This window comes from Amazonocrinis nigriterrae CENA67 (assembly GCF_016056305.1).
Classification (GTDB): domain Bacteria; phylum Cyanobacteriota; class Cyanobacteriia; order Cyanobacteriales; family Nostocaceae; genus Amazonocrinis; species Amazonocrinis nigriterrae.
In genome coordinates this window covers 1-57,671 of sequence record NZ_JAECZC010000013.1, presented here as the reverse complement: position 1 = coordinate 57,671, position 57,671 = coordinate 1, and the positions used below count along the sequence as shown (strand labels likewise).

Here is a 57,671-nt window from a genome sequence, read left to right as displayed (position 1 = left end):
GCTTCCGTATCCACAACGCCAGTATACTCATTAGCAAGACTCCCATCACTCCTTGCAGCGGATTTTGATTGACACCAGTTACCCAGTCAGGAACTTTACCAGAGTATTTAATTAATTGTCCAACATTAATAATGTAGTAGCCCCAGACTAAGCCACCATGCAAACCAATTGGGAAACCCAAGCGTCCCCTGCGCCAACGCTTTCCCCATACCTGCGTTAATCCCAGCACTACCAAAGCTGGAAATTGCAGCAGTGTTTGAATGATTGCTTCCAGTGGCTTAATAAAGTGTAATGCGGCAAAGGCAATGGCATCTGTCCACAGTGCCACTCGCGGGCTGTAATCTCGTTGTAACTCATCCAACAACCAGCCTCGGAATAATAATTCCTCGGCGAAGCCAACGCCCAAACCGACAATTAAACCTTCTAAAATCACTTTTAGCAAAAAAATTTTAGGTTGTTGCCACACCAGCCAACCTAAAAAGCCTTGTATACCAAAAAGTATCAGAATGTTAATTATCCCTATAGCTAAACCACGCAACAAATCCACACCATTTTGCCGCGTCAATTCTAAGCCGTAAGACTTAAGGATTTGAGGTTGCTGGTAAACCTGTTTACCCCATAACTTGAGCAGAAAAATAAACTCTGCGTACAACAACACCATTGTCAAGATACTTACTAAGTTAGAATCACGTACTAGTAAGTAAATCGGTGCAGCCAAGGGCAACCAAAGCAGTAATAAAGCCACAATAAAATAACCCAGCCTCATAGGGGCAGGGCGTTGGGCTATACGGACAAGGTTAATTTTCATATTAGTCAAAAGTTAGTTGTTAGTTGTTATTTACTCACCACTGACTACTGACTAATGACTATTCATCAGGTTCAATTGTGCTGGTCAAACCATGACTTTTTAACGTTTCACAATAAAACTCAGCATGTTCTTGAGCGCAGGTAATGACTAAAGCTAGCCCGTTGGTATGGGCTTCCATCATGATACTGACAGCTTGGGGCTGAGTGAGGCTTGGCACTGTGGTCAGTAGTACCCGTACCACATGCTCCATAGGATTGTAGTCGTCGTTGTGGAGCAAGACGCGATACCGAGGTGCAAGCTTGCGGGATGTGGAAGGCTTCTCAATGGTTTCGACTGACACTGCTCTTTACTCTTGCTTCTATGGTTTACTACAACAGAGTATCTGTTTATGATTTACTTCACACTTATTTACTCATTTTATAGCATCTTTGTCCAAACTTAGTGACGCGATCGCAATTTCCTGCTTAGGGATGATTGTGGCATTTTATCAGAGCGATCGCTTCTGCAAATACCTAAGTACACGCTGCCATCAAAGGGGTGCAGACTTCACCGAAGTTGATGGAGATTGGGGGTAATGTCATGAATAATCAGTAATATCACCCAGTATTGTTACTAGTAGCATGAAGTGAACGTAAATTCTATGACTAGAACATCTCAACTTGCTCAAGCTGCACAATTGAGTTTGATTTTAGGCGTGACAACTAGCAGTTGGTTGCTGGGAGTCAATCTTACAGTTGATGCTGAGTCAAGAACGGTTACTGGGGGCAAACTTGAAACCACAGGTATTGAACTCGCACAAAAGTCTCAAGGTGTCAACCGTTTTCAGGTTTTAGCAGAAGCAGATGAACTCTTCCAAACAGGACGACCAAAAGAAGCAGAAAATCTCTACCGCCAAGTTAAACCTGCGTTTTCACCTGTAGAGAATAAACGTACTGCTATCTATGAAGTTGAGCAATTACCAGGTGATGGTCAGGTATACTGGCGCAATGCCAATGAAGGCTTACAACAAAATTTGGACAGCAAAATTTTTCTATCGCTGCAACTGTTGACAGAAAATTATCCTGAGTTTATTAAGGGTCATTTACTGTTAGCTGAAGCCTGTCAAAAGAAATCTGAAGCTTGCAAAAATAATGCAAAAGCGGAACAGCCAAAAAATGATTTGGAGGTTTTGGAACGAGCTGGAGAATTATATCCTGATGAGCCTGACTTGCTCAAAGCTAAAATCAAAGCTTTAGAAAATAAAGAGCAGTTTTTAGAAGCTTCAATAGCAGCGCGACAGTTTGTCACAATTTTTGTAGATTATCCAGAAGCACCAGAATTTGCTAGTCTGGCAGAAAAAAATCTGAAGCGTCATCAATCTAAGTTAAATGAAAGTTTGCGAATACAAGGCGTTTTTAGCGCATTAGTTGGCGCAGCTAAAACCATCAGTACATTAAATTGGAAATCTCAGATTTCCGGATTTCAGACTTTATCCATGCTTTTACAGGGTGAATCAGCATTTGGGAAATTTATGTCTGATAAGTTGGTTGAAAAATATCGCCAAGAAGACAAGCTGGTACAAGAGCCACAAGTTCTTAATTATGTTAGAGGAATTGGAGGCAGACTAGCTCCCCTAATGGGACGAAATTTTGAGTATGAGTACTATGTCATTAAAGACAGTTCTATTAATGCTTTTGCCCTACCTGGGGGTAAAATTTTTGTGAATACTGGAGCAATACTGAATACTAATTCAGAAGCAGAGTTAGCTGGGTTGCTAGGTCATGAAATAGCTCATGCAGTTCTTTCTCACACATTTCAACGCATTGCCCAAAGTCAGTTTCTCAGCAGTTTGAGTAATGTGATTCCCATGTCTAATCTGTTTCAAGATATGGTAGGTAAAGAACATAGTCGAGAACAAGAACGCCAAGCTGATATTTTAGGTACTAGAGTCTTAAATAAAGCTGGCTATGCTGCGGATGGGTTGCGTAATTTAATGGCAACATTAAATGCCCAATATGGAGGAAAAGAACGCACTGATTGGCAGTCAACTCACCCGGCTCCAGCTGAGAGGGTTGAATATTTAGAAAGTCTGATTGAGCGTAATAAATATAATCGTTATGCTTACGAAGGGGTGAAAAAACATAAGGAAATTCAAAATTTATTACAAGGGATTTCTCCAAGTCCAAATACTAAACCTCCTGCACAAGCTAATAGACTTAATCAAAACACTTCAAGAGCTAATCAGAACACTCCCAGAAGTAAACCAATTAGGGGCAACGTGGCTATTACTGGAGGACAAACGCGAGATAATGTAGAGATTCGGATAGATGGAGCTAAGGTTGAAAGCAATAGAAACTTTAGTATTAATTTTGTTGTAGTAAATCGCAGCGATCGCCCCTTTGCTTTTGTACCGTTATATGCTCAAGTGGTAACTGAAAATGGCAAGAAGTTGTCAACCAGATTCTCATCAGCTGATGTTCTCGTCCCCGCAGGCGGAACCACCAAAGGTACGGTGCAAGTGTTAGGGCAAAGTTGGAATAGTCAAGGTTCACAAAATCTGACTTTAGTTATTAAAGAAAGTACTGGAGGTGGACGGCTTTTCCGTATATCGTTTTAATTTAAAGTTTTAACTATAGCAATCCTATCTGATTTGAGAAAAATATTTTTTAATTGAACCACAGAGACGCAGAGGAGGACACTTCCGTGCGGGGGTCTCCCCCCATCCCCAGAGGGGGCCCCGAAGCCCCCCGTTGAGGAAAGTGTCCGTGACGCAGAGAGTTAAGAAATAAAGATTTTCACAAATGATTTAGGACTACTATATTAGGTGGTACGTTACGGCGTTCAGCCTAATGCACCCTACTGGCGTGACCGGGCTAAAATAATGCATTAACGTAGACGCGTAAGCGGTGAGCCAGCGCGGTCTTGGGGGTTTCCCCCATGAGCGACTGGCGAACCCGAAGGGCTTGCCGCAGGCTACCGCAGAGGCGCAGAGAACACAGAGATATTAGAAGAAATTTATGCACTAAATTAGTCCGGTTGCGCTACTACTAACCGAGTTCATTTTACTGTGGACAATAAAGTGTATATTTCCACTGAGTACTTGATATTTCTTGGTTTCCGGTTAATTCTACTTTGACTCGACCAGAATTACCTTTAAATGCTGTAGATATTTTATTGCTACCTGAAACAAAATCTGTATCTACGAGAGTTTGTCCTTCATAAGTAATTTTTAATCTATCTGGAACAGAATACATTTCATAATCGATATTAATTTTGCCCTCATTAGCAGTTAGTTGAATTTCTCTACTGTCTCCTTCTTGACCGCCGCTCACTTGTTCTTGGTCACACAGTTTTAAACCCCTTTCGGGAGCCAGATAAACTTGTAGTTCAATTGATTCATTTTTTTTGTCAAATGTTTCTACTTTATCTTCTTGATTTTCGCCAAAATACTTATATCTTTGTCCTGGTTTGAGGGGAACGCCCTGCGGATTTTTACTTGAGATCACATTCGCCGATCCTGTGATGACATCAACTTGAATACCGTTTTCAATATTTCGTGTTTGTATCAAGTTTTTTGCCGGACTATCAGGAACAACAATTACTTCTTCTTGTTCATTATTCAAAACATGCAGCCTGCAAAATTTTGCTTTTTGGGCTTGAGATTGTTCCCAAAGTTTGGCGACAATATCTTTCATTGCTGAACCACTGCCATTTTCTGATAATTCTTGATTATTTGCACACTTGATGATGGCGGTTAAATTTGAGTTTCTGATAGCCCATTCATCTCTGGTAATGGCTGTACATTGCTTACCACTGTTTGTCTGACATTGTTGCAACGGTTCTTCACACGGGTCAGTTGATGTGACTGCACTCCAAGCACGACCATTAGCTGCAACCACACTACAATATTGCAATTTACTACCAGCGCTCTGTGCTATTAATAGCTGTTTTAGAGGCTCAAAAACAGACAAGTTTTTATCTATCAATTTAGACTGATTACGAACACCTCGTTGTACACGAACACCTTCTTCACAGGCTCGTTTTCCACTGGTCTGATTAGCCCATTCAATGATTAATGAATCTCCTTGTCTAGCTGTGCAAGGTAAGTAGTAAAGTGTTAATTGTTTATTTTTAGTACTAGCTTGTATTTGCAGTCCCATATCCTGACCAGAAGGATCTTGAAAGCGTAATTGAGCAAAGGACTTACCATCACCTGGAAGGTATAAAGTATCATAAAATCTTTGCAAAAAAGTACCAATGGTTGCAGGGCCATATTGCGAACCACGACGAACTGATAAGTCATGATTTCCTAAAATTTGGTATACCTCTGCTTTTTCAGGGAGAATGGCATAGCTGTGTGTGGTTGTAGCCACAGTATAAAGAGGAATGGTTAAAGCTGCGATCGCATACTTCAATCTTCCTTGCTGATGCTTGTTTTTAGCGCTTTTGGGCTGTCGCAATTTGGGGCTGTTCATTATTCACTCCTAAAAAAAGTTTTTTTCTCCGTAAATAGATTTTTAGCCTATGTAAATATACTGTGTAAGTTCTGAAAATATTCATTGACACTTCATGCTCCCTCGTCAAGAAATTGTTGAGATTTTTTCTAGCTTTCTGCAATTTTCATCCGGCGATTCGACAAAATGGGTGTCGGATAGCGGACTCCACCAAAATATGCGTCGGTATCTCACACAGTCTGCGCCACCACAGCGTTCTAACTTAGCTTGGGCGCTATACTGGCATAGTGTTTGGCAAAATCAGCCAAAAAGCTTGGCAAGAGGTCATTTGTATGCTTACCTACAAGAAGTTGGTCATAAAGCAGCCAACAAAATGAAACCGAGATTTCGGCTACCAGAATATACTTTAGGGGATTACTTCCAGATAGCGATCGCCAGCGTCGATAAAGTCTTAAAAGGATTTGACCCTGTGCGTAATTCCAACCTGGAAGTTTATGCTTACTATAAATTGTGCAATTTGATCAAAGATGGCTTGATTAAAGAGGGGCTTGAAGAAGCTAACGTTAGAAGCGATTGGTCATTGTTACAAAACAGTAGTGAAAAGCAGATTTACAAGTCTTTACAAAAGCGCGGCTTGTCTGTAGCAGAAATTGAGCGCTACATCTTCGCCTGGGAATGCTTCAAGCTAGTCTATGTTCCCAAAAAACCTAGAGGAAACCGCCAGTTGGATGCTCCTGACTCTACCACATGGGAAGCGATCGCACAGCTTTATAATCAAGAACGACTCACACAGCTACCACAATCAGAACCACTGAATGCTGCAACTATCCAAAAGTTGATGACAGTTTGTATTGCAGCTATTCGAGCTTATATGGCTCCTCCTACTGCTTCTTTAGATGCTTCTGTATTCAACGAAGACAATACATTACAAGATATTTTACCTAGTAGTGATACAACTTCCTTAGCCCAACTGATTGATGACGAAGAAGCACAAAACCGCCGTTCCTTGCTGCAACAGATAAACTCGCTTTTGAGTAACGCCATCGCTCATCTTGACGCACAGACAAAAGAGCTATTTGAAATGTATTACGGTGAAGGACTCACCCAAAAAGAAATAGCTTCACAGTTGCAGATATCCCAGCCAACAGTTTCTCGGCGGCTAGCAAAACTCCACAACTTAAAAAACGAATGGCTGTTAACATTAGCCAAATGGACACAAGCCACCCTGAATATTTCTTTGACACCTGACGTAATTAATAGCATGAGCGGGTTGCTCGATGAATGGCTAGAACAACATTACGGAAAAAACAATGATGTATAAATCAAAGGAAAAAATACAGGTTGGCGATTTTGTTCGGAAATTAGGTCAACAACGACGCCAGCAAGCCTTGTTACATTATTTAGGTGTAATAGGCGCGCTTTTGAGCGTAGAACTGCTATTTAATGTCTTGGGAACTTCTGGATTAGGAATATTATTTTATGTTGTGGGATTCGTAAGTGCATACTATTTGTATAGCAACGGAAACAAACTAATGCGGCGAGCAACAGATGCTCATAATGGTGCCGCAGCAGAGAATGAAGTAGCCAAAGAACTTTCTTTATTAGAGAGAAAACAATGGCAATTAGAATATAATCTAAAAATTCAAAGATGGGGTGATGCAGATGTAGTTTTGCGTTCTCCTTGTGGGCATTGGTATGTAATCGATGTCAAGTCTCATAAAGGGACTAAAGTATATGAAAATGGTCGTTTAAAGAAGCGCTTTGGCAATAAAATTTATGATTTTAAAGAAGGCGATATCATTGCCAAAGTCAAAGGTCAGGCGGCAGCAGTAGCACGTAAAAAAGGTGCATCGTGGGTCACTCCCTTGTTATGCTTTACTCAATCAGACATAGATATTCCAGGAAATCAAGCTAAAGGCGTTCATATAGTAACTAAAAACGATTTAATTAACACTTTGCTACGACTAGAACGTTAATATTCATCAATTGAAATTCGGCTAAATCCAGTAAAAACCATAAAGTTAGCCACAAAAACTCCATCATTATCTCTGCTTTTCTGCGTGAATTTTTCATCCCTTTAATTAGTGAATATTCATAAGTGCGATCGCATCAATTCTCCAAGTGCATTGTTAGCTATTACAATGCACCTCATCTCAAAATATTCCAATCAATTCGGTTTAACATATGAATCTTGACTCACCTATACTCACAATTCCCATCGAACCCTGGTTAGAAATATCCGAAACCACACAAGATACAGCTTGGCAACAAAGCCAAAATCAAGCAACATCAAGTACTCGTTTGCAAGCTTATTTAAATCGACTTTGCCTTTTAAGTGTTCTACCTTGGCTAGAAGAAACATTAGGAATCACAGCCAAACCAGCACCAAATATAACTGCCCTTCCTAGCTTTTGGGAAGTAGTCAACGGTACAGCTATTACTATTAATAAAACTCGGCTCGTATTGATGCCTAGTCAAGCAATTGATACTAATGAGATTCGCGTTCCTCAAGAGTGGGTGGATATTCCTAGCTGGACTGCTGATTATTATTTAGCGGTACAAATAAATACTGAAGATGGCTGGCTAAGAATTTGGGGATACACAACCCATTTACAACTCAAAAACCAAGGTAGCTATAACGCACGCGATCGCACTTATTCTCTAGACGAAAAAGACCTCATACACGATATAAACGTTCTTTGGGTAACGCATGAACTTTGTCCAGAAGCAGCAACAAAAAAAGAAATTGAGCCTTTACCCATTTTAACATTAACGCAAGCAAATAATTTACTCGAAAGATTAGAAAATCATGCTTTAGCATTTCCAAGACGCGCAATTTCCTTTAGCTTATGGGGAGCATTGTTAGAACATGGAGGTTGGAGACAACGCTTGTATGAAAAACGATTAGGGCTTCAAGAACAGTGGTCAATTATGCAATGGCTACAAAGCGGAATTTCAGATTTAGCACAACAACTTGGCTGGAACTATTTAGAGTTAGAAACTAGTTTTGTAAGCCGAAGTGCAGAACAAAAAAATGAATCAGTCATTTTATCTCGTCAATTGATTATTGCAGGTCAAGCATATGAATTACAGGTGCGATCGCTAGAAAATACAGCAGGAATTTGGCGTATTGAATTGCATAGTTTATCCTCAAATGGCTTAATTCCTTCTGGCTTTAAGTTGAGACTCTTGACTGAAGATTTACAACCATTTCCAGACAACGAACGCACAGCTATTGAGCCTACAGAAAAGCTAGAATTTGAGCTAGAACTTGAACCAGGAGAAGGTTTAGTATGGGAAGTTGAACCAACTCCTGAAAACTATGACAGAGAGATATTGAGGTTTTAAACTCTACTATTATTTGGTTAGTAATTCATGACTATCACATACAGTATTTTGCAAGTAAATGAAGTACATATCTTAAATATTATAAATATTGTAGGGTGGGTATCCTGCCCGCTCTTTTGTACCTAAATCACATGAAATCTGCTGTAATTAGGTAAACACAATAAATAATTTATCCAATGCCTAAAGTCATTTCAACTAATAATTCAAAAGTTAAAAGTCAGCAAACAGCTATTAAAAAACTTTGGTGTCTGCTAATTGGTGTCGGCGAATATCAAGATAAAACTTTCAGACCATTATCTTATGCATTGGCAGATTGTCAGGGATTAGCTAAAGCTTTCAAACAAGCAAATCAAAATTTTGTTGACACAGAAATTATTGAGCATAATTTTCAAACATTACAAAAACCATATCTCTCAGACATTCGTGCCAATCTTCAGCAAATTGTCACATCTGCTAACTCTGAAGATACCATTTTATTCTACTTTTCTGGACACGGTATGCTTGACTCTAAAAGTCAGCAGGCGGTATTGTGTCTAACTGACACCCAGACAGACGATTTACTCAACACAGGTTTAGTCATGCAGGAACTTTTACAAATGTTGGGTAATTGTCAAGCTTCACAACAATTAGTTGTGCTGGATGCTTGCCATAGTGGTAGTTTAACCTTGAGGAACTCTCCAACTCCTCAGCTGGTGGAAGAGTTACAACAAGTCGCTGTACAAAAAAAACAAACAGGACATAATCAAGGATTTTATGCCTTACTTTCCTGCGATAAAGAGCAAGAATCATGGGAATTTCCCGAATTGAGTCATGGTGTGTTTACTTACTTCTTGATTCGAGGATTGTTAGGTGAAGCAGCTGACTCTAGGGGAGAAATTGAAATCAAAACGCTTTATAAATATATTTATCACCAGACTTTACAATATATTGATAAACTTAACCAAGGTCTGCGTTTAATTAATCTACAAAAACGCAGTCGGGGTGAAACTGACGGTTTTAAAAAAGAACAGCCACCGCAAACACCCAAATTGATTGTAGAAGCAGTGGGTGAACTAATTCTGGGTTACAAAACTTCAGAAGTGCAACCGCGATCGCTGCGACAAGCTTTAATAGTAGATGGGCTATCAAATAGAGAATTGCCTCTAGCCATTAGTAAAATTTTAAGTAGTGCAGGTGGTTTCGATCTCAAATATTGGCATCCCCAAGTGCGAGATTTACCTGATATCCGCCAAGCTATTCAAAATTGCTTGCTGAACAATCAGTCTGAGGTATTTTTAGAAGATGTTACATCTCTACTTTATCTGCGGGGACGAATTGAAGAAACGGAAACAGGTGAAGCTTTTTTAGTACTTAATGATGAGATTAAACTGAGTCGTGATTGGTTACGCCAACATCTACGCCAGTCAAATATCGCCCAACAAATTGTGATATTAGATTGTCTGGTAAAAGAAACAGAATCTATCCCTTCTCTACAAGATTGGCTAGAAGATTTGCAACAAGAATTAGAATTTAGTCAGTGTTTAATTATTGGTGCTGCTAAGGCTAAAAATTCTGCTGAATTTCCTACAGCTTTGCTCAATACTTTGCAAAAAGCTAACTTACAAACAGGTTTATCTGTAGCTGGATGGATTACAGGAGTACAGCGAGAACTTGCAGAAAGTAAAATTTGGCGGAATTATTGGTTAGGAGGTGTGCAAGGTGTCATTGAAGTTATACCTGCTGCTTCACAACAGAAATCTCAACGATTAGATTTAGGGATTTGTCCCTACATGGGTTTAAAAGCTTTTAGCGAAAAAGATGCTCAATATTTCTACGGTCAAGAAGCTTTAACTCAAAAGATAATTAATGAAGTTAATCAAAAATCATTTTTAGCTATAGTTGGTGCTTCTGGTAGCGGTAAATCTTCAGTAGTACAAGCTGGATTAATGGCGCAATTGCGTTTAGGAAAACAACTCCCTACCAGTGAACAATGGTGGATTAAATGTTTGCGTACTGGAGAAAATCCCATTGCAGAATTAGCGCAAATTATGGCGGATGGGGAGGAAAATCCATTACAAACAGAAGGACTATTACATTTAGGAGGTGAGGGTTTTGTCCGCTGGTTACGCACGCGAACCGAACCAATGGTAGTTTTAGTAATTGACCAATTTGAAGAACTTTTTACCCTAGCAGCCGCAAGCGATCGCCAACTTTTTTTAGATATTCTTTTAGAAGCTTTAGAATATGCAGCAGATCGTTTCAAGTTAGTCATTACTCTACGCGCTGACTTTATAGCTTCTTGTCTAGAAGTACCACTCTTATCGAAAAAATTACAAGAGTCTCATGTGTTGGTTCCACCCCGACTCACAGAAGAAAATTATCGTCAGGTGATTGAAAAACCAGCACAGCAAGTAGAACTAAAAGTACAATCTGGTTTGGTTGAGTTGCTGTTGCAGGATTTACAGCAATCTGCTGGAGATTTACCGTTACTGCAATTTGTTTTAGAACAGTTATGGGAACACCGTGATCAAAATACTGGTGAGTTAACAGTCAAAGCTTATCGAGAACAAATTGGTGGTATTCAGTCAGCTTTAGAACGAAAATCTCAAGCAGTTTACGATAGTTTAGCACCAGAAGAAAAGATTGTAGCTCAATGGATTTTTCTTTCTTTAACACGACTGGGTGAAGGAACTGAAGATACCAAGCGACAGGTACGTAAGTCTAATTTATTTGAGGGAAAATATTCCCCAGTCATAGTTGAAAGTACTCTGCAAAAGTTTATTGCAGCTAAACTGATTGTAGTCAAGTTGGCAGAAGATGAATCAAATATTGGGCAAAGTCGCACTAATGATGAAATTACAGAGGAATTGCAACTCTTAAAAAGTGAAGTCACCGTAGAAGTAGCCCATGAAATTTTGATTCATCACTGGTCTACCTTGCGTTGGTGGCTCGATGAAAATCGCGATCGCTTGCACCAACAACAGCGTTTAGAGAAAAAAGTTAAAGAGTGGCAAGCAAAAAACAAGCATCCTGATTTTTTACTACAAAAGACCCAACTTACAGAGGCAGAAGCATTTTACCACAAATACAAAGATGAAATCAAACCCCAAGAACGGGAATATATCCAAGCTAGTAAACAAGCTCGACTCAAAAGTCGTTTGCTAATCGGCAGTGTGAGTACTATTTCTCTACTATTAATAGTCTCTTCTGGTATAGTTGCTTGGCAGCAACAACAGCAGAATCAGTTGGCTCAACTAATTCGCTATGGTTCATTTAACATCATGACACCAGATATCGCCAAAAGCACATTGAAGAGTTTACCTACACTTTTAAAAAATGCCGACACACATCAACATGCAGGTGATGTAAATCAAGCACTTGATGACTACCGCCAAATTTTGTTAATTACTCATAATTTACAAGAAAAAGTCACCCAAGAACCAAAAATATTTACTGATATTAACAATCATCAATACACTATTCAACAAGCATCACAAAAAGCTGAAAATTCTATAGCAGTAATAATTAAGCAATACCAGATTCCCCAACTTGAGGCAGAACTCAAGCAAGGTAATTTTGGTGATTTAGTGATAACTGATTTGTCCAAATTAGAAAATCAATATACAGGCGCTTTGAAAATATCTTATGCAATTCTCATGGGTAAACAAGGCGCTAACGCTGACATGAATAATGATGGTTATCTCACAGAAGGAGAAGAAAAAAATCTCCCTTGTCAAACTCTCAAAGATATTGAAGATTTGTGGCGTAAGTATACACAAAACCGCTGTAGCTTGAATGATGTTAACGACAGTTATCAGCAACCAGCTTGCAAAGAATTACAAGGACAAAACTTGACAATCAAGTTATCATTTCCTCCCTCTGCATATCTTCTCAAAAGGCGATGGCAACAATGTCAAAGTGATAGCAAAGTCATGCAGCAATAGGCTAGTTAGTGCAGGCATCTGTCCCTACATTAACTATCTTCCTCGACTTTCGATTCTTTTTTACCAAAAAGGGGAAAAGAAAAAGGGGAAGGGGAAGGAAATTAAAGTTAAAACTTTTACCCACATGATATAAAGCCCCTATCTGAATTGCCCAGAATATTAAAATCAGATTTTTTAGACAGGTAGTGCGATAAAAATCAGCATCCATACTTGAAACCCCTATCTTAATTGTGGGTTTCCGTTCCCCTTCCCCTTCTTCCCTTCCCCTTCTTCATAGTGACATGTAGTAAGTTAAGCTAAAGCACATATAAATTGTATAATCACCTGTAAAGGTCGTTGACTGTCATCAGTCATCAGTTATCAGTCAACACAATCTCATTCTCGTAAAATTAAGGAAGCTGCAATACTATCCATGCCACTGCACTAATAGCCTAATTATGGAGATCAGCCTCAACTTTCAACCAGGACAAATTGTCTGTTTAGAGCATGGCGACAGAAATCTGTATGCAGAAGTCATTCAAGTTGTAGTTTCCCGCCAGTTGTGCTGGGTGCGTCCATTACTGCTAGTCACCCACACCGAGGAACAACCGCTAACTACTGACTTGCGAGATGCATCTGACCTGCTTTGGCCTGTCGAGTTATTTCGACCAGCTTTAGACACAGAAGTTATTACCCTATTGACTCAAGTTTTGTTAAAAGAACCAAAAGGTGAGCCTGATTTAGCCGCTAAGCAGCAGTTCAATCAGTTTATCCACCAACTATGGCAAGCATATCAAGAGGGAGTCGGGAGCCGGGAGTGGGGTAAGAATCTAAAATCCAAAATCTAAAATCCAAAATCGTATTACTTTTTCTTCCTGATACCCAGTCCCCGCTACCCAGTACCCAGTCCCTTTATGAGGCGTAGCGAATACCAGCATCCTTCATGCGTTGAATTGCTTCATGCATTCGCTCATCAGCTATGGTTAGGGCTATCCTGAAAAAACCTTCTCCTGCTTGACCATAACCGTTACCAGGAGCGACCAAAATGCCGCATTTGTCAAGTAGTAAGCTGACAAATTCGGCTGAGGAATATCCAGGGGGAACAGGTACCCAAACGTAAAGGGTCGCTTTCGGGGGTTCAATTGGCCAACCTAGAGATTGTAGTCCTTTAACGATGATGTCGCGGCGATTTTGATAAACTGACATCAAGCCTTGAAGTTCCGTTTCACTGGTAGAGTAACCTGCGATCGCAGCTTTTTGAATTGCCTTAAAGACTCCAGAATCAACATTTGTCTTTACTTGTCGTAAGCCTGCAATACCGATGGCATTACCAGCTACAAAACCAATCCGCCAGCCTGTCATATTGTACGACTTAGACAAACTGTGAAACTCAATAGCTACATCTTTCGCTCCTGGAATTTGCAGCACACTTGGAGGTTTGTAGCCATCGTATGCCATTTCTGAGTAAGCATGGTCGTGACATAACAAAATGTCGTACTGCTTGCAAAAAGCTACCAATTCCTCAAAAAATTCTAGCGTTGCCAAAGCCCCAGTCGGATTATTAGGATAGTTAATCCACAAGAGTTTTGCCTTGTAAGCAATTTCCTCAGGAATAACACTCAAATTAGGCAAAAATTTATTTTCTGGCTTCAAAGGCATAGTAAAAGCCTCACCTCCAGCGAAAATTGTGGAAGTTCGATATACGGGATAACCAGGATCTGGTATCAGCGTATAATCTCCTGCTTCCACAAAGGCTAAAAAGGTATTGTGTATTGCTTCCTTGGAACCAATAGAAGAAATAATCTCAGTATTTGGATCTAACCCAGTCACCCCAAACCGACGTTCCATCCACAATGCAGCTGCCTCCCGGAATTCTTGCATACCCTGATAAGGTGGATAATTATGGGTGGAAGCGTCATCAATCGCCTCATGCATTACCTGGAGGATATGAGCAGGAGTAGGTTTATCTGGGTCACCTACTGCCATATTAATGATGTCAACTCCCTTGGCTACAAGTTCTTCTCGTTTACGATTAATTTCAGCAAACAAATAGGGAGGAATTTTTTCTAAGCGTTTAGCGGGCTGCATGGCGACTTACTACTAATGCAAATGTAGATGCTCATTAGCACAGTTTACGCCACACCAGGCAGTTAAATATAGTCAACATCACAGAAAAATACCAGCGATCGCCGAAGTGCTTTTGATCGGTACTGCTGTGACTACAACTAATGTTAATTATTGTGAAGCTTTGATTCTACTTCTTGTCAAAATCAACTTGAAATACCGAAAAAGCAGCAATGTCAATAATCAGAACTAAGTAGGCATTATAAACTGTGTACATCAGAAGCAATGAAAGTTTACTTTTCTAACTCATTGACTTTTACTCAGCAACGCCACATGCTATGCTTCCTGGTGGGAACGCTCTTCGAGCAAACAACGGGGAGGCAGTGCGGTCTTGGGGGTCTCACCCATGAGCAACTGCCGTGGGAACCCCGCAATGCAGTGGCTCCACCTGCGGCTTCCCGCAGAAGCGTCTACAGCACTTTCAAGTCAGGTAGGCAAGAATAAACCAAACTATTTTACGAAAAGTAAATACACCTAAAACCCTTATTAATGACCACTGACAACTGACAACTGACGACCCTCACTAGTTAAGTTTATTTACGCGCATCTACTTAATATCCCCAGCTAGGAACCAACTTAATTCTACCAGCATCCATCTCTGCCATTAATAATTCCAGAGCTTCATAATCAACATCAGATATATAACCATTCTCAGTTAGTTCTGAGTTGATTTCATTTTCTATCTCAGGAGTTAGTTTTTGAATGTAAAGAGCTTTCTCTACCAATTGACGGATAACGTACTTAGTTCTCATCAGTAATAATCCAACAGTATATACTACTAAATTTTCCAAGAGAAATCTAGGTATAAAATGTGATCTATATACATCAAAAATGGTGATATAGATCACAAAGTAACTAGATAGTTACCTTGCCATTAACTCTGCAATATACCATCAATAAATGTGAAAGTTAAGGCGTTTAACCCAGCTATACATCTTGGCTCAATTGGCTTCAGTTACAGACCATTTAAACTTTCTCAGCATAGATACGGTGAATTGATCTGCGATGATTGCTGTCTATGCTGATTGTTTTTGAACTCAGCTAAAAAAAAAGTATAGAAAAACACATTTGCCCTTGTCTTTATGACAATCTTTAAACAGAAGTAGTAAAGCAATAAAGATTCAGCAAAGAGTTCTAAGACATATGGTCGATGTTAGGAAAAACAGTTTATGTTCAAATAAACCTAGACTTAAACTTTAAATAACTCTAATGTCAATAATGGAAGCTTTACTAAAGTGTCCAAAAATAACCGTTATTCGTCCTCAGGGCTTTATCAATGCCACTAATGCCCTGGAATTGGAACGAGACTTCACAAGGGCGTTGACCCAAGATGATATTTCCATCTTGTTAGTAGACTTAGCAGCAGTAGAATCCTTAGATAGCTCAGGTCTAATGGCATTGGTGTCTGCACTCAAGCTAGCTCAGAGCTTAGGAAGGAGTTTCAGGCTTTGCTCTGTCTCCCCATCAATCAAAATTATTTTTGAACTAACGCAACTAGATGGGGTTTTTGAAATCCTCGAAGAGGAAGTAAATTTAGCATTAGCGTGAATTTCAACACACTATTATAACATAAAATGTGGCTTGACACCAATTTGGTGTAAAACAGTTGTAACTTGTCAGAATAAATCTGATTGAAAGACCTAATCAATGCTAAGTTGGAGGTGATTGGCTGTAATTAAAAAAGCTAAAAGATAGCACAGTGGCTGTTGCAGTTGAAAAATTAATAACATCGGATATTTTAAAGCCAGCGCGTTACCTTGGTAACGAACGCTTATCAGTACATAAGCCGTGGGATACGGCAGCGATACGCTGGGTATTAACCTACCCAGAAGTATATGAAGTCGGAGCATCCAATTTAGGGCATATCATCCTGTATAACATCCTGAATGCTCAACCACGGCAGTTATGTGATCGCGCCTACCTACCAGGACAAGACCTAGCAGCAAAACTCAGAGCAACCGATACACCTTTGTTTGCTGTAGAGTCCAAGCGATCGCTCTTAGAATTCGACATTTTAGGTTTTAGTCTCAGTTACGAACTGGGTGCAACTAACATTCTAGAAATGTTGGATTTAGCCGGAATTCCTTTAACCTGGCGAGAAAGACAGCAAAGTAGGGGAGCAGGGGAGCAGGGGGGCAGAGGTGAATTTGCTACTCCTAATTCTCCTTATCCCTTAATTTTTGCCGGGGGACAGACGGCAACTTCAAACCCAGAACCATACGCTGACTTTTTCGACTTTTTCGCCCTTGGAGATGGTGAAGAACTCCTACCAGAAATCGGTTTAGTGTTGGAAGAAGCCAAACAAGCTCTCTTGAGTCGCGAACAGACTTTATTAGACTTGGCACAAATACCGGGTGTATATGTTCCTCAGTTCTATGATATTGCGGCAGATGGATCAGTACATCCCAATCGCCCAGATGTGCCAAAACGCATTTTGCGACGAGTCGCAACCCCAATACCAGCTTATTCCATCGGATTAGTTCCCTACGTACAAACTGTACACGATCGCTTGACAATTGAGATTCGACGTGGTTGCACTCGTGGCTGTCGCTTCTGTCAACCAGGAATGCTCACCCGACCAGCTAGAGATGTGGAACCAGAGAAAGTAGTAGAAGCCATTGAACAGGGAATGCGGGCAACTGGTTACAATGAGTTTTCGCTACTATCTCTGAGCTGTTCTGATTATTTGTCCCTCCCAGCAGTAGGGATGGAAATCAAAAATCGGTTAAAAAATGAGAATATTTCTCTATCTCTTCCTAGCCAACGAGTAGACAGATTCGACGAAAATATCGCCAACATTCTTGGCGGTACGCGACAAGGTGGACTCACCTTTGCGCCAGAAGCGGGAACCCAGCGAATGCGAGATATCGTCAACAAAGGTTTGACGAATGAAGAATTATTGCAGGGTGTGAAAACTGCTTGGGAGCAAGGCTGGGACAAAATTAAGTTATATTTCATGATCGGCTTACCGGGTGAGACAGATGCCGATGTCGTGGGCATTGCCGAAACAGTAAGCTGGTTGCAAAGAGAATGTCGAGCTAGAGGACGAAAGCCCTTAAACTTCAACTTGACAATTTCTAACTTTACGCCCAAGCCTCATACACCATTTCAGTGGCACTCAGTTTCCACTGCGGAATTTCAACGCAAGCAAAACTTGCTGCGGCAAGAATTTCGCAGGATTAGAGGAGTAAAGGTAAATTTTACCGATGTACGAATTTCGGCCATGGAGGACTTTATCGGACGAGGCGATCGCAGTTTAGGGAAAGTACTGCGTCGTGCATGGGAATTGGGCGCTGGTATGGATTCCTGGTATGACAGTTTAGATAAAGCTTTTAGTGCTTGGGGGTCTGCGATCGCCCAAGCCGGTTTAGATTGGAAATATCGCCAAGTGGAAAATGGTGAGTGGAATCTATTTCACGCAGAGTCGCAGAGGCGCAAAGGAGAAGAAAATACTCAACTTTTAACTTCTAACTCCTCACTCCTAACTCTTAACTCCTTTGACACTCCCCTACCTTGGGAACACATCGACACGGGGATTGATAAAAAGTGGCTCTTAGAGGACTTACAACGCGCTCTCGAAGCTGCAACTGTCCCGGACTGCTCTTTTGAAGGTTGTTCTCACTGTGGTGTTTGTGGCACAGATTTTGGTCATAACATCGTGATTGAGCCACCTGCAATTCCACAATTTGCTGGCGAGTTTGTCCCCAACACAACCAAGGTACAACGTTTGCGTGTGTGGTTTGGTAAACAGGGCGATATGGCTTTGATGAGTCACTTAGATTTAATGCGTCTATTTGACCGAGTGATCCGGCGAGCAGGTTTACCAGTAGCTTTTACGGGTGGATTTCATCCGTCTCCCCGGATATCTGTAGCCAATGCCTTAGCTTTGGGAGCTACCAGCAGTGGTGAAATTGTGGATTTTGAATTAACTCAGCTAGTGCCAGTTGCTACTTTCAAAGAAAAACTGGCTAGAGAACTACCAAAAGATATACCCATATATGATGTGGTAGAGGTAGATTTAAAAGCTAGTGCTGCCAGCCAAGCCATAGAGGCCGCAGAGTATTTGATTACTGTAGCAGCAGTTGGTGAGGCAACACTTGCACAATGGCAACAATGGATTGATACAATCAAAGCAAAAAATGAGCTATGGTACGAACAAACAACTAAGTCAGGCAAGAGCCAGCAAGTAAATCTGCGCTCACGCTTGTTTGAACTAGAATTAGTACAAACCAACACTAGCGATTTAGAATCAACAGTTATACTGCGTTATGTGGGCAGTTGTCGCCCCGACGGTGTGCTGTTGCGTTCGGAACAAATCCTGTGGATGCTAGAAGTAGTCTCTGGTGAAGAATTTCAACTTCTTCACATTCATCGCAATCAGCTAATTTTAGGAGTATAATCCCCCAAGGATAACTCGCTAGTACTTGCCCTGACGTGACACACATCATGGGAATTGATTTTTGGCAAGGTTGCGTTAGAATAGGGTGAAGAGAAATTTTCTGGCGCTGCATTGAATGAACTGGTTCACTACCCTGATATTCAGGGTGCGAAAGCAAAGATATTAGAGTGCAACTTCTAGGATTTTATCCCAGACAAACAACAGGCAGATTAAAGAATGCTCTCTGTTTATAGCTAGCTTGTGAACTAGTAACTAATAACAGGCTCCGTCGGCAACTCTCACTCTATGCTTTTAAAACACCTGCTGAATGCCTAATCCCTAGGTGGTGAAGGTATCACATCAAGAATCAACCACGGACGGTTGATTTATTTACTTAAACAATATGCAGCCGTTCTGGAATAATCAGGCGTGTAAACGCAATTCCTTAGCCAATAGCTCTTTAATTTTGAGCTTAGATTCACAATTTTTATTATCAGCAGCGCCTTTGAGGGCTAACAGGGGCGAGAGGCATAACAAACCTCCAAGCCTATGGTGCTGCCAGTTTTTGAGGAAGTTGAATGCCAAAACAAATTATCATCGCTGAGCAGCATCAAATTGCTGCTGTCTTTTCTGAAGATCAAATACAAGAACTCGTTGTAGCCACAGGACATCACCAAATAGGTGATATATATTTAGGCGTAGTAGAAAATGTATTACCTGGGATAGATGCGGCTTTTGTCAATATTGGCGATCCAGAACGCAACGGTTTTATTCATGTAACTGATTTGGGGCCGTTAAAGCTGAAGCGAACAGCAGCAGCCATCACAGAATTATTGGCACCACAGCAAAAAGTGTTGGTGCAAGTAATGAAGGAGCCAACAGGGACAAAAGGGCCGAGGCTCACTGGTAACATTACTTTACCTGGGCGGTATGTTGTATTGATGCCCTATGGTAGGGGTGTAAACTTGTCGCGGCGGATTAAGAGTGAAAGTGAACGCAACCGCTTGCGGGCCCTGGCAATCTTGATCAAACCGGCAGGTATGGGTTTGCTAGTGCGTACCGAAGCTGAAGGCAAACCAGAAGAAGCAATTATGGAAGATCTGGAGGTGCTGCAAAAGCAATGGGAGGCAATTCAGCAAGAAGCCCATTCTACCCGTGCCCCAGCTTTGTTAAATCGAGACGATGACTTTATCCAGCGCGTATTGCGAGATATGTACGGTGCGGATGTGAATCGCATCGTTGTGGATTCCAGTACTGGGTTGAAGCGGGTCAAACAGTATTTGCAGAACTGGAGTGGTGGTCAGACACCACAAGGATTGTTAATTGACCATCACCGCGATCGCTCTCCGATTTTAGAATATTTCCGCATTAATGCCGCTATTAGAGAAGCTCTCAAACCCAGAGTAGACTTACCTTCTGGCGGTTACATCATCATTGAGCCGACTGAAGCATTAACAGTAATCGATGTCAACTCTGGTTCCTTTACGCGATCGGCAACAGCTAGAGAAACAGTTCTATGGACAAACTGTGAAGCAGCAACAGAAATTGCCCGTCAGTTACGGCTGCGGAATATTGCCGGGGTAATCGTCGTTGACTTCATTGATATGGAATCGCGACGCGACCAATTACAGGTTCTAGAACACTTCAATAAAGCACTCAAAGCAGACAAAGCTCGTCCTCAGATTGCCCAACTAACCGAACTCGGTTTGGTAGAACTGACCCGCAAGCGCCAAGGTCAAAATATTTACGAACTGTTTGGTGAAACTTGCCCCACATGTGGTGGTTTAGGACATACTGTACGTCTGCCTGGAGAAACTGAAAGCCGATTACCAACCACAGCAGAAATCCCAGAACGTTTTGTATCTCTGCCTCACAGAGAACCACGTCTACCAACTGCGCGAATTACGGAACCAAGAGAAACCTACGATACCTTTAGTGAAGGATTTGATGCCGATTCCGACTTGAGCGGCTTGAATTTAATTAATCATCCCAGCTATCAAGAACTTGGCGATCAGAACAAACGTACTACACGCACCCGTCGTAGACGCATTGGCATCAATGGGGGAAATGGGAAAGATGAACCCCGGATTAGTACTAATCCACTGGGTTTTGACAATGAGCCAGACTTAGACTTAGATGGCGAAGCAGAACTAGGTACAACGCCAGATATTCCCTCACCCACCTTGGGCAAATCAGGTTGGACTGAACGGGCAGAACGTAACAAAGTAGTTACCAAGGTAGAACCAGTTAAACCAGTGGTAGAACCACCGGAAATTAGAACTGTAGAAATGAGCCTAGAAGAACAGGATGTTTTTGCCTTGATGGGAGTTTCGCCTCTAGTCAAGTTAGATCGCGAAGTCAAAAATCCTAAGTCTGTAATTATTAACATTGTTCAGCCTGGACAACAGCCAACTGTACCCACGGAATCAACAACAGACTCAGCTGTTTCTGAAATAGACAATACTGAAGTCAAGACAAATACAGTACAAGCTGTAATCAAAGAGCCATCCTTGCCCGAAAATACATCTGAGCAAACAGAAATACCACCAATTTCAGAGGAAACTGAAGCAAATAGCACCACTACTGCTAGCCGTCGCCGCCGCCGTCGTTCCTCTGCGGTAGAGGATACGTCCTTCCAAGAGTAAATTAAAAATTAAAAATGCAAAATTAAAAATTTTTAATTCTCAATTTTTAATTTTTAATTATGTCAGCACTGAAGAGTGAATCGAGTTGGTTGGAATTGTCGCCCATGTCAGCTATTCCAGGGTTGGTAGCTGGCGTGGATGAAGTCGGGCGAGGTGCCTTATTTGGCCCTGTAGTTGCAGCAGCTGTGATCCTACCAGCTAGTGCTTTGAGCGAACTGATGGCAGCTGATATAAAAGACAGTAAAAAGCTGTCTAGTGTTCGTAGAACTCAGCTAGCACAGCGAATTTCGGTGCTGGCAATTGACTGGAAAATAGGTTTTGCTTCTACTGCCGAAATTGACCGAATAAATATTTTGCAGGCTACACTGTTAGCTATGAAGCGGGCTGTACAGAAGCTGAAGGTACAGCCAGAAATTTGTTTGGTTGATGGTAATCAGTTAGTCAAAGATTTGCTCGTGCCGCAACAAACAATAGTGAAAGGGGACGAGCGATCGCTTTCTATTGCCGCAGCTAGTATTATGGCTAAAGTTTGGCGTGACGAGTTGGTGTTACGTCTAGCATCCAAGTATCCGATGTATGACCTAGCACGTAACAAAGGTTACGGCAGCCAAAAGCATTTGTTGGCATTGCGAGAATATGGCCCCTCACCCCTACATCGCAAGTCCTTTAGTCCCTGCCAAATTTAGTCCTGTATTCTAAGTGAGGGAGAACAATGAGGAGATAAGGAAATGGGGAGATGAGGGGAATAATTCTTTACTCCTAACTCCTCACTCCTTATTCCTAACTCCTGCCTCCTACAATGTAGCAAATACAACATTACTCTATATTGAAGATTGGTAGATCAGCACTGTTATCACCTAGCGCTTTTTGTTTTGTTTGCAAAATGACCCAATTGCGATAGTCTGCCAACAATTGATGAAGCAATCTTTGCTTAACTGTCACCAGCACACTCTTGAGTAAACCATTACCAGTAGCTTCTAAAATTGGTTTGGGAGTCAGAGAAAATGGCGGTGGTAGATCCACTTGTACTTCTAGATCCGCTTTTCCTTGGAGGCGCGTACCAGTACTTCGCTGGTAGGGAGACAAATGCCCCTGTAAATTGAGAGTAAAGCGCTGGTTAATGTACTCTAAACCAACGATTTCACACGAGAGCGATCGCAAATAAATTATTCCATTTGATTCTGCCCAGACTCTCATGTCTACAGTCGGTTGAATACTTACGGACATAAAAGCCAGAGGACGCATTTTTAAGCGAAATACTTCCTCAGAAAGCTGCTGAATACGGCTGCTGTCAACCAAAGCATTAACCAAACGTTGAGGCTGACGCAAGTAGTGCTGAATGGGAATAGGCTGCTGTGGTACAGCAATTTCTACCGATTGAGAGGCAGTAAACTTGGTAGCCATGAGTTCCTGGAAATAATTGTTTAATACTTCTATTATTAATTAATTTATTATGTTTATTAATTTTAATTCACTAAAAACACTATTTATCTCGACTGATTTATTTTAAAAACTATATTTTTTTATAGTTACCATTCATCATTGAGATAGTTTTATAAATTTTATTTTACAACTTCAGAAAGATAAATTATAGCTTAAGTGGTAGGTAATTATTTAGTTCAAATTACCCATGTTTAGTGTCACTTGTCAAGTGATTCCCCAAGACAGATAAGGAAAACAGAAAATGAATAAAGTATTTAACCTGCTTGATTTTTCTTTACAGAGTTAGATTTTTTTCCACTGAATTACTTAGAATTTCAAGGGGAATGCTGTGTAAATCGGGTACATAAGGCACTATTTGCCCTTGCCTTAATACTTAGCTTTCAGATTTACAATAACCACAGCCCCAGTTTCTATGGCAAGCGCAAAAGCTGTTACTATATCGTCTGTCACAAAAGCCATTTCAATCCCCACAGGTAGATTTGGCCAATTATTCTTTTGGAATCCTTGGGAAATGCCTTCTCGCAAAAACCAATCCAGTGGTAAGCTTCTGAACAATTACTTAATTACTCCCGCTGATCTTCCCAGACTTCAATTACTATTTTTGATTGCAACTGGTATGACATCGCGTTAATGAAGAATCATCATCATTTATTGCTAATGCTGCTATGGTTAGCAATTGGCACTGGTCTACGCTTTCTGCGTCTAGAATCTCTACCTCCTTGGACTGATGAGTGTGCAACGATCGTTTTTAGCTTGGGCAATAGTTTTCGCACAGTACCGCTGAATCAGTTCATTAGTTCAGATGTTCTCATGCAGCCACTGCAACCTACTGCTACTGCTGGAATCAGCGCTGTTATCCAACATCTGCTTGATGAAAGTACTCATCCTCCGGTCTATTTTGCCCTAGCCCATTTCTGGATGAAATTATTTTCACCTACAGGAGAACTAGCTTCAATCTGGGCAGCGCGATCGCTGAGTGCTTTATTGGGGGTTGCATCAATTCCTGCTATGTTTGGCTTTGGCTATTTAGCCTTTGGTTCTAAGTTGGTTGGTCAGATGGCAGCAGCAATAATGGCAGTTTCTCCCTACGCTGTTTTCCTAGCTAGAGAAGCGCGTCATTACACTTTGGTAATTTTGCTAGTGATTGCTTCTCTATGTTGCTTTATCACAGCAATTCAGACTATCCATCGTCAAAAACCTTTGCCTATTTGGGTAGTATTAGCTTGGGTAGTAATCAACAGTTTAGGGGTAGCCACCCATTATTTTTTCACTTTGACTCTGTGTGGTGAAGGCTTTGTGCTGCTGTGGCAAATTTGGAGAAAAATTAAGCAGAGTAGAGGTGCTGACTTACACAGCTATTGGTGGCGTATTGTGTTAGTTACTTTGGGAACATTGATTGGATGTCTTGTTTGGATACCCGTCCTGAAAAGTATTCCTGACAATGAACTGACAAACTGGGTTGCGAGTAGCAATCCTCATCTTAGATGGTTAGAACCAATAGGACGATTACTACTTTGGGCTATGAGTATGCTATTGTTGCTACCTTCAGCAATCACAAATTTACCTATGGTGATTGTGATTGTTTCTGGTTTAGTAACTTTGCTGTTTTTGCTGTGGAGCTTACCTTATCTCACTTATGGGCTAAAAATACAGCAGCAACAGCCTGATACGTATCTAGCCATGCAAATCTTGAGTGGGTATGTCATCGGTGCGATCGCTTTATGCCTGTGTTTTACCTACGGTCTAGGCAAGGATTTAACCTTAGCTGCTCGTTTCCAATTTATCTATGCACCAGTCATAATTTTACTTTTGGGTGCTGCATTAGCAGGCTGTTGGTATCGAATAAAGAATTTAAACCAGTATAAACAGAAATTTTGGCCGTTTGTGAATGGCAAAGTTGCGGTCAGCATCATTTGGCTGATGGCAATGCTGGGAGGGGTGACAGTAGTTTGGAATTTGGGCTATCTGCAAAACCAACGTCCTGACATCCTCGCTTCTTTGATCCAAAAAGTATCTCCAGATAAAGTACTAATTGCTACTAACCACATTCATCATGGACAAACTGGTAGAATGATGGGGTTAGCTTGGGAATTCCAACACTTACCTGCCCAAAACTTTCAGTTTTTCTTAGCTCATCAAGACCCAGAGACTAAAGAATATACCCAAGCCATGCAAGTGTTTCGCGAACACCTTACTAAAATTCCACGACCTTTAGATTTATGGTTGATAGAATTTCGCACTCCAGTAGATTTGGAATCTCAGCAATGTTTCCGTGACAACCAATATGGAAAATCTGCTGGCGAATACAGCTATAAACTGTATCATTGTGTCACTCAAAACAATAATGACTATTAAACCAATCTTACTAATGAATAAAGGCTTGATTTTCCTAAGATATAGTCTATAGAGCTAACAGATAACTCAGGCTTAACTTATGACCTTATCCATTGCCCATTTAGGGCCTCGGGGCACTTACACTGAACAAGCAGCTATTTTCTATGTTAATTCACTAATCAAGAAGACAGGAATTGCAGCTACCTTATGCCCCTATCCTAGCATTGCCCAGTCACTCCAAGCTGTTGCTGTAGGATACACCCAACTCGCTGTTGTACCAGTGGAAAATTCTATAGAAGGGAGTGTAACCATGACAATGGATACACTTTGGCAGTTGGACAATTTGCGAATTCAGTTGGCTTTGGTCATGCCCATTGTCCATACTTTAATTTCTTGTGCTAGTGGTTTAGACAGCATTAAAACTGTTTATTCTCACCCGCAAGCTTTGGCACAATGTCAAGGTTGGTTAGAAAGGTTTCTCCCTACTGTGAAGTTGATTCCTACTAATTCCACAACCGAGCCGCTACAGTATTTAGAAAGTGATAACACCGCAGCAGTGATCACATCTAGCAGAGGCGCTCAACTCTACAACCTGCCTATTTTAGCCAGTGGGATTAACGATTATCCAGAAAACTGTACTCGCTTTTGGGTAGTTAGTCAAAGTCAAACAGAAGCAGACTACCATATATCTTCAGCAGATGCTAGTCATACTTCCCTTGCTTTTACTGTACCTAGTAACATGCCGGGAGCGCTGGTTAAACCCCTGCAAGTATTTGCTCAATTAAATATTAATCTTAGCCGTATTGAATCACGCCCAACAAAGCGATCACTTGGAGAATACTTATTTTTCATTGACCTAGAAGCAGACACCACCTCAGCACAAATGCAATCTGCTTTAGAACAATTAACTACCTACACAGAAGTCATTAAAATTTTTGGCAGCTACAATGTTTTGCCAATCAGCCCTCTGGAATTATAAGTGCATAGTCAATAGTCACAAATTTTTGGACTATTGACTATTAACTCATGAGTTTTGATTAAAAGTATCTTTGAGAACAGAGCGAGCTGCCAAGTGATTACGAGTAGAAGTCAAAATTTCTGCTTCTCGTTCTAAGCGAGCGGCAGTATCTTGCATTTCTAACAATGACTGCTGCTCTGCTGCTACACCATAGAGGTTGCTTGCTACCCAATAAGATAGCTCTGTTGGCAAATCAGGCAATTCTTCCGGCAGTTCTATATTTTGTTCTGTTAATTTAGCAGACAGACGCACAACATCTCGCAAAAGTTGTTCTACATCATTTGCCAAAGGGCGCAAATCTTTAGCAGGTGGGTGATCTTCAATCCACTCTACTAAGCCCACACGGTAGGGCTTTTCACGAACATACTCTAAAACACGAAACCTCTGCTGTCCCAATGTCAACATCTTCATCCGGTCATCTGGCAGCCGTTGGTAATGAATTATTTCTGCACAGCAACCAACATTCGCAATTGTGCCTTTGACTGGATCAACCATTAACACTCCAAATCGGCGATCGCTCTCCAGAATCGTGTTCATCATGATTCGGTAGCGAAATTCAAAGATGTGCAAAGGTAATGGTCTAGTGGGAAACAGAACTACTTCAGGTAACGGGAACAGAGGTAGTTCACGGACTGCAATTTTAGAAGAAAATGTCATTTTTACCTTGGTATAATTTTAATCTTTAAAAATTTATTCTTCTCTGCTTTTCCCGTACTTTGTTTACATTCTATCATTTTGTTTCCCAGCCAATAAAAAGCCCTGAAGAAATTTATTTCAGGGCTAGGTAAATATTGGTACAAATAGTCAGTTGTTAGTTGTTAGTTGTGAGGCAGTACGGTGAGTCCAGTGCGGTCTTGGGCTTTGCCCAAGTGGAGCAACTGGCGTTAGCGTAGCGTTAGCGACGCAGGAGCGTCACCCGAAGGGTCTTGGGGGTCTCCCCCATGAGTAACTGCCGTTAGCAAGAGCGTTAGCGAGCTTGCGAGCGTCACCCGTAAGGGTCAGTAGTCAGTTGTTAATGACCACTGACGACTGACTACTGACAAATTACAATTTGACTTCAATGTCCACACCCGATGGCAAGTCTAGTTTCATCAGGGCATCAATAGTTTTAGACGAAGGCTGGTAAATATCAATAATCCGGCGATGGGTGCGGGTTTCAAAGTGTTCGCGCGAATCTTTATCTACGTGAGGCGATCGCAGCACACAGTAGATTTTACGTTTTGTTGGTAGAGGAATCGGGCCTATAGCTGTGGCGTTAGTGCGGTTAGCTGTATCTACAATCTTCTCGCAAGATGTATCTAATAACCGACGGTCAAAAGCTTGTAAACGAATTCTAATCTTCTGCTGCTGTAGAGTTGCCATCTTAAATTGTCCAGGTTCTGAGTTTTAAGGGGACTGGGGACTAGGGACTGGAGACTAGGGGCTGGGGACTGGGAAGGAATTTACTTCATTAAAGAGCGTTTTTCTGTCTAATACCTAATACCCAATCCCCAATCACTTTATAGAGGGAAGAGAAAGGAGCAGAGATTTATCTGATTATCCCTGCTCCTTTGTTATGGAATCAAAAAGGTGCTACTTGAGAATTTTAGAGACGACACCAGCACCGATGGTGCGACCGCCTTCGCGAATAGCGAAGCGCATCCCTTGCTCGATGGCGATCGGGTTGATCAGTTGTATAGTCACCTTAATGCGATCGCCTGGCATTACCATTTCCACTGCTTCGCCTGCATCCGATGTAAACGATTGGATAGTACCAGTTACATCAGTTGTCCGCACGTAGAACTGAGGACGATAGCCTGTGAAAAATGGAGTCTTACGACCACCTTCTTTTTCAGTAAGCACGTATACTTCACCTTCAAATTCGGTGTGAGGGGTAATGGAACCAGGTTTTGCCAGCACCATACCACGCTCAATATCTTCTTTTTTCAGACCACGCAAAAGTACACCGGCGTTATCACCAGCCATACCTTCATCGAGACTCTTCTTAAACATCTCGATTCCGGTGACGGTAGTGCTACGAGTATCTCTAATACCAACTAGCTCGACGGTTTCGTTAATCTTAACTTTGCCGCGTTCGATACGTCCAGTAGCCACAGTACCACGACCTGTGATGCTGAATACGTCTTCTACAGCCATCAGGAAGGGCTTATCAATATCGCGTTCTGGGTCAGGAATGTAAGTATCTACAGCGTCCATGAGTGCATAGATTTTATCTACCCAGGGATTTTCTCCACGTTTGGTTTTAGGATTGGCGATCATTGCTTCGAGAGCTTGTAGACCTGAACCTCTAATGATGGGAATATCATCACCATCAAAACCGTACTCTGTTAAAAGTTCTCTCAGTTCTAGTTCTACCAACTCTAGCAGTTCTTCATCTTCCATCATGTCTTCTTTATTTAAGAAGACTACTAGCTTAGGAACACCCACCTGACGTGCTAACAGAATGTGTTCACGAGTTTGGGGCATAGGCCCATCGGTAGCAGCAACTACAAGGATAGCTCCATCCATTTGGGCTGCACCTGTGATCATATTCTTCACATAGTCAGCGTGTCCTGGACAGTCTACGTGAGCATAGTGGCGTTTTTCAGTTTCATACTCAACGTGAGCTGTGTTGATGGTAATACCCCGTGCCTTTTCTTCAGGAGCAGCATCGATTTCATCATATTTTTTTGCTTGGGCTTGACCCAAAGCTGCCAAGGTCATGGTGATAGCTGCTGTTAATGTTGTTTTACCGTGGTCAACGTGGCCAATGGTACCGATGTTAACGTGGGTTTTAGTTCTTTCAAACTTTGCGCGTGCCATGAATGCTCGTTTCCTTTTTTAATTAAGCGTTCCCTTTGCTTTTTGCAATGATTGCCTCAGCCACGTTGCGAGGCACTTCTTCGTAGTGGCTAAACTCCATTGAGAAGATGCCGCGACCTTGGGTCTTCGACCGGATATCGGTGGCGTAGCCAAACATTTCTGCCAATGGGACTTTAGCAGTCACTTTAGCAATGCTTTGTTCAGATCCCATGCCCTCAATTTGCCCACGACGGGAATTGAGGTCGCCCATAACATCCCCAAGGAAGTTTTCGGGAACTTCTACCTCAACTTTCATCATAGGCTCTAAGAGTACGGGTGAAGCTTTTAATACTGCCTCTTTCATTGCCATTGAACCAGCAATTTTGAAGGCCATTTCCGAAGAGTCTACATCGTGGTATGACCCATCGACTAGTGTTGCTTTGACATCAATTAGCGGATATCCGGCTAAAATACCAGATTCGCAGCTTTCTTTCATTCCTTGTTCTGCGGGGCCAATGTACTCTTTAGGTACAACACCACCGACAATTTTGGATACGAATTCAAAGCCCGTACCGGGTTCTCCTGGCTCCAAATCGATCACAACGTGACCGTATTGACCTTTACCACCACTTTGGCGGATAAACTTACCTTCGACTCTGGTGACGTGTTTGCGAATTGTTTCGCGGTAAGCTACTTGTGGCGCACCAACATTTGCTTCCACTTTAAATTCACGCAACATGCGGTCTACCAGGATTTCCAGGTGGAGTTCTCCCATCCCTGCAATTACTGTTTGGTTGGTTTCTGGATCGACGCTGACCCGGAAGGTTGGATCTTCTTCTGAAAGAGATTGCAGAGCCTTGGATAGTTTATCCATGTCGTTCTTGGTTTTGGGTTCAACCGCCACCGAGATTACAGGCTCAGGAATGAATAGAGATTCCAGAATTACTGGTGACCCTTCATCACATAATGTGTCACCTGTCAAGGTGTCTTTTAACCCCAACGCAGCCCCTAAGTCACCTGCTCGCAGCTCTTCGACATCTAGTCTTTCATCTGCTTTTAATACCACCAAACGGGAAATCCGTTCTTTTTTGTTCTTAGTAGCGTTGAGAACGTAACTACCTTTTTTCAGGACACCAGAGTAAACGCGAACGAAGGTCAGGCGACCGTAAGGGTCAGCCATGATTTTAAATGCCAAAGCTGATAGGGGTTCGTTGTCATCAGCCCGACGCTCTACAGTGTCGCCATTTGGCAGCGCACCTTGAATTGGTGGTACATCAATTGGTGCTGGCAGGTAATCTACAACTGCATCCAGCATCAACTGCACGCCTTTGTTTTTGAATGCTGAACCGCAAAGTACTGGCACAATAGTACCCGCAATTGTGCCTTTACGCAGGGCAGTACGGATTTCGTCTTCTGTTAGTTCTTCGCCCTCGAAGTACTTGCTCATCAGATCGTCGTCTGTTTCTGCCACCGCTTCTATCAGTTGGGTGCGGTATTCTTCAGCTTTGTCTTGCAATTCTGCTGGAATATCTGTTTCTTGAATATCAGTGCCTTGGTCGTTGGCGTATATATATGCACGCATCCGTACCAAGTCAACAATACCCTTAAAATCATTTTCACTACCAATTGGCAGTTGGATAGCAATGGCGTTGGCACGCAGGCGATCGCGCATTTGACCATGAACTTTATAAAAGTCCGCTCCTGTGCGATCCATTTTATTCACAAAGGCTATGCGAGGCACTTTGTAACGGTCTGCTTGCCGCCACACTGTCTCAGATTGTGGTTGCACGCCGCCCACAGAACAAAATACTGCGATTACACCATCCAACACGCGCATGGAACGTTCAACTTCAATCGTGAAGTCTACGTGACCTGGAGTATCGATAATGTTTATTTGATGATCTTTCCAACTGGTACTGATTGCAGCGGCAGTGATGGTGATTCCCCGCTCCCGCTCTTGATCCATCCAGTCTGTTACAGCAGTTCCTTCGTGAACTTCACCAATTTTATGAATTATCCCAGAGTAAAACAATATTCTCTCTGTTGTTGTTGTCTTGCCCGCATCTATATGCGCCGCAATACCGATATTGCGTACTCTCTCTAGCGGGTTTGTACGTACCACAGTAGCCTCCTATAGTTTTTGCCTCATGATATCTTGTATATTACTCTTTGTTAAGATTCTATACTCTACGGAAAACCGTCTTTAATTTTTGTAATTTCACGATATATCGCTCTATAAGTACGATATATCGCTTCTTTACTTAGTAACGATAGTGGGCAAAGGCTTTGTTAGCTTCCGCCATGCGGTGTGTTTCTTCCCGCTTGCGAATTGCATTCCCGGTTTCGTTGGCAGCGTCAAGTAATTCATTGGCCAATCTGCTTGCCATTGTGCGGCCTGGTCTAGACCTGGAAAATTGTACTAGCCAACGTAGTGCGAGGGTGGTTCCCCGGTCTGAACGCACTTCCATTGGTACTTGATATGTTGCACCGCCGACTCGGCGAGCTTTTACTTCTACTAAAGGCGTTGCATTCCGCACCGCTCTTTCAAAGGTTTCTAAAGCAGGGTTTCCAGTGCGTTCCTCAACAGTTTTCAGCGCATCATAAACGATACGTGCTGCTAGGGATTTCTTTCCATGACGCATAATCCGCCTGATGATCATGCTCACAAGGCGACTGTTATACACTGAGTCAGGCGGAACTGGGCGCTTTTGAATAACACCACGACGAGACATACTTCAACCTTTAATTCAGATTTGGCAACGAAATTATATGCTATCAAACACTGGACTCTAAGCGGTGACAGCCTCCGCTCAGACTTAACTTAATTTTTTCTACAGTTGCAGCACAGCTGACAAATTAACTTGTTGCCCACAATTTAGACATACAAGGCGACAACATTAAAAACCTTAAGATTTCGCTCAAAATACTGCTGTCACTTACAGGATGCTACCTAAAATTCCCTAGATTTGCTCGCCCTCTCAAGGGTGCAGCTTGATTTATTGAAAAGCCAACACAAATTGCTTTTCTGCTTTTTTACCCTTACGGGTGAGACGGTTAATCGGCTCAAACACGATTAATCGCCTCTATTTTACTTTTTAGCTCCCTCTTTCGGGCGCTTGGTTCCATATTTGGAGCGACCTTGTTTGCGGTCTTTGACTCCAGCTGTATCCAAAGTACCACGGATAATGTGATATCTCACACCTGGTAAGTCCTTAACCCGACCGCCACGAATCATCACAACGGAATGCTCTTGTAAGTTATGACCGATTCCTGGAATGTAGGCTGTAACTTCAAATCCAGAAGTCAGTCTGACCCTTGCTACTTTGCGTAGAGCTGAGTTAGGCTTTTTAGGTGTAGTTGTGTATACTCTGGTACAAACACCCCGTCTTTGTGGGCATTGCTTCAGAGCTGGAGACTTGGTTTTCTGACGCGCTTTTTCGCGTTCATTACGTATGAGTTGCTGTATTGTTGGCATGAGTCACAGCGCGTGAAGCTGCTTAGAGGTCTAAGTTTTAACAAATCCTGATTATAGCTTTTTTTATGGTTTTATGTCAATTGAGATTTGTCAGTTGTCAGTAGTGAGGCAGTGCGCCCTTGCGGTTAAGAGACAGCCGCGCAACTGCCGATATCAAGAGCGTTAGCGCGAGCCTGTGAGCGTCACCCGTAAAGGTCAGTTGTTTTTTACCGCTCACAACTGACTATTGACTATTGACTAACCGAGAAGGAATTGCCACAGCCACAGGTGGCGATCGCTTGGGGGTTATGGAAGCGAAAACCTCCGCCCATCAAATCTTCGGAATAATCCAAGGCTAAATCATTGACATAATCTAAGCTTTCGGCATCTATGACTACTTGAATGCCATTGAGGTCAAAGAGGCGATCATCAGCTTTTACCGTTTCATCAAAGGACATATCATAAAACAAACCGGAACAACCACCTGGTTTAACTGCTAATCTAAGCAAGGCATTTGGCTGCTTTGACTTTAATCGCCCAATTTCACTGACGGCTGCTGGACTCAGATTAATCATGGAATTAGTTTTGGCAATAGAATACCCCATTTTAAATATTACACATTATCAGCTTCAGCTACCGCATGACTTAGTTTAAATATCTCGCTATATAGCAAAGTGTTGAGTGCTGTAGACGCTTGGCGCGGCTACTCTAAGAAAGTGGGAACCCTCTCCCTTGGGAACGAGAACGCCTAACGGCGAACCCGCTTGCGAATTGCGAATTGGTATAAGTCCTATAACAGTAAAATATCCCTGCCTAGACTAGGTAGGGACATTTTGCGCGCAGTTATGACCTAAGACGGTTGGCACAGTTGTGTTATTTCGTTTTTAGCGCTAAGCCGTTACACCTTGATTATTTCTATACTGAGTTTTACTTTTCAGTACGAGCATAGTCATCTTGATAACGAATAATATCGTCTTCACCTAAGTATTCACCATTTTGTACTTCAATTAACACCAAGGGAATTACGCCAGGATTCTCTAGACGATGAGATGTACATTGAGGTACATAAGTTGACTGATTATTGCCCAGCAGTACTTCTTTATCACCGCAAACTACCCTAGCTGTACCAGATACAACAATCCAATGTTCGCTGCGGTGATGATGCATTTGGAGACTGAGGCGGTGTCCAGGCTTGACTTCGATGCGCTTGATTTTGTATCCGCGCCCTTCTTCCAAAACAGTAAAAGAACCCCAAGGACGCAGTTCAGTAGCAGCAACGCCTCGGTTAGTGATGGCGGTGGATAGGGGCAGAGCGTTAATTTGTGTGGTTTCTTGATATTGAGCCATAGTTACCTCGTTTGGAGACATAACAAACTGTCATTACTCTTAACCATTGATGGAAAAATCTGGCGCAATCTTGCAACCGTAAAAATCAGCAATTCAGTTCCACCTTGCTAAACATAGCAAAATCAAGTTTGGGAGTGTAAACAACTACTACTAAAACTATTGTGTCTACACTAAGTCTTCATCAAGTCAAATGGCGGCTTGTTCCGAACTTTAAAAAGGGAATGGGGAATGGGGCATGGGAAAGAGGTATGGTTATAAATCTCAATCCCCAATCCCTAATACCCAATACCCAGTCCCTTATTTTCTTAAGAAAATGCCAATTCCGTTATGGACACGAGCAGCTGTACTGGGAGAACGGTCAAGTAGCTGCCCTCCTAGATATAAACTGGTTGAACTACCACCATCCAAATTTAGGGCATCAACACACCCCAGAAGCTTCATTAATTGAGCGTGTTCTGCCAAGGTTGGGCCAGGGCCACCAGCACGGTTATGCACGGCAGCAATCAGTAGTTTACCTGTTGCTGTTGTGCAAATACCGCTACGAATAGCTTTTTCGGCAATAAAGGCATTGCTGAACTTTTCGGCTTTGGCATCAAGGACTATTTGACCATTTTGTACTAAAAGTGGCCCAGCTCCGACAATGTAGGGGTAAAGGTTAAAATTAGCAGGAGTAGTGCTACTGGAAATAGTAACTGTAGTGCCAACAGGCAATTGTAATGCATCACTCACAGCATTTCCACGTAGGGTTAATAGGTAGCCATCTTGGGGAATGGGAACAGCAGTCTCACCAGCTTTACCTGCCGATAATTGATGCGTAACTTGGTTTTTCTGAACAACAATAATAATTTCGTTGTCAGTCAGTGGAGTGTAACTAAACCCCCATGTTGGCGTGTAGCGGGCAATACCACTTTGGACATAACCACTGTTGAGAAATATAATTGGCAACCGTAGGTTATTGGGGGCGATTAAAGTTTCTTCTAAAGTGAGACGACCAAAGTAAAATTGTCCTGAATCATTCCAAGCGATCGCACCTCGGTTGAGAATTGGGCCTGATAACCACTGATTATCCCGACGCAGTGCCCCCAAGGGTAATTTATTATTGCGGTTAAAATAACCACCATTAATTGCTGCTGCTGCTAAGTACCGTTGTGCTGTTTGAATGATAGGGGCTGTACCTGTTAATGTGTCTGGGTTTGTCCAAATGGGTTTCAATGCTAATCCAACTTTGCGGGGATTGATTTCTAGCCACACTACAGGAAAACGTTCTGTATCTAAATTGATAAATTGTTGTCGCCAGCGTAATCCTGATGCCCAAGTAATATCCCGCTGTACCATCGCATCAGGGCGAATATCGATAATGAGGCGATTAGGGTTAGCTACGGTGTTGATTTGAGGAGACAGGCCAAAAGGAACGCTAAGACTAATAACTGTTTGGTTATTGACTACTTCAACTTTTTGAATCAGCGCTTCAGGTTCTGGTGCTGCTGGTAATTGTTTGGGTGGTTCTGGTGATGATGTTGGTAGCGGTGCTAGTGGTGGAGGAGCGTAGCGTTGGATTAAGCTGGGATCGGCTGTTCCATCGAGGGTAATTATCCACTCTCTATTTGGTTGTGTGGAAGATTTAGGCGTGACTGTATCAGGATCAGGGGTTAGTGTTTGAGGTCTTTTGATTAGTTCTCCTTGTGTAATTTGCCAAGGTGTTGGACGATCTAAATCAATCACGAGGCGGGCTGGCTGCAAAGGCGTAACACTCGAAGCGACAGGTTGTTGACTCTCAAGAATGTTTATCACTTGCGCTTTTGGGGTAGCAATCACCAAGGTATTGCCATTAATTTGCAACTGCCATCCTGCTGCTTGAGCAAAATTAGTAATATTGAGATAGCGATATCCTCCCAACAGCCTGGTGGCTAAAACTACTGGCTTGTTGGCTGACGAAAACCATGCTACTGGTTGTCTGGCTGGATTACTGGTATTTAGGAAATCTACGCCGATTAATTGCCGGAATGGGCCATCACTGAGATAAGTTGTAACCCTACCTGCCTTTACCGATTGCTGCAACCAATTCCCTGGTAATGTACGTCCATTCAAGGAAATTTGGCTACCAGAAGATGATACCCCTGTCAAAGGGGGTGTTGGGGACGGTGAAATTTCCCTTGGGATTGGTTTAGTATTTGTTGGGGATTGCTGGGGATTCGCTTCCCAGGTACTAGACAAGCACAGTAATGTCGCAATGATGGGCGACACAATAGCCCTGAAAAACCTATGGTTAAACTGATTGGCAACAGCACTGTGGTCTTGTTGGTAGCAACAATTCTTCATTTTTACCATAAATTACTAAGTACTTTTGAAAGTTATCACCCAAGGCACAGATTGACTAATTATTGGGAAATCTTAAAAAAGAGTGATTTAACTTTTGAATAAACGTGATAATCTATATATTGGCTTGTTGTCTCTTATAGAACCCAACAAGCAATTTTTCTACCACAACCACTGTAATTGAGTGTTTTAAAAAGCACTAATTGCCACCATAGGATACATAGTAATCTTGTGAATCAAAACTGGATTAATATATTTATTCCATCCTCACCGATGGTCACTATTGTTGCCACTTAAGTGGGGTTGAACTGGTAGTATCACAAGTGGTAAAAACTAATCAACAAAAATATAGACGACAACAGAGATATTTAGGAATTGTCAAATGGGTATGTAGTGTAATACGCTGATTCTGTTGCAGAATCAGGATAAATTCTACTCTCAAAACACTGGTTTTTCAATTTTAATTTTGTTGCAAGTAACCCTAACTTGCTTCAACTAAGGCGTCTCATTTGGGAAAAGAAAATTGAAAAAACACCTAGCATCAACATATCAAAATATAGAGAACAGACTTTCAGGTTAAAGGTAATTTGTCTAACACAGCATAAATACACAAATAAATAACGCATTGATTTTAACACAGGTGAGCAAAAACTAAAAACCGAAGTTAAAATTTTTTTTCCCTAAATTTCGGTAATTTATGAATTTTCCCAGGATGTAATTTAGAAATTTTTCCTCACAAGTAGTGGCAAAATTTGTGACTCAATATTTCAGGAATGCGCTATGAACGATCAATCGATGAATCAATTGCAAAAAATGACATTTTCAGATATCTACCAAGGACAAAAATGGTTAGTTGAGGAAAGAGATGCTTGTGGTGTGGGTTTTATTGCTCATCGACAAAATCAAGCCAGCCACGAAATTGTGACAAAAGCCTTAGCTGCTTTGACTTGCTTGGAACACCGCGGTGGTTGTAGTGCAGACCAAGATTCTGGTGATGGTGCAGGCATATTGACAGCTATTCCTTGGGATTTGTTTCAAAAAGATTATTTTCCAGAAAAATTAGTAGATTCATCCGACAGCAATATAGCTGTAGGAATGATGTTTTTACCGCAAGACAAAGAAGTAGCCCAAAGAGTTAAGCAAGCAGTTGAATTGGTAGCTGCACAAGAAAAATTGACTGTACTGGGCTGGCGAGTAGTGCCGGTACAGCCTGATTTATTGGGAGTGCAAGCAAGAGAAAACCAACCCCAGATAGAACAGGTTTTTCTGGCAGTTGAACAAAGTGGTGATGAACTGGAACGGCAGTTATACATCACTCGTCGTCGCATTGGTAAAGCAGGTAATAGTATTTCAGACGAGTTTTATATCTGCTCGTTATCAAGCCGCACAATTGTTTACAAAGGGATGGTGCGTTCTGCTGTCTTGGGAGAATTTTATGAGGATTTAAAAAATCCAGCTTACAAGAGTGCTTTTGCAGTTTATCATCGCCGTTTTAGTACTAACACTATGCCCAAATGGCCCTTAGCGCAACCGATGCGGCTTTTGGGACACAACGGCGAAATTAATACTTTGTTGGGTAACATCAACTGGATGATGGCCAGAGAAGCTACCCTGACTCATCCAATATGGGGCGATCGAGTCAACGAACTCAAGCCCCTAGTTCACATTGACAACAGCGACTCAGCCACCCTAGACAACGTACTTGAATTACTCGTGCGTTCTGGACGCAGCCCTTTGGAAGCCTTAATGATTATGGTGCCAGAGGCTTACCAAAATCAACCATCTTTGCATGACTATCCAGAAATTGTCGATTTTTACGAATATTACAGTGGTCTGCAAGAAGCGTGGGACGGCCCAGCACTTCTAGTATTTAGCGACGGCAAAAAAGTCGGTGCAACACTAGACCGCAATGGCTTAAGACCAGCGCGTTACGCCATCACCAAAGATGATTACATCATTGTCGCTTCCGAAGCAGGTGTAGTTGACTTAAAAGAAGCCGACATTATCGAGAAAGGTAGACTTGGCCCAGGGCAAATGATTGCCGTGGACTTGGTAAATCATGAAGTGCTGAAAAATTGGGAGATTAAGCAGCGCATCGCCAAGCAACAACCTTATGGAAAATGGCTGCAACAGTACCGTCAAGAACTCAAGCAAATTGTCAACGGTCACAACGGTAATGGACATAAAGCCGCTGTCAATGGCAACGGACATCAGGCAACTGACAACGGTAACGGACATCAGACCGCTGTCAATGGCAATGGACATAAAGCAACTGACAATGGACACCTGACAACTGACACACTTGATAGACAAACCTGGCTGCAACATCAACTTGCCTTTGGTTACACCTCAGAAGATGTAGAAATGGTGATTCAACCAATGGCAGCTACAGGTTCTGAGGCGACTTTCTGCATGGGGGATGATATTCCTCTAGCGGTGTTGTCAGAAAAACCTCACTTGCTCTATGACTATTTCAAACAGCGGTTTGCCCAGGTGACTAACCCAGCTATTGATCCTTTACGGGAAAAGTTGGTGATGTCGTTGAAAGTCGAACTGGGCGAACGGGGGAACTTATTAGAACCGAAACCAGAATATGCCCGGAGGCTGAAACTCGAATCGCCTGTATTAACAGAGGCAGAGTTGGAAGCTGTGAAGCTTTCAGGATTTGCCACAGCTGAGTTATCAACTTTGTTCGCCATTGCCAACGGCCCAGAAGGATTAAAAGCAGCTGTGCAAGCTTTACAAGCACAAGCCGCCGAGTCAGTGCGGGCAGGTGCGAAGATTTTAATCTTGAGTGACAGGGCGGGTGAAGGAATCGGTACAGAATACAGCTACATTCCTCCTTTGTTGGCAGTAGGTGCGGTACACCATCACCTGATTCAGGAAGGTTTGCGGATGAAAACTTCCCTGATTGTTAATACCGCTCAATGTTGGAGTACCCATCACTTTGCTTGTTTGATTGGCTATGGTGCTGGTGCTGTTTGTCCATACATGGCTTTGGACACTGTACGCGATTGGTGGTTCGATAGCAAAACCCAACAATTCATGGAGCGGGGTAAACTGGCTGCCATCACCTTAGAGCAAGCGATCGCTAACTATCGCAAAGCTGTAGAATCAGGTTTGCTGAAAATCCTCTCGAAAATGGGGATTTCCCTACTCTCTAGCTATCAAGCAGCGCAAATCTTTGAAGCGATCGGCATCGGTGGCGATTTATTAGAATTAGGCTTTAAAGGTACGACTTCCCGCATCGGTGGTTTGAGTGTCAGTGAACTGGCACAAGAAGTGCTTTCCTTACATAGCAAAGCTTTCCCAGAACTGACAGTTAAGAAATTAGAAAACCTGGGCTTTGTGCAGTACTTCCCGAAAGGCGAGTACCACATGAACAACCCCGAACTGGCAAAAGCGCTGCATAAAGCTGTAGATGGCAAGAACTACGACCACTACGAAGTTTACAAAAAGCATCTGGAAAATAGACCAGTTACAGCCTTGCGTGACTTGCTGGACTTTACCAGCGATCGCCAGCCCATTCCCTTAGAACAAGTAGAATCGGTGACGGAGATTGTGAAACGCTTCTGCACCGGCGGCATGTCTTTGGGTGCTTTGTCAAGAGAAGCCCACGAAGTTTTAGCGATCGCCATGAACCGCATCGGCGGTAAATCTAACTCTGGGGAAGGTGGCGAAGATCCGGTACGTTATACAGTCCTGAATGATGTAGATGAGTCTGGGCACTCGCCAACTTTACCTCACCTCAAAGGATTGCAGAATGGTGATACTGCTTCTAGTGCCATCAAGCAAGTTGCATCAGGACGCTTTGGGGTCACACCTGCCTATTTAAGTAGCGCCAAACAAATAGAAATCAAAATCGCCCAAGGTGCAAAACCTGGGGAAGGCGGACAACTGCCAGGGCCCAAGGTGAGCAACTACATCGCCATGTTAAGGCGTTCTAAGCCCGGCGTCACCTTAATTTCACCGCCACCCCACCATGATATTTATTCCATTGAAGACCTAGCACAGTTAATTTTCGACCTGCACCAAATTAACCCCAGAGCGCAGGTGTCTGTGAAATTAGTGGCAGAAGTTGGTATTGGCACAATCGCTGCTGGTGTAGCCAAAGCCAACGCCGATATCATCCAAATTTCTGGTCACGATGGTGGTACAGGTGCATCACCACTAAGTTCTATTAAACACGCAGGTTCACCGTGGGAACTCGGTTTAAGCGAAGTGCATCGCGTTCTCATGGACAATAAATTGCGCGATCGCGTGATTTTGCGTGTAGACGGTGGTTTGAAGAGTGGCTGGGATGTGGTGACAGCTGCATTGATGGGTGGTGAAGAATTCGGTTTCGGTTCCATCGCCATGATTGCTGAAGGTTGTATCATGGCACGAATTTGTCACACCAATAATTGCCCTGTGGGTGTCGCTTCCCAAAAAGAAGAACTCCGCAAGCGGTTTACAGGCATACCAGAACATGTGGTTAACTTCTTCTACTTTATTGCCGAAGAAGTACGTAGTCTACTAGCACGCCTTGGCTACCGTTGTTTGTCAGAAGTTATTGGACGTGCAGATTTGTTAAAAGTGCGCCCAGATGTGCATCTGAGTAAAACCCAAGGGTTGAATTTAAACTGCTTACTTCAGCTACCTGATACTAAAGAAAATCGTAGCTGGTTAGTGCATGAAGAAGTCCACAGCAACGGCCCAGTTTTGGATGATGAATTACTCGCCGATTCAGACATTCAAGCTGCGATTCGCTATCAAAGTAGCGTCAGTAAAACTTTACCGATAGTTAATACTGATAGAACAGTGGGCGCAAGATTAGCAGGAGCGATCGCTTCTCAGTACGGCGATAGCGGTTTTGAAGGACAAATTAATCTCAACTTCCAAGGTAGCGTCGGACAAAGCTTTGGTGCTTTCAACCTCCCAGGTATCACTCTCACCTTGGAAGGAGAAGCCAACGACTACGTAGGTAAAGGGATGCATGGTGGCGAAATCATCATCAAACCACCAGCTAATGCTACCTACAATCCAGCACAAAATGTCATAGTTGGCAATACCTGCCTTTATGGTGCTACTGGTGGCTTCTTGTTCGCCAACGGCTTAGCAGGAGAACGTTTTGCCGTGCGGAACTCCAAAGGCGTCGCCGTGATTGAAGGCGCTGGGGATCATTGTTGTGAGTACATGACTGGTGGCGTGATTGTTGTCCTTGGCAAAGTCGGACGTAACGTCGCAGCGGGGATGACTGGCGGACTAGCATACTTCCTAGATGAGGATGACTCATTCCCTGAGTTAGTCAACCGGGAAATTGTCAAAGTCCAACGAGTAATTACAGAAGCGGGTGAGAAGCAATTACGAGAGTTAATCCAAACTCATAGCGATCGCACGGGTTCACCAAAAGCTAAGATGATTCTGCAAAACTGGCAAGAATACCTATCTAAGTTTTGGCAGTTGGTTCCGCCTTCTGAAGCTGATGGCCCAGAAGCTAATCCCCCTTTAACAGACAGACAGCTAAGTTCGGTCTAGTTATTAGTTATTAGTGATTGGCCATTTGTATGTACAAATGGCCAATCACTAATTTTCAGCATTTAGAGATCGCGTGCTAGAACATTATCGGTGCTACGAAGGTTGGGTCAAGACAAAGAACGAATAATATTATTGAGGTCATGCTAACGCCAGTGCGCTTTGATTCTGATGCCCGTTGACGACACAGTGACAACGGCTTCCTGATCCCGAACTCAGGTTAATTAGGTTGAGCTACTTATAGTCTGGGAAACCTCAAAAAATAAATTATCCTGTACTAGGTTGCTGACTGTTCAACCTTAACAGTCATCAGGAGCCAGTGCGTTGGACGGCTCTGCCGGCTTGAAGCAACTGGCGTTCATCAGTCAACTATTTATTTTTTATTTGCAATCAATTTTTGGTCTTTATCTTGCATTTCTAAAAGTTCTGGAATAGTAACGAAACTATAACCTTGGTTGCGAAAGCCAGCAATAATTTCTGGTAAAGCCTGCACAGTTTTAGCACGATTACCACCACCATCATGCATCAGCACAATACCACCTGGTCTTGCCTGTCTGAACACATTATTGATTAACTTGGGTACAGGAGGACGTGAGTAATCTACAGAATCAGAAGACCACATAATGATGGCGTATTTGCTATTTCTGGCGTAAGCAGCCACCCCATTGTGCATGATTCCCCCCGGTGGTCGAAATAAATTGGTTTTCACGCCTGTTGTTTGATAAATCAAATTTGTTGTATTGTCAATCTCATAGGCAGCAGCCTGTGGATTCATGTAATGATACCAGTGATGCCAAGTGTGATTGCCAATGATGTGGCCTTCAGCAATTACCCGCTTTACCAAGTCTGGATAATGCTTCACGTTCTGCCCAACAACAAAAAAAGTTCCTTTAATATTATTTTCTTTAAGAATATCTAGTATTTGCGCTGTACTCTCAGGCCAAGGCCCATCATCAAAGGTGAGAGCAATTACTTTCTGACCTTGAGATAGCTTTGCTGACTCAATGATTGCCCCTTGAAAGCGTGGTGATACAGCATATGAAAGACCTTTTACTTGTGCTTCATGCTGCCAAGTTGTGAGCATGGTCGCTTTTAAACTCTCAATACGCTGCCGAGTTCCTGTTTTGGCAGTTATGGAGTTTGTGTTTGTATTTATATTTTGATTCTGCTTGCTCTGAGCCTCAGAAGTATTTGGTTTGAGCAGCATCATCGATCCAACGCTTAAACTTGCACTTAATGCAAGTAGTGAAATTAATATTCCTTGCGGCCAAAGAAACGACTTATTGTTTTCCACTTCATAGCTCCTTCAAGGTAGAACCATTAGTTACGGTTCTGACAGTAGTTTTTAGCACATTTTTTCTCAAATATTAAATACCTAGTTATTTTCTGTTAATCCTGAAATTAAAGATACAAATTAACAGAAATTCAAAAAACTAGGTAATAGCTTCTAAAAATCCAACTGCAACCTAAATAATTAGGTTTTGAGCAATTGCAGTCTATATAATATTTGGTATTATTTATAGCTTTTTCTATACTGGTGAGGTATAGCTAGATTTCATCGATAGATCATTCCAACTTTGAAAATGCACCTCATCTGAGCAACAAGAAAACCGCTATAATATCAACTACCTGATACATAAAGGATATAATTTTAACTTCCATATCCTTACATCTAGCTGTTGAATACAGCTAGCTGAATCAGATGATTGACCACACCTCTAGTAATGATTCAATTAGTAGTTCAGTATTAGATCACTGTTATCTCCTATCTGTATTGTTGAGGTATCTCTATTATGTAGCTTTCTTCAAAAGGTGGAGCAGTAAATTTTTTTTATTGTAAGTAAGTTATTTTCCAATAAAAACTCGAATTAACTATAAGTGATATACTTTATAAAGTATATTCTACTGCTTAGTGTAATTACTAGTTTTTAAGGAAAAGTTAAAAATTTTACTTAAAAATACCGCATTTTAGCTTTGGAGAAAAGGATAGACGACAATTGACTAAATATAGTTTCCCATTGCCAAGAGGCTTTTAGGGACTTCCAAGTAAAAAAATATTCCATTTTCATAGTCATCAGTCAGCAACTTCAACCGGAATAATTTATTTTCTGGAATTACCTTAATAGTTAATCTATATACACTTAACTCATCGATTTGAAATAGTCTGAATCATCTGCTAAGTTTTTCTTACTGGTAATACTTTGGCTATTAAATACCTATAGTTAGTTGAGATTAATCAAGCTTTTTGCTTGCTAGTATTAGTTGTCAGCTAAAAATTATGATTACACCATTAATATTAGAATTTCAGACACATTGTTACAGTATAAATACTGAAATTCACAGCAGCTTTACAATTAAAAAATGTTAATATGTTGTGTGGCTAATTTATTAACGTATTTTTTACGTTTTAAAATGTGATATATGATACCTAACACTTTTTAAATAAAGTAGTATTTAGCACTTAGATAAAAAATAGCCAAAACTCCTATTTTCATGTAATAGCAATTGATGAATTGCCCAAAGTTAAGTTATCGTTCGGCGTCAGTCCTAGTATTTAGGATTTTGAAAAACTAATAAATCTTCAGTACATTTATGTGCCTCTCAGTACCAAACTGGGCTGGAGGGTAATGGAAGTGAATCATCATATTCGAGAAAAAGAATGGCTATCTACTTTACTGATGGCATCTCTAGTTTTGTGGCTGATGTTTCTGGGAAACTCCGCCTTGCGAGACTGGGATGAAGGTACTGTGGCACAAGTTGCCCGTGAAATTTGGCGTGCCCCAGTCGGTTCAATGGGTTGGCTTTACCCTACTTTAGGAGGTGAACCGTATTATAACAAGCCGCCACTGATCCATCTACTAATTGCTTGGACTTACTCTCTATTAGGTGTGAGTGAATGGACAACACGCTTACCTAGTGCAGTTTTAACTGCCTTGGGAGTACCTTTACTTTATTTAGTAGGGCGTGTGGTTTTCAACCAAAGTTTACCAGCTTTGCTTGCTGCTTTGGTTTACTTGACGATGTTGCCTGTGGTGCGTCATGGGCGACTAGCAATGCTAGATGGTACAGTCATTACTTTTTTTCTGCTGTTGTTGTTTTGTTTGCTAAAAGCACGTCAAAACCAACGCTACGCTTTAGGTGTGGGCATTTGTCTAGGCTTAATTACTTTAACCAAAGGAATGATAGTTGTGCTGCTGGCAGGAATTGCCTGTTTATTCCTGCTTGCAAATAGACAGCTAGCTTTGTTAAGAAGCCCTTATTTATGGGTGGGCATATTTTTGGGTAATACTCCGGCGATCGCTTGGTATGCTGCTCAATGGCAATATTATGGCAGTAGTTTCTTACAGATTAATTTTCAAGCACAAACTTTTAGCCGCCTTGTCCAACCTGTGGAAGGTCATAGTGGCCCGCCTTGGTATTATCTAATTGAGTTACTCAAATATGGCTTTCCCTGGCTGATATTTTTGCCAGGAGGATTTTATCTAGCTTGGAAAAAGCGTGATACTAGCTGGGGTTGCTTAGTTCTTATTGGCACCATTGTTTATTTGCTGACTATTTCTGTGATGAGAACGAAACTCCCTTGGTATATCATGCCTGTCTATCCATTTTTAGCTTTGGCAATTGGTGCTAAACTCAGCGAAATTTGGCAACACCAGCATTTTAACAGGCAGTGGGCAGTATTATTTGCTGTGATTGCGATCGCAGGTTTAGGAGGTTGTGTTTACTTTGCCAGTACCCGCCAAGAACCTGTTTTAATCGCCATGAGTATGGTTTTAGCCATCAGCATGGGTATCGTAGCATGGCTGATTCAACAGCGCGATCGCTACTTTATTCCAGTTTTATTTTCTGGCATGTACTTGGTATTAGCACTGTTGATGAGTTCACATTCATGGGTTTGGGAGTTAAATGAAGCCTTTGCAGTCAAGCCAGTTGCTGAATTAATTCGTTCACATGTATCCCCAGGAACAAAAGTTTATACCTCTTTTTCTTATGGTCGTCCGAGTTTAGACTTTTACTGCGATTGCAAAGTTATTTCCGCAAGCTTACCAGTTTTACAACAAATGTGGCAAAGTAATTCTTATTTGTTGTTAGATCAACCTAGTTTAAAAACTATAAATTTAACTGCAAGTAAAGTTTTAGGTACAGCAGAAGATTTTACCCTAATTGCGCCACACGATAGATAATTTGATGAACCAGTTATTTTTATTCATCTGAATAACTTAGATTATTTGATAACGAACCGCTGAGGCGCAGAGGAGGACACTTCCGTGCGGGGGTTCCCCCCGTTGAGGAAAGTGTCCGTGACGCAGAGAGATATTTTTGACCAAATAATTACTAATTCCTAATTCGTAAGGCAGTAGCGAATTATATTCACCTAATAATTTTTAGACATCCTCTCAGAGCTAACACTGATGGTAACTACGAATTACGAATTATTTTGGCTAACCCAGCCATTTATCTTGACTGTAGTTTGCCCATTGTTCAAATAAAGCAATGGCTGAAATGAGTATGAAGTAAAACAGAGTATTATATATTTTTTTATTGTCAATACAAAGATAGATATATCCAATTGATATAAAAAAGAAAGGTACTGCAAATATAAATCTTGCTAAGCTAAAAAGACGGTCTTGGGTGAAAAATATAATTAAACAATGGATGAAACAGAAATAAATGGAAAACCAAAATATATAATTTTCACTCAAAGCTTGAGTGTGTTTAGTAATTATTAATTTAGTTAATTTTTTTTGCTTTTTGAATTTTAAGTAATTGAATAAATAGAAAAGAATTAATAAAGGTGGATAAACTAATAATATGTTCCATAATTTAGACTGAGGCACAAATATCTGTAATTCATGCTGAGTTAACTTAAAATAAACAAAAATAAGTGATATAAATAGAATCATTGCAGGTAAATAAAGTCCTAGCAAGTCAAATAATGGTGATTTTGGGAACAATAGTAATTCTAAGTGTAAACCTAACTTTTTACCCCACAACTTTTGGTCTTGGAATGTAGCAAAGAAATCTCCTCTAGTTATTAAACAGAAAGTTCCATAAATTGAGTATCCTGATAAAGCTGATACGCAAATAGTGAGTGTTGTTTTAATCTCATATATATATTTGGTAATTATCGTGAATAAATTATTACGAAATAACCCTATTTGTACCAAAGTTTGAAAATAAAATATTGTAGCTAGGCTGGCTATGGAAGACAATAATATTTGTAGTAATACTGGTCGTGTTAAAGCCATTAAAAAGGTAGTTATAAAAATTAAACACAACTTAAAATTTTCATTTAATTTTAATTTAGGTAAGCAAATCCAAATAAATAAAGTGCTAAGTAAAGCAAACAAGCTTTCCGTATAACCTATGACTCGAAATATTGCCATAGGATTTACAGAATAAACAAGAACTAACCAAAAGACTAAATCTAAACGCTGTAATCCTGTTTGGAAAACCCAAAATACTATAAATGTCGAAATAAAAAATAGAGTAGTTGCAACCACTGAAAAATAATGTGCAGCCTGTTCAATGGTCTGAGGATGAAATAGGGTACGAATGATAAAAGGCCAGAGAGGATAGAAGGCATTACAACTGGGATTTAGAGCTAATTTAGCATAATGTTCTACATCCCAGTAGTAGCTTTTATGGGGTAATTGTGGAGGATTTTCTCGTAATATTTGTGTTGGAGAAAAAAATTTATGAAAAGCTTCTGGATGTATTAGCATCGCTATAGCAGTACATAGAATAAATGTACTACATATGAGTAAAGGTAAGAAAATTGCTTTGACAATTTCTTTTTGATTCATTTAAGTACAATATTTTTGGTGAATTAGTAGGGGCGCAAAGCACTCAAAAATACTTTGTGCCTTAGTGCCTTTGTGGTAAAAAATTAAATAACCACAAAGGCACTAAGAGTTTTCATTTGTACAGCGATCGCATCTAATTAAAAATCAAATTGATTGGCATTATACAGCAATTTACCCTACCCAGCGCTCTTGAGCAAATCCTACGGCTATCTTAGTCAATAAGGTGACAAACAAACCCAAGCTTAAATATCCCTGACAAGAATGGCGAGACAGCAGCACACCCATGGCTACACTCAAGGGCACAATACCATAAGCAAGACGACTGAGAGATATTGTACCTCCAGAAGCTAGGAGTAAACCTATACCGCAAAAGCCATAAGTTGTAGTTACTGGTGTTAGTTGCTTGCGTAAATGCCATAACAAGTAACTGCCACCCAATACTATAAATGTATTGAGTAAGTTATTAATCAACTGTTCATTTGCGAGTATCAACACAAATGCAACAGCAGCGTAAAAACCATATATTACTTTGATATAAATCCATTTTTTACGAAAGCACCATAAAAGGTAACTGCTGGCAACAAACATGCTAAACAAAAGAGGATGCCAAGGGTCTTGAAACCCGCCAGAAGGATTTTGAATCCAACCAAATTGCCAATTCTGGGCACCAACTGCAATTTGCATGACCATGTTTAACCAACCTTGCCAATCAAACCCTAGGGATGGTCGCCATCCCTTTTGTGCATCAATAAAGGCCAAGGGATCGTGAAAACGAATCGCACAATATAAACTGAATAGAAGCAGTCCAATAGCACTGGCTAAAGCAGCAATATAGGCAATGGGTGGTCTGCGTTGTTTCCAAGCTGCGATCGCAAACGCTGGGATGAGTGCCATACCTGTAGGACGAGTTGCTGTGGCCATTGCACCCCAAAAAGCAGTCCGCCCATACTGATTTTGATCAAAAGCCCGCAAAGCAGCTGTACTTGCAAATAAATATAGCCCCTCTGTGTAAATCACTCCTGTAAACATCGCCGATGGATACAAGGACACCACAGCAGTAGCCCATTGTGCTATTCTGATGCCACAATGCTCTTTTGTCCACAAGTACAAATAGTGAAGTGCCGCCAAAAATGCCAGGTTGTTTACCAACAGCCCTGCTAGTTCAAAAGTCAAGCCCAACTTCATTAAAATCCAGATGCTGAGGGGAAATAAGGGAAAGAAAGCTAAATTATGTTGTTTGCCGTCATTGACAAATTCATACCCAACACTAGCGATCGCCCGATAATGCATACTATCCCACGCGTCAAAAACTTTCCAACCAAAGTCGGGGATAGTTTCGCCTACTGGTGAAGGTAAGTTTGGCGCAACCAGCAACATCGCTGTCCAAATCAATATTCGGCTGAGAAACCACATTGCTGTGGGAAACAGGAAATCATTTTTCCATAAGAATTTTGTTATGACTATTTGAGCTTTATCCATAGGCTTGGGCGTTAATATTATCTCCTTTATGCATCCTTTTACCTATGGTTGCGTCACTGTCAGGTTTTAGTAACATTCCCCACATCCATCACACGATAAAACTGGCAAACAACTGAACATTTGCATAACTTGTCACCTAGTTATGGTCGGCTATTCAGTAGTCACCATTAACTTTTTATTGTCAAATGACTAAGCATTCACAATTATACATATAATACTTGTATACATATTTCTTATATAAAGAATTCTAATATTGTATTTTTAGTAATCGATGGCTAATGCAGCAAGAAAATGCTAAGCGCTGAGTTAGGAGTTATTATTTTCCCCCTCATCCTTCGTCTCCCTCATCCCCCTCATCCCCTAATGTGGCGATCGCTCTTATCAATGAGTCCCAACCAATTTATAGTGAGAGTTATCTGTAGATTCTTAAAAAAATTGTGAAAGCTATTACTCTTCTTGGTTCCACTGGTTCAATTGGTACTCAAACTTTAGATATTGTCAGCCATCACCCAGATCAGTTTCGGATTGTGGGATTGGCAGCTGGGAACAATGTAGAGATGTTGGCAGCCCAGATTAGACAGTTTCGGCCGAAAATAGCAGCGATTTACTCAGAAGAGAAATTGCCAATTCTCACTGAAGCTATAAAAGACCTTGATCCCCAACCTATTTTACTGGCTGGCAATGCCGGAGTCATAGAAGTCGCCCGTTACGGCGATGCCGAAACAGTTGTGACCGGTATCGTTGGTTGTGCTGGGTTGCTACCCACCATCGCTGCGATTGAAGCTGGTAAAGATATCGCTTTAGCTAATAAAGAAACCCTCATCGCTGGGGGGCCTGTGGTTTTACCTTTAGTTGAAAAACACGGTGTAAAACTATTACCAGCTGATTCAGAACATTCTGCTATATTTCAGTGCCTCCAAGGTGTGCCAAAAGGCGGTTTACGAAGGATTTTATTGACTGCTTCTGGTGGGGCTTTTCGAGATTGGGATGTAGAAAAGTTAGCAGAAGTTACAGTTGCTGATGCCCTTAAGCATCCCAATTGGTCAATGGGGCGTAAAATTACAGTTGACTCCGCCACTTTGATGAATAAGGGACTGGAAGTTATTGAAGCTCACTTTTTATTTGGTTTGAATTACGAAGATATCGAAATTGTCATTCATCCCCAAAGCATTATTCACTCTTTGATTGAGTTGCAAGATACATCAGTTTTAGCCCAACTTGGTTGGCCTGATATGCGCTTACCCCTACTTTATGCATTATCTTGGCCTGACCGCATCTATACTAATTGGGAACGGCTGGATTTGGTGAAAGCAGGAAATTTAACTTTCCGTGAACCAGATCACCAAAAGTATCCTTGTATGCAGTTAGCTTATAGTGCGGGTAGGGCTGGTGGATCAATGCCAGCTGTGTTGAATGCCGCTAATGAACAAGCTGTGGCGTTATTTTTAGAAGAGAAAATTCAATTTTTAGATATTCCCAAGTGTATCGAATTTGTCTGCGATCGCCATCAAAATGATAACTGTGCAAATCCCTCGTTAGATGACATTTTGGCAGCAGATAAATGGGCAAGACAAGAAGTTTTAACAGCGACTAAAAAGCTAGCAACTCCTTCACCCATTACTTCTCTGCGCTAAAAAGCTATTTGAGATCAAAATACTGATGAGGATGGTGTAATCATTTCACCACCCTCGCTACATCTATTTCATAGAAATTTATAGTTTCTATATATCTCTTAAAAAATAAAAATTTTTTTAGTAATTTTTCTATAAAAGTCTTATTATTTACAAATTAAGGTGTCAACTTATGGTATAGTATAAAAACAGCAATTACTTCAAAAATCTACCAATATATTCCAATACATAGTATTTCTTATAACTTGGGTGAAAAAGCTTTTGTGCCAGGTAATTGTTAAGTGCATGAAATTATCCATTTTTAAATAAACCTCTTTTAGATAAGAGTAATTTTTAAGGAATTTGTCTTTATGATTCCTACCCTTATTGTTGCTTGGATCGTATTTGTAATATTGTGGAAAATACTAAAAACCACTGTGAGCTATGCTTTGACTATTGCTGCGATTCTCGTATTATTAAACGTTGGTTTTGGCATTACACCACAAGACATTTGGCATCAAATAATGAAATTTGCTCAAACTGTGTCGCAGATCAGCGGCAGTAAATGATAAACATGAAAGTTATAGTGGAAATTTATGAATTGCATCTACCGAATTAAAGTGCAAAGATAGAATTGCTAAGGAAACTTCAAAAATAAATTATTCCAGTTAAAGTAGGGGCGGCTTCACAAATATCCTTGCTTGTTTAAAAACAATATTTATTAACCTGTCCCTACTGATGACTATTAACTGTAAACATGGGGATATTTTTTATTTGGAAGTCCTTAAACTAAAGCATATCTAAATTACATAATCACTCGTTTACCCTTACGCTTAAGCAACCTAAACTTAGCCTCTTTCAAAGGATAAAGTCGTTGACTGATGACTGTTATCAGTTATTAGTTATCAGTCAACACAATTAAATATACAATTTTTATGTGGAACAGCTTATTAGTTAATTATTGTGTAATGCCGAAATCTTAGCTAATGCATCCTTGACAGTTGTAGGTAACTGTCGCATTATCTGACCTCTTTCGCGATCTACTGCCACTAATGACACCTTGGCTGTGGCATGTAATAGCTTTCCATCTGGCGAGACAATCTCATAATGCCAGTTAATTCGGACACCAGTCACTTCAGTCATGCGTGTTTTAACTACCACTGTTGTACCTAACTGAATTGAACGATGATATCGTACTGAAAGTTCTACAACTGGTAAATCACAACCTAACACCACCAAATCAGCAAATTCAATACCTATTGATCGCAAGCATTCTATCCGTGCTTCTTCCATCCAAGCTAAATAAACACCATGCCAGGCAATACCTGCATAGTCAGTATGATGGGGTTGTACTCTTACAGGATATTCAAACCAACCTTCAAAACTCTGATTCGATGGTACATCAAGAGCAGTGGTTGGTGGTAGCTTTGCTTGACCTGTTTGTTCTTCAGACATCTTCCTTAGGTTTGTTATCAACTATAAATTTTCCACATTTGGAATAACATAAAAAGAGTCGCATTGTAGAATTATTCCACTAGTTTCAACTTTCGCAAACACGGAAGGTTTTTTTAAGTAACCTGATCTCTGATATTGTAATATTTTTACAATCAATTTCCTTTTTTTCATGAGTTTTGGGATAACATACTCAGAAAATAAAGTAGCAAAACACCATGTTAGCACACAATATAATTACTGTGATCAAGCTGAGGCGTTACTCAATCAAAATAGGTAATCAGAGGCGGTTAAATGCGCGGGCGAACGCAGCATCTAAGCAAAGTCAGTTTAAAGAAGTATTGCAGAGATTGCAGCAAGCTTTAACTATCAGCAAACAAATGCAACAAAGTAATTAGGAAACTGTCACCCTCAACAATATTTAGGACTTACGCAGTAACTCTCTGAAACTCTTATCCTTCGTGTCGTTTGTGATGCCCTACTCGTCTCTTGCAAAGCTTGCGGGGTGACAAAATGGTCTAGAATGCTTATATAACAAAGAGTGTAGCAATTTGTGGTAAAAGAAAAAGAGCATTCATTCGCAACAAGCTCTATTTAATGATAATATTACCTGAATTCTACGAAGCAACCCTTAAGCGAGAATTAGGACGTGCAGAATATTTATTACTAAAAATTTTGATAAATTTATTACAATCTATTAAAAATGTTAGCATTGAAGCACTAGCTACTGCTTTACCTATTCCCATATTTTTTGAAAGTAGAAGAAAAAGAGTTCAAAGATTTTTGTCTTTAAATTATATAAATGTTGAAGAAATTTGGTTACCAATTATTAGAAGCTGGTTAGATATATATTTTCCCCTAAATGAAGTTATTTATGTAGTGATTGATCGGACTAATTGGGGATGTATTAATCTGTTAATGATTAGTGTGGTTTGGGATAAAAGGTCTATTCCAATATATTTTGAGCTATTAGACAAGTTGGGTTCAAGCAATTTTGGTGAACAAGAAGCAGTATTCAAAAAAGCATTGCCGCTTTTTAAGAATTATAAAACTGTAGTGTTAGGAGACCGTGAATTTTGTTCGAGTTATTTAGCAAACTGGCTTACAGAGCAGGGAGTGTACTTTTGTTTACGTCTAAAGAAAGACGCATTTATAGAAATACAACCGGAAGTTTGGCTGCAATTAAAAGATTCTGGTTTATCACCTGGAGTTTCATTCTTTTATCAAGGCATTAAGTATACAAAATCTACAGGATTTATTAGCTTTAATGTTGCAGGTAAATGGAAAAGAAAACGCTTTGGAGTTGCTCCGGAGGAGGGCTGGTTTATTCTTACTAATTTTGATACTTTAGAGTCTACTATTAAAGCTTATAAACAACGGTTTGATGTTGAAGAAATGTTTAGAGATTTTAAGAGTGGTGGTTATAACTTGGAAGATACTAATGCATCAGGGAAACGGCTAATTTCACTAATATTATTAATCTCGCTTGCCTATACCGCTGCAACAATATCTGGTCAAAAAATTAAACGCATGGGTATTCAAAAATATGTTGGACGAATTAAAGAATCTTTAAGGACTATTCGACGACATAGTAGTTTTTATATTGGGCTTTATGGACAAAATTGGGTCAATTTTATGGAAAATTCTTATGATTTAGTTGCTGAGTTATTGACACTAAATATTAATAAGAATTAGTATTATCAACAAGGAGAAAGGGCGATGAGGCTTATCCTATCTGTGTTCTAGCCCTTCTTGTCGCCCCGTAAGCTTGCAAAGACACGCTCTGCGTAGCTTGCTTAAGCGTAGGGATACCACAACGCCTAACGGCGAAAGGTAAACCCCTTACACGTCTACTTTTTCCGTTACCTGTGCGTAAGTCTTGATTAAGTAATACTTACCGTATATAAATTACTAATGTGACATTATATCACAGACAATCACAGTTAAATTAAATTAGCCGTACTGTTAGACAGCAAAATTTGGGTTTGAAAAGTATTAGTGGAATTCGTGGCAATTTGGCACAATTGCCGCAAAAATCAATGCTAATCTATCCACTAGTTTTAGCAGATCACTTTAGGATTAGTTTTGGTCACTCCCGACTCGTCACCACTTGGTCATGGGTTGTAATGACTTCTGCTAAGAAACAAACTTAAAATTGCTGGATTAAGACAAAAAAGGTACAAGGGGAATGTGGATAGCCAGAAATATTGGCGTGGCAGACTATTAGTAAGATATAACAGTAATGGTAAATGGGTAATAGGGAATTGCAAACCAAGCTACAACTACCAATTACCAATTACCAACAATTGATTCCCAATCCGCGATCGACGATGGAAACCTTTTTAAGAGTACCTTATCCAATACAGGAATCCTTATCACTTCTTAGCTAAGGCTTTGTTATCTGAGCAAACTGGTGTCACTTGCTTGACAAGATTCGCCAATTCTTGTAACTGGTTAATTGCCTCAGCACCCTCTAACTTCATTAATTCGCGGTCATCCCGCATCTCTGTCCAAGTAATGCCATAATCGGACACCAAAAAGCGAATCAGGTGGTTGTCTCCCAAGCTGACCATAAATGAAGCACTATTCATTTGGTCGCCACAAGTATAACAGGACGCAGGATACCCGCGTCGTTCGAGTACAATTGCCAAGGCTTGCAGGTTCATTACCAAGTCTTGGACGAATTGTCGGTGTTGATGCGCTAGTCTCAGAAACACGTTTGCCCTCCAGACACCACAGTCATTTTAGCTTCTTTTATATTTTCTTTAGATTTTCTCACACACTGGTATTGTAAACTATCCATTACAATTGCCAGACACACATGGAGTCATGAATTGACTACCTAGCTTAGGGTAGTAGATAACTGTTTAGCTTGCCGTATCAAACTATTCAGTTTGTAGATTCCATTTCTCGGACAGAATGGCTAAAATTAATTTTTTCTTTATACGATTCCGTCTGAGTAGATGCCCAGTAGAAGCGATCCGCTTTAAGAGTAACCTAAATCTGGCATCATTCAACCATAGAAAAGCTACGGATCTATTTTTTACTCACTGTGCATAGCAAAAATTATTACTGACAAAGGATTGAAAGCTCCTTCAAGATTCTTTGCGACAGCAGTCGCTATAAGTTTGGTAAAGGTAGGAACACGCTGCTTCTCCTTTGTCTGGTATGAACTTATGTGTCCTAGACCAGAGGTTTTTTCTTTTCCAAGTACTGGGTATACCGAGTCAAGTATTCTATAACTATGGATTTTGGTAGATAACCATGTAAATTTTAGATTTGCAATTCCTAATTATTCACTGAGATAGAAGAATTTTGGATACGCGGTATCTACTTAGGGAAAAATGCCAAATTTACAACCCCAATATTTATTGGCATAACACTGAGAATAACTAAACTAAGAAAAGGTATGTTGCCATTTCGGCAGTATTTTGTTACTTGGGAAGTTTATGCTAAAAAGTGGCCTAAAATACAAAAATTATTGTTGGCAAATATAACGAACTGTTGAGTTAGGGTGAGTTCGATGAACCTCTCCGCAACCCCTCTCCAACGCAAAGCTATGGTGTACACACAAGTTTCTACGTAGTAGAGTTTAGTTTTTACCAAACCCTGTCAACTAATAATATTTGGAAATTCAACTTTGTTAATCTAGCGATAGTTATAGATAATCGGTGAAATAGCAATAACCACCAAAACCGCGAAGAACCTGAATTTTTTAGTTTTTGCTAATTCTAGCCAGCCTTTTTTAATTAGAGAATAATCTATTATTTAACCTTTGAGATATCATTCATAATAGGTTGTTTCTCAATTAATAAATAAAATGTGCCAGACAACTTAATTTACAAAGCTGTCTGGCACATAGTATTCTTTAAGACTAAATTTATACTTTTCCACAGTAGATCCAATTTAAAATTGGATAATTTTCCAGCTTTCTACATTTTTATGTGTACTGAATAAAATTTAAAGCCATCTACCGGATGATGAATAAATTTATCTTGGGATGTTCTACTATTTTTCCGCACTTAGTAAAAACTGAATGGTCTAATCAAAACTCACTTAGTTTTTTAAGGTTAATATCCAATTCAGTATTGAACCTAGATTAGGGGTTATTAATCTAACAGTCCATACTATGGATAGGAATTTGTACAAACTTGTCCAAGGTCTAAGAGACTACTTCCCACCAACCGAAAGCTGGCCCGATAAAACGAATAGTTAGCCAGGCTACAACCATAACGCCGATGCCTATCCAGGCACCGCGAGTAGTCCAAGTGACAAATTGTTCAGCTTGGGTTTTAGTGATGGGAACCCAAGACAAAATCCGAGTCTCTTGACCGTATTGTTCTCCAAGTGTGGTTTTACGACGCTTTGCTTCACCCATAATCAGCGATTCAAAATTAAACTATGTTTGTCAGTTAATACTGTCAGTTAGATGAACTACGCCAAAGATGCAAGTTATCACATCACTAGCGCACATTAAAAGTATGACAGCTGATGCTGCTGTTGAATGTTCCAATATGCCGATAATACCGCTTGCTCAAAGATGATTGTCCTTCAGTTGACAAAACGTAAATAGTTAATGGTCAGTGGTCAGTGGTCAATTGTCAATGAAAAACAACTAACAACTGACAAATAACAACTGACTTTAGGCAGAATTTTCCTCTGTTGGATTAGAAAATAAACTGGGGTCAAGATAGTTGATGCGTGCTAGAGGACTCAAAGCAGCAAGAATTTGAGCGCCATAGCTTCGGTTAACTACACGACTATCTAGCAAAGCAATGATACCTTGACTTTCTCCTCGCACTGGAGCGATCGCTCGCTGCAATTCATTTAAAGCAGCTGGCAATAAGTATAAACGAAACCAATCCTGATGCGATCGCTTATAATGAGCAACTCTTCCAGCCACTAAAGGATTTTCTAAAGATGGTAAGGGCAAAGTGGCAATCACTAGCAACTGAGGTGCAGGCAAGACAGTTTGATGTTCTCGCCAAAATTCCCAACCGCTGATTAAAATACCATTTTCATCCAAACAAGTTTTTTCCACCTGCACCCGTGAACCAAATTCGGAAGCCAGAATTGCCCCTACTTGAGCTTTCAGTGGCACATCCCCCACCAAAATTACTGTCAATCCTCGTGTCGTGGCACTCAGACACAGTAATGTACGGACTTTGTGAATAAATGCTGCCTGAAATTCTGGTGTGTTGGGTAAAGGCAACTTATGAGGCAAATATAGTTGAATTGCTTCCGCTTGGCTATCAGAAGAGAACTTCAAGCAAGTTACATCATCCAACCCGAAGCGCTGACGGAATAATGGCGCCTCAGTCTCAGATTCTAAAGCACTACCAATTAGTACTACTGGTTGTCGTTGCCAAATGGGCGAAAGTATTTTTGCTAATTCTATTGGCGCGTAATGCAAAGAAAATAAACCCTGACGACGGGCAATAGTCGCCCAGAACAGAGGAGGAGGGGATGGGGGGAGGG

The 57,671-nt window shown here is 41.0% G+C and carries 43 protein-coding genes (1 of these 43 running past the window's edge); 20 read left to right on the top strand and 23 right to left on the bottom strand.

The features are described from left to right. Together I8748_RS09755 and clpS are read right to left on the bottom strand one after the other, a co-directional pair. Nucleotides 1-808 carry the 5' portion of a CPBP family intramembrane glutamic endopeptidase gene (locus tag I8748_RS09755; RefSeq protein ID WP_198124385.1) on the bottom strand. Its footprint begins 44 nt before the window's first position, so the window shows 808 of its 852 coding nt (coding positions 1-808); the start codon lies at nucleotides 806-808; its stop codon lies beyond the left edge, outside the window. A gap of 58 nt (nucleotides 809-866) precedes the next feature. Further along, the gene (clpS, locus tag I8748_RS09750; protein ID WP_198124384.1) at nucleotides 867-1,148 is read right to left on the bottom strand and encodes an ATP-dependent Clp protease adapter ClpS; all 282 of its coding nucleotides are present in this window, start codon (nucleotides 1,146-1,148) and stop codon (nucleotides 867-869) included. 88 nt (nucleotides 1,149-1,236) lie between these two features. On the opposite strand from clpS, the gene I8748_RS09745 reads away from it, so the two are divergent. Both I8748_RS09745 and I8748_RS09740 read left to right on the top strand, forming a co-directional pair. Further along, a complete protein-coding gene (locus I8748_RS09745; protein ID WP_198124383.1) occupies nucleotides 1,237-1,383 on the top strand; it encodes a hypothetical protein in 147 nt (48 codons plus the stop codon). 65 nt (nucleotides 1,384-1,448) lie between these two features. Continuing rightward, nucleotides 1,449-3,404 carry a M48 family metallopeptidase gene (locus tag I8748_RS09740; RefSeq protein WP_198124382.1) on the top strand — a complete coding sequence of 652 codons (1,956 nt, stop codon included), beginning with the start codon at nucleotides 1,449-1,451 and terminating at the stop codon, nucleotides 3,402-3,404. A gap of 445 nt (nucleotides 3,405-3,849) precedes the next feature. On the opposite strand, the gene I8748_RS09735 is transcribed toward I8748_RS09740, so the two are convergent. Then, nucleotides 3,850-5,262, bottom strand: a complete 1,413-nt coding sequence (locus I8748_RS09735; protein WP_198124381.1) for a hypothetical protein — start codon at nucleotides 5,260-5,262, stop codon at nucleotides 3,850-3,852. A gap of 94 nt (nucleotides 5,263-5,356) precedes the next feature. Here I8748_RS09735 and I8748_RS09730 point away from each other — a divergent pair, with 94 nt between their 5' ends. The 5 genes from I8748_RS09730 to I8748_RS09710 all read left to right on the top strand — a co-directional run bounded on the left by I8748_RS09730 (nucleotide 5,357) and on the right by I8748_RS09710 (nucleotide 13,339). Continuing rightward, nucleotides 5,357-6,562, top strand: a complete 1,206-nt coding sequence (locus I8748_RS09730) for a sigma-70 family RNA polymerase sigma factor (RefSeq protein ID WP_198124380.1) — start codon at nucleotides 5,357-5,359, stop codon at nucleotides 6,560-6,562. After that, a complete protein-coding gene (locus I8748_RS09725; protein ID WP_198124379.1) occupies nucleotides 6,552-7,217 on the top strand; it encodes a nuclease-related domain-containing protein in 666 nt (221 codons plus the stop codon). Before I8748_RS09730 ends, I8748_RS09725 begins: the two co-directional genes overlap by 11 nt. Before the next feature lie 208 nt (nucleotides 7,218-7,425). Beyond that, the gene (locus tag I8748_RS09720) at nucleotides 7,426-8,589 is read left to right on the top strand and encodes a DUF1822 family protein (protein WP_198124378.1); all 1,164 of its coding nucleotides are present in this window, start codon (nucleotides 7,426-7,428) and stop codon (nucleotides 8,587-8,589) included. Between the two features lie 176 nt (nucleotides 8,590-8,765). Next, nucleotides 8,766-12,512, top strand: a complete 3,747-nt coding sequence (locus tag I8748_RS09715; RefSeq protein ID WP_198124377.1) for an nSTAND1 domain-containing NTPase — start codon at nucleotides 8,766-8,768, stop codon at nucleotides 12,510-12,512. A gap of 437 nt (nucleotides 12,513-12,949) precedes the next feature. Continuing rightward, complete coding sequence (locus tag I8748_RS09710; RefSeq protein ID WP_198124376.1) at nucleotides 12,950-13,339, top strand: hypothetical protein; 390 nt, start codon at nucleotides 12,950-12,952, stop codon at nucleotides 13,337-13,339. 64 nt (nucleotides 13,340-13,403) lie between these two features. Here the strand turns inward: I8748_RS09710 and I8748_RS09705 are convergent, their stop codons facing one another. Beyond that, the gene (locus tag I8748_RS09705) at nucleotides 13,404-14,579 is read right to left on the bottom strand and encodes a pyridoxal phosphate-dependent aminotransferase (protein WP_198124375.1); all 1,176 of its coding nucleotides are present in this window, start codon (nucleotides 14,577-14,579) and stop codon (nucleotides 13,404-13,406) included. Nucleotides 14,580-14,840: 261 nt separating this feature from the next. Here I8748_RS09705 and I8748_RS09700 point away from each other — a divergent pair, with 261 nt between their 5' ends. Then, on the top strand, nucleotides 14,841-15,059 hold the full coding sequence (locus tag I8748_RS09700; RefSeq protein ID WP_198124374.1) for a hypothetical protein: 219 nt from the start codon (nucleotides 14,841-14,843) through the stop codon (nucleotides 15,057-15,059). 107 nt (nucleotides 15,060-15,166) lie between these two features. Here the strand turns inward: I8748_RS09700 and I8748_RS09695 are convergent, their stop codons facing one another. Then, the gene (locus I8748_RS09695; RefSeq protein WP_096560228.1) at nucleotides 15,167-15,367 is read right to left on the bottom strand and encodes a hypothetical protein; all 201 of its coding nucleotides are present in this window, start codon (nucleotides 15,365-15,367) and stop codon (nucleotides 15,167-15,169) included. A 466-nt stretch (nucleotides 15,368-15,833) separates the two neighbouring features. On the opposite strand from I8748_RS09695, the gene I8748_RS09690 reads away from it, so the two are divergent. The 4 genes from I8748_RS09690 (at nucleotide 15,834) to I8748_RS09675 (ending at nucleotide 22,324) form a co-directional block, all read left to right on the top strand. Further along, nucleotides 15,834-16,163: an STAS domain-containing protein gene (locus I8748_RS09690; protein WP_198124373.1), complete on the top strand. Its 330-nt coding sequence runs from the start codon at nucleotides 15,834-15,836 to the stop codon at nucleotides 16,161-16,163. A gap of 151 nt (nucleotides 16,164-16,314) precedes the next feature. Next, nucleotides 16,315-19,014 (top strand): TIGR03960 family B12-binding radical SAM protein, encoded by a 2,700-nt coding sequence (locus I8748_RS09685; RefSeq protein WP_198124372.1) that lies wholly within the window; start codon nucleotides 16,315-16,317, stop codon nucleotides 19,012-19,014. A gap of 557 nt (nucleotides 19,015-19,571) precedes the next feature. Beyond that, the gene (locus I8748_RS09680; protein ID WP_198124371.1) at nucleotides 19,572-21,638 is read left to right on the top strand and encodes an Rne/Rng family ribonuclease; all 2,067 of its coding nucleotides are present in this window, start codon (nucleotides 19,572-19,574) and stop codon (nucleotides 21,636-21,638) included. Nucleotides 21,639-21,697: 59 nt separating this feature from the next. Beyond that, on the top strand, nucleotides 21,698-22,324 hold the full coding sequence (locus I8748_RS09675) for a ribonuclease HII (RefSeq protein ID WP_198124370.1): 627 nt from the start codon (nucleotides 21,698-21,700) through the stop codon (nucleotides 22,322-22,324). A gap of 130 nt (nucleotides 22,325-22,454) precedes the next feature. On the opposite strand, the gene I8748_RS09670 is transcribed toward I8748_RS09675, so the two are convergent. Then, nucleotides 22,455-23,042, bottom strand: coding sequence for a DUF1997 domain-containing protein (locus I8748_RS09670; RefSeq protein WP_198124369.1), 588 nt, complete (start codon nucleotides 23,040-23,042; stop codon nucleotides 22,455-22,457). 405 nt (nucleotides 23,043-23,447) lie between these two features. Beyond that, the gene (locus I8748_RS09665; RefSeq protein ID WP_198124368.1) at nucleotides 23,448-23,636 is read right to left on the bottom strand and encodes a hypothetical protein; all 189 of its coding nucleotides are present in this window, start codon (nucleotides 23,634-23,636) and stop codon (nucleotides 23,448-23,450) included. A gap of 75 nt (nucleotides 23,637-23,711) precedes the next feature. On the opposite strand from I8748_RS09665, the gene I8748_RS09660 reads away from it, so the two are divergent. Further along, on the top strand, nucleotides 23,712-25,436 hold the full coding sequence (locus I8748_RS09660) for a glycosyltransferase family 39 protein (RefSeq protein ID WP_198124367.1): 1,725 nt from the start codon (nucleotides 23,712-23,714) through the stop codon (nucleotides 25,434-25,436). A gap of 79 nt (nucleotides 25,437-25,515) precedes the next feature. Continuing rightward, the gene (gene pheA / locus I8748_RS09655) at nucleotides 25,516-26,394 is read left to right on the top strand and encodes a prephenate dehydratase (protein ID WP_198124366.1); all 879 of its coding nucleotides are present in this window, start codon (nucleotides 25,516-25,518) and stop codon (nucleotides 26,392-26,394) included. 45 nt (nucleotides 26,395-26,439) lie between these two features. Here pheA and I8748_RS09650 read toward each other — a convergent pair whose 3' ends face one another. The 9 genes from I8748_RS09650 to I8748_RS09610 all read right to left on the bottom strand — a co-directional run bounded on the left by I8748_RS09650 (nucleotide 26,440) and on the right by I8748_RS09610 (nucleotide 36,343). Next, nucleotides 26,440-27,090 carry an LON peptidase substrate-binding domain-containing protein gene (locus I8748_RS09650; protein ID WP_198124365.1) on the bottom strand — a complete coding sequence of 217 codons (651 nt, stop codon included), beginning with the start codon at nucleotides 27,088-27,090 and terminating at the stop codon, nucleotides 26,440-26,442. A gap of 387 nt (nucleotides 27,091-27,477) precedes the next feature. Further along, the gene (gene rpsJ, locus I8748_RS09645; protein ID WP_010998474.1) at nucleotides 27,478-27,795 is read right to left on the bottom strand and encodes a 30S ribosomal protein S10; all 318 of its coding nucleotides are present in this window, start codon (nucleotides 27,793-27,795) and stop codon (nucleotides 27,478-27,480) included. A 210-nt stretch (nucleotides 27,796-28,005) separates the two neighbouring features. Next, on the bottom strand, nucleotides 28,006-29,235 hold the full coding sequence (tuf, locus tag I8748_RS09640; protein ID WP_198124364.1) for an elongation factor Tu: 1,230 nt from the start codon (nucleotides 29,233-29,235) through the stop codon (nucleotides 28,006-28,008). A gap of 22 nt (nucleotides 29,236-29,257) precedes the next feature. Next, nucleotides 29,258-31,336: an elongation factor G gene (fusA, locus tag I8748_RS09635; protein ID WP_198124363.1), complete on the bottom strand. Its 2,079-nt coding sequence runs from the start codon at nucleotides 31,334-31,336 to the stop codon at nucleotides 29,258-29,260. A 139-nt stretch (nucleotides 31,337-31,475) separates the two neighbouring features. Further along, nucleotides 31,476-31,946, bottom strand: a complete 471-nt coding sequence (gene rpsG, locus I8748_RS09630) for a 30S ribosomal protein S7 (protein ID WP_198124362.1) — start codon at nucleotides 31,944-31,946, stop codon at nucleotides 31,476-31,478. A 356-nt stretch (nucleotides 31,947-32,302) separates the two neighbouring features. Beyond that, nucleotides 32,303-32,689 (bottom strand): 30S ribosomal protein S12, encoded by a 387-nt coding sequence (gene rpsL / locus I8748_RS09625; protein WP_198124361.1) that lies wholly within the window; start codon nucleotides 32,687-32,689, stop codon nucleotides 32,303-32,305. 230 nt (nucleotides 32,690-32,919) lie between these two features. Beyond that, a complete protein-coding gene (locus I8748_RS09620) occupies nucleotides 32,920-33,243 on the bottom strand; it encodes a HesB/IscA family protein (RefSeq protein WP_198124454.1) in 324 nt (107 codons plus the stop codon). Nucleotides 33,244-33,595: 352 nt separating this feature from the next. Continuing rightward, nucleotides 33,596-34,015 carry a phosphomannose isomerase type II C-terminal cupin domain gene (locus I8748_RS09615; protein ID WP_198124453.1) on the bottom strand — a complete coding sequence of 140 codons (420 nt, stop codon included), beginning with the start codon at nucleotides 34,013-34,015 and terminating at the stop codon, nucleotides 33,596-33,598. 297 nt (nucleotides 34,016-34,312) lie between these two features. Next, the gene (locus I8748_RS09610; protein WP_198124360.1) at nucleotides 34,313-36,343 is read right to left on the bottom strand and encodes a phosphodiester glycosidase family protein; all 2,031 of its coding nucleotides are present in this window, start codon (nucleotides 36,341-36,343) and stop codon (nucleotides 34,313-34,315) included. A 768-nt stretch (nucleotides 36,344-37,111) separates the two neighbouring features. Here I8748_RS09610 and gltB point away from each other — a divergent pair. Next, nucleotides 37,112-41,848, top strand: a complete 4,737-nt coding sequence (gltB, locus tag I8748_RS09605) for a glutamate synthase large subunit (protein ID WP_198124359.1) — start codon at nucleotides 37,112-37,114, stop codon at nucleotides 41,846-41,848. A gap of 370 nt (nucleotides 41,849-42,218) precedes the next feature. On the opposite strand, the gene I8748_RS09600 is transcribed toward gltB, so the two are convergent. Continuing rightward, nucleotides 42,219-43,139: a polysaccharide deacetylase family protein gene (locus I8748_RS09600; RefSeq protein ID WP_198124358.1), complete on the bottom strand. Its 921-nt coding sequence runs from the start codon at nucleotides 43,137-43,139 to the stop codon at nucleotides 42,219-42,221. 1,384 nt (nucleotides 43,140-44,523) lie between these two features. Here I8748_RS09600 and I8748_RS09595 point away from each other — a divergent pair. Further along, on the top strand, nucleotides 44,524-46,029 hold the full coding sequence (locus tag I8748_RS09595; protein WP_225896371.1) for an ArnT family glycosyltransferase: 1,506 nt from the start codon (nucleotides 44,524-44,526) through the stop codon (nucleotides 46,027-46,029). A gap of 258 nt (nucleotides 46,030-46,287) precedes the next feature. Here the strand turns inward: I8748_RS09595 and I8748_RS09590 are convergent, their stop codons facing one another. Both I8748_RS09590 and I8748_RS09585 read right to left on the bottom strand, forming a co-directional pair. Further along, nucleotides 46,288-47,652, bottom strand: coding sequence for a mannosyltransferase (locus I8748_RS09590; protein ID WP_198124356.1), 1,365 nt, complete (start codon nucleotides 47,650-47,652; stop codon nucleotides 46,288-46,290). Between the two features lie 171 nt (nucleotides 47,653-47,823). Beyond that, on the bottom strand, nucleotides 47,824-49,131 hold the full coding sequence (locus I8748_RS09585) for a mannosyltransferase family protein (protein ID WP_198124355.1): 1,308 nt from the start codon (nucleotides 49,129-49,131) through the stop codon (nucleotides 47,824-47,826). A 437-nt stretch (nucleotides 49,132-49,568) separates the two neighbouring features. Here I8748_RS09585 and dxr point away from each other — a divergent pair, with 437 nt between their 5' ends. Together dxr and I8748_RS09575 are read left to right on the top strand one after the other, a co-directional pair. Then, nucleotides 49,569-50,765: a 1-deoxy-D-xylulose-5-phosphate reductoisomerase gene (gene dxr / locus I8748_RS09580; protein ID WP_198124354.1), complete on the top strand. Its 1,197-nt coding sequence runs from the start codon at nucleotides 49,569-49,571 to the stop codon at nucleotides 50,763-50,765. 347 nt (nucleotides 50,766-51,112) lie between these two features. Continuing rightward, nucleotides 51,113-51,310 carry a hypothetical protein gene (locus tag I8748_RS09575; RefSeq protein WP_198124353.1) on the top strand — a complete coding sequence of 66 codons (198 nt, stop codon included), beginning with the start codon at nucleotides 51,113-51,115 and terminating at the stop codon, nucleotides 51,308-51,310. A 385-nt stretch (nucleotides 51,311-51,695) separates the two neighbouring features. Here I8748_RS09575 and I8748_RS09570 read toward each other — a convergent pair whose 3' ends face one another. Beyond that, complete coding sequence (locus I8748_RS09570) at nucleotides 51,696-52,196, bottom strand: acyl-CoA thioesterase (protein WP_198124352.1); 501 nt, start codon at nucleotides 52,194-52,196, stop codon at nucleotides 51,696-51,698. 215 nt (nucleotides 52,197-52,411) lie between these two features. On the opposite strand from I8748_RS09570, the gene I8748_RS09565 reads away from it, so the two are divergent. Both I8748_RS09565 and I8748_RS09560 read left to right on the top strand, forming a co-directional pair. Continuing rightward, on the top strand, nucleotides 52,412-52,591 hold the full coding sequence (locus I8748_RS09565; protein ID WP_198124351.1) for a hypothetical protein: 180 nt from the start codon (nucleotides 52,412-52,414) through the stop codon (nucleotides 52,589-52,591). A 205-nt stretch (nucleotides 52,592-52,796) separates the two neighbouring features. Continuing rightward, complete coding sequence (locus tag I8748_RS09560; protein ID WP_198124452.1) at nucleotides 52,797-53,888, top strand: IS4 family transposase; 1,092 nt, start codon at nucleotides 52,797-52,799, stop codon at nucleotides 53,886-53,888. 680 nt (nucleotides 53,889-54,568) lie between these two features. Here I8748_RS09560 and I8748_RS09555 read toward each other — a convergent pair. From I8748_RS09555 to I8748_RS09545, 3 genes are all read right to left on the bottom strand, one after another. Next, nucleotides 54,569-54,910, bottom strand: coding sequence for a DUF1815 family protein (locus I8748_RS09555; protein ID WP_198124350.1), 342 nt, complete (start codon nucleotides 54,908-54,910; stop codon nucleotides 54,569-54,571). 1,445 nt (nucleotides 54,911-56,355) lie between these two features. Further along, entirely contained in the window at nucleotides 56,356-56,571 is a 216-nt protein-coding gene (locus I8748_RS09550; RefSeq protein WP_198124349.1) for a DUF2839 domain-containing protein, read from the bottom strand. A 264-nt stretch (nucleotides 56,572-56,835) separates the two neighbouring features. Further along, on the bottom strand, nucleotides 56,836-57,671 hold an 836-nt coding region (locus I8748_RS09545; protein WP_404800294.1), incomplete at its 5' end, for a helicase C-terminal domain-containing protein.

What these genes read in the sequence shown, in the direction of transcription:
- I8748_RS09740 (WP_198124382.1), top strand. Translation starts at nt 1,449, where the DNA reads ATGACTAGAACATCTCAACTTGCTCAAGCTGCACAATTGAGTTTGATT.
- I8748_RS09565 (WP_198124351.1), top strand. Translation starts at nt 52,412, where the DNA reads ATGTTAGCACACAATATAATTACTGTGATCAAGCTGAGGCGTTACTCA.
- I8748_RS09720 (WP_198124378.1), top strand. Translation starts at nt 7,426, where the DNA reads ATGAATCTTGACTCACCTATACTCACAATTCCCATCGAACCCTGGTTA.
- I8748_RS09730 (WP_198124380.1), top strand. Translation starts at nt 5,357, where the DNA reads ATGCTCCCTCGTCAAGAAATTGTTGAGATTTTTTCTAGCTTTCTGCAA.
- rpsG (WP_198124362.1), bottom strand. Translation starts at nt 31,946, where the DNA reads ATGTCTCGTCGTGGTGTTATTCAAAAGCGCCCAGTTCCGCCTGACTCA.
- I8748_RS09590 (WP_198124356.1), bottom strand. Translation starts at nt 47,652, where the DNA reads ATGAATCAAAAAGAAATTGTCAAAGCAATTTTCTTACCTTTACTCATA.
- I8748_RS09610 (WP_198124360.1), bottom strand. Translation starts at nt 36,343, where the DNA reads ATGGTAAAAATGAAGAATTGTTGCTACCAACAAGACCACAGTGCTGTT.
- I8748_RS09680 (WP_198124371.1), top strand. Translation starts at nt 19,572, where the DNA reads ATGCCAAAACAAATTATCATCGCTGAGCAGCATCAAATTGCTGCTGTC.
- pheA (WP_198124366.1), top strand. Translation starts at nt 25,516, where the DNA reads ATGACCTTATCCATTGCCCATTTAGGGCCTCGGGGCACTTACACTGAA.
- I8748_RS09670 (WP_198124369.1), bottom strand. Translation starts at nt 23,042, where the DNA reads ATGGCTACCAAGTTTACTGCCTCTCAATCGGTAGAAATTGCTGTACCA.
- I8748_RS09650 (WP_198124365.1), bottom strand. Translation starts at nt 27,090, where the DNA reads ATGACATTTTCTTCTAAAATTGCAGTCCGTGAACTACCTCTGTTCCCG.
- I8748_RS09575 (WP_198124353.1), top strand. Translation starts at nt 51,113, where the DNA reads ATGATTCCTACCCTTATTGTTGCTTGGATCGTATTTGTAATATTGTGG.
- tuf (WP_198124364.1), bottom strand. Translation starts at nt 29,235, where the DNA reads ATGGCACGCGCAAAGTTTGAAAGAACTAAAACCCACGTTAACATCGGT.
- I8748_RS09550 (WP_198124349.1), bottom strand. Translation starts at nt 56,571, where the DNA reads ATGGGTGAAGCAAAGCGTCGTAAAACCACACTTGGAGAACAATACGGT.
- I8748_RS09725 (WP_198124379.1), top strand. Translation starts at nt 6,552, where the DNA reads ATGATGTATAAATCAAAGGAAAAAATACAGGTTGGCGATTTTGTTCGG.
- I8748_RS09690 (WP_198124373.1), top strand. Translation starts at nt 15,834, where the DNA reads ATGGAAGCTTTACTAAAGTGTCCAAAAATAACCGTTATTCGTCCTCAG.
- I8748_RS09705 (WP_198124375.1), bottom strand. Translation starts at nt 14,579, where the DNA reads ATGCAGCCCGCTAAACGCTTAGAAAAAATTCCTCCCTATTTGTTTGCT.
- I8748_RS09735 (WP_198124381.1), bottom strand. Translation starts at nt 5,262, where the DNA reads ATGAACAGCCCCAAATTGCGACAGCCCAAAAGCGCTAAAAACAAGCAT.
- I8748_RS09700 (WP_198124374.1), top strand. Translation starts at nt 14,841, where the DNA reads ATGAAAGTTTACTTTTCTAACTCATTGACTTTTACTCAGCAACGCCAC.
- I8748_RS09675 (WP_198124370.1), top strand. Translation starts at nt 21,698, where the DNA reads ATGTCAGCACTGAAGAGTGAATCGAGTTGGTTGGAATTGTCGCCCATG.
- I8748_RS09715 (WP_198124377.1), top strand. Translation starts at nt 8,766, where the DNA reads ATGCCTAAAGTCATTTCAACTAATAATTCAAAAGTTAAAAGTCAGCAA.
- gltB (WP_198124359.1), top strand. Translation starts at nt 37,112, where the DNA reads ATGAACGATCAATCGATGAATCAATTGCAAAAAATGACATTTTCAGAT.
- I8748_RS09695 (WP_096560228.1), bottom strand. Translation starts at nt 15,367, where the DNA reads ATGAGAACTAAGTACGTTATCCGTCAATTGGTAGAGAAAGCTCTTTAC.
- I8748_RS09615 (WP_198124453.1), bottom strand. Translation starts at nt 34,015, where the DNA reads ATGGCTCAATATCAAGAAACCACACAAATTAACGCTCTGCCCCTATCC.
- I8748_RS09710 (WP_198124376.1), top strand. Translation starts at nt 12,950, where the DNA reads ATGGAGATCAGCCTCAACTTTCAACCAGGACAAATTGTCTGTTTAGAG.
- rpsL (WP_198124361.1), bottom strand. Translation starts at nt 32,689, where the DNA reads ATGCCAACAATACAGCAACTCATACGTAATGAACGCGAAAAAGCGCGT.
- I8748_RS09570 (WP_198124352.1), bottom strand. Translation starts at nt 52,196, where the DNA reads ATGTCTGAAGAACAAACAGGTCAAGCAAAGCTACCACCAACCACTGCT.
- I8748_RS09585 (WP_198124355.1), bottom strand. Translation starts at nt 49,131, where the DNA reads ATGGATAAAGCTCAAATAGTCATAACAAAATTCTTATGGAAAAATGAT.
- rpsJ (WP_010998474.1), bottom strand. Translation starts at nt 27,795, where the DNA reads ATGGCAACTCTACAGCAGCAGAAGATTAGAATTCGTTTACAAGCTTTT.
- I8748_RS09660 (WP_198124367.1), top strand. Translation starts at nt 23,712, where the DNA reads ATGAAGAATCATCATCATTTATTGCTAATGCTGCTATGGTTAGCAATT.
- I8748_RS09620 (WP_198124454.1), bottom strand. Translation starts at nt 33,243, where the DNA reads ATGATTAATCTGAGTCCAGCAGCCGTCAGTGAAATTGGGCGATTAAAG.
- I8748_RS09595 (WP_225896371.1), top strand. Translation starts at nt 44,524, where the DNA reads ATGGCATCTCTAGTTTTGTGGCTGATGTTTCTGGGAAACTCCGCCTTG.